Raw genomic sequence first — 57,070 nt, 5'->3', positions numbered from 1 at the left:
CTTCATCATCGTGTCGACGCGCACGGCGGTGGCGATGTGCGCGACGAAGGCGACGAGGGCGCCGAAGGACACCAGGCCGAGCAGGTGCGCCAGCAGCAGGGCCGGCTCGGGCAGCGGCCGGTCGCTGCGCACGGCGGCGAGGACCGTCGAGGCGTAGACGAAGGTCCCGGTGAGGACGGACAGCACGCGCTTGGTGACCGGGTCGCGCGTGAACTGGCGCAGCAGCCGGGGCGAGAACTGCTGGGAGGCCAGCTGCAGGGCCACCACGGTGAGGCTGAAGGTCATCGTCGTGGCGGTGACGACCCCGGCCAGCAGCGCCTGCAGCACCGCGGTCGCCGACGACGCGTCGCCGGGCCACAGGGAGGCCAGGGGGCCGTCCGCCGGCCGCCACCCGCGCAGCACCAGAGCGGCGGCGAAGGCGCCGGCACCGCTCACCGCGGGCCACAGCCACAGCGGTGAGCGGGACCCCTCGGCGTTGGAGCGGCCGGACCCGCGGAGCGTCACACCCGGCAGGTACCCGCTGCGGTCCGCGGCACGCGCACCGCGGACGGGGCGGGTCCCCGTCCGCCGGTCCCCGTCAGCGCTGGGCGACGTCCACGTACTCGCGCTCGGTCGCGCCCACGTACACCTGGCGGGGGCGGCCGATCTTCGTGGCCGGGTCGTTGATCATCTCGCGCCACTGGGCGATCCAGCCGGGCAGGCGGCCCAGGGCGAACAGGACGGTGAACATCCGCGTGGGGAAGCCCATCGCCTTGTAGATGATGCCGGTGTAGAAGTCGACGTTCGGGTACAGCTTGCGCTCGACGAAGTAGTCGTCGTTGAGCGCGATCTCCTCCAGGCGCATGGCGATGTCCAGCAGCTCGTCGCGCTTGCCCAGCTTCGACAGGACCTCGTCGGCGGTCTTCTTCACGATGGCCGCGCGCGGGTCGTAGTTCTTGTACACCCGGTGGCCGAAGCCCATCAGGCGCACGCCCTTCTCCTTGTTCTTGACCCGCGTCATGAACGTGTCGACGTCGTCGTCGGAGGTGCGGATGTGGTCGAGCATGTCCAGGACGGCGGAGTTGGCGCCGCCGTGCAGCGGCCCCGACAGGGCGTGGATGCCCGCGGAGATGGACGCGAACAGGTTCGCCTGCCCGGAGCCCACCAGCCGGACCGTGGAGGTGGAGCAGTTCTGCTCGTGGTCGGCGTGCAGGACCAGCAGCTGGTCGAGCGCCTTGACCATCACCGGGTCCAGCTCGTAGTCCTCGGCGGGGTTGCCGAACGACATGCGGGCGAAGTTCTCCACCAGGCCCAGCCGGTTGTCCGGGTACAGCAGCGGCTGGCCCTGGCTCTTGCGGAACGCGTACGCCGCGATGGTCGGCAGCTTCGCCAGCAGGCGGACGGTGGACAGCTCCACCTGCTCGTCGTCGAACGGGTCGAGGCTGTTGGGGTAGAAGGTCGACAGGGCGCTGACGGCGCTGGAGAGCACGGGCATCGGGTGCGCGTCGCGCGGGAAGCCGTCGAAGAAGCGCTTGAGGTCCTCGTGCAGCAGCGTGTGCCGCTGGACCCGGGCGGTGAAGGCCTCCAGCTGCTCGGCGCTGGGCAGCTCGCCGTGGATGAGCAGGTAGGAGGTCTCCAGGAAGCTGGAGCGCTCGGCCAGCTGCTCGATCGGGTAGCCGCGGTAGCGCAGGATCCCCGCGTCACCGTCGATGTAGGTGATCGCGGAGGTGCAGGAGGCGGTGTTGGTGAAGCCGGCGTCGAGCGTGACGAGGCCGGTCTCCTTCATGAGGGAGCTGATCGCGAAGCCGGAGGTGCCCTCCGCCGCAGGCGTCACGGGGAGGTCCAGCTCGCCACCTGCGTGCTTCAGCGTCACGGAGTCCACCATGCGGCCGACCGTACCCGCCGGGCGGGCACGGGTGCGACACAGGTCCCTCACGCTCCGCTCGCGCGGGGCCCCGCGGACCGGCTGGGCCCGCGTCCTCAGGCGGTGGGCCCGGCGAGGTCCGCGAGCCGGTCCGGGACCTGCGCGACGCGCTCGTCGGTGGCCGTCAACGCCACCCGCACGTGCCGCGCGCCGGCCGGGCCGTAGAAGTCCCCGGGCGCCACGAGCACGCCGCGTCCGGCCAGGGCGTCGACCGTGGTGCGGCAGTCCTCCTCGCGGGTGCTCCACAGGTACAGCCCGGCGCCCGAGGCGTCGACGCGGAACCCGCTGCGCCGCAACGCCGGCAGCAGCACGTCGCGGCGGGCGCGGTAGCGCTCGCGCTGGGCGTCCACGTGCGCGTCGTCGGCCAGCGCGGTCGCCAGCGCCACCTGCACCGGCCACGGCACGATCATCCCGGCGTGCTTGCGCACGGCCAGCAGGTCGCGCACCAGCGCCGGGTCGCCGGCGACGAACGCCGCGCGGTAGCCGGCGAGGTTGGACTGCTTGGACGTCGAGTACACCGACAGCAGCCCGGTGTGATCACCGCCACAGACGCGGGGGTCGAGCACCGAGGGCACCAGCCCGCCGCGCGTCGTGTCGTGCGCGGCGTCCCAGCCCAGCTCGGCGTAGCACTCGTCGCTGGCCACGACGACGCCGCGCTCGCGGGCCCAGCGCACCACGGCGGCCAGCTCCGGCACGTCCAGGACGGCGCCGGTGGGGTTGGACGGCGAGTTCAGCCACAGCAGGCCCAGCCGCTCCCCCGACGCCGCCAGGCCCGCGGCGAGCTCGTCGAGCTCGTCGACCGTGCCCGCCGCGGCCGGGCGGGCCCGCGCCAGCCGGGCCCCCACGTCGTAGGTGGGGTAGGCAACCGGCGGGTGCGCGACCACGTCACCGGGCCCCAGCCCCAGGAGGGTGGGCAGCCACGCGACGAGCTCCTTGGAGCCGACCGTGGGCAGCACCCCGTCCGGGTCGACGCCGTCCACCCCGCGCCGGCGGGCGTACCAGGCGCTGACGGTCTCGCGCAGCGCCGGCGTGCCCCACGTCTGCGGGTAGCCGGGGGCGTCGGCCGCCGAGCGCAGCGCGTCGGCGACCACGGCGGGCGTGGGGTCCACGGGCGTGCCGACCGACAGGTCGACGATCCCGCCGGGGTGGGCGCGGGCGCGCGCGGCGGCCGCGGCCAGCGAGTCCCAGGGGAAGTCCGGCAGCGCCGCCCCGCGCGCGCTCAGCTCTCCCCGCCCTGCGGGGGCAGGGACTTCACGAGCGAGTGGTCGGCGTCGATCTCCCCCAGCTTGGCGGCCCCGCCCGGGGAGCCGATCTGGTCGAAGAACTCGACGTTGGCGGCGGTGAACGCCGACCACTGCTCGGGGACGTCGTCCTCGTAGTAGATGGCCTCGACGGGGCACACGGGCTCGCAGGCCCCGCAGTCCACGCACTCGTCGGGGTGGATGTACAGCGCACGCTTGCCCTCGTAGATGCAGTCGACGGGGCACTCCTCGATGCACGCCTTGTCCTTGACGTCCACGCACGGCTGGGCGATGACGTAGGTCACGAGCGTCCCTCCTCCTCCGGCCCTCCGGGCCGGGCACGACCGCCGCCTAGTATCCCCGACGGCCGCGCGGGCGGCAGGTGGAGGGGGTCGGACGGGTGAGCGGCGGGCTGGGCGCGGGGGTCGACGGGGAGCCGGGCGGCGGCCTGCGGGCGCGCCACGTGCTGCGCCCGCACGAGCTGGTGCCGGGCGCGCGGGTGGTGCTGCGCCACCGCCGCGACGACGGCTCGGCCGCCGACGCGCTGGGCGAGCTGCTCGCCGCCGACTCCGAGCGCCTGGTGGTGCGCACCCGCCGCGGCGAGGTCACCGTCCGGCGCGCGGACCTGCTGGCCGGCAAGGCCGTGCCCCCGCCGCCGGCGCCCCGGGCGCCGCGCCGGTCCCGCGCGGCGCCGCACGAGGCCGTCGGCGTGGAGGAGCTGGAGCTGGTGGCGGCCGCGCACTGGCGCCCGCACGAGGTCGAGCGCCTCGGCGGCTGGCGGCTGCGGGCGGCCGGCGGCTTCACCGGGCGGGCGAACTCGGCGCTGGCCCTGGGCTCGCCCGGCGTCCCGCTGCACGAGGCGGTCGCCGCGGTGGAGGCCTTCTACGCCCGGCGCGGCCTGCCGGCCCGGGTGGCCGTCCCGCACGCCGCGGGCACGGCGCCCGACGGACCGGACGCGCCGGAGGTGGCGCGGGAGCTGGCCGCGCTCGGCTGGGCGGTGGACACCCCGACGCTGGTGCTGACCGCCGCCGTGGACGACCTGCCCGGCCCGGGCGAGGTGCCGCTGCCGGCCGGGTGCTCGGTCGTGTCCACCGCGGAGCCCGACGAGCAGTGGCTGGCCGGGTACCACCACCGCGGCGGGCCGGCGGTGCCGCCGGCGGGGCTGCGGGTGCTGGCCTCCGCCGACGCGCAGGTGTTCGCGCGGGTCGTCGAGGACGGCGCCGTCGTGGCCGTGGCGCGCGGGTCCCTCGGCGCGGGCTGGCTGGGCGTGTCGGCCGTGGAGGTGGCCCCGTCCCACCGGCGGCGCGGGCTGGCCCGCCGGCTGCTGGCCGAGGTGGCCGGCTCCGGCCGCGCGCACAGGGCCGTCTCGGCGTTCCTGCAGGTGGCCGCGGAGGACGCGGGCGCCCGCGCCCTGTACGAGGGGGCCGGCTTCGGGGTGCACCACGCCTACCACTACCGGGTGCGCCCGGGTCCCTGAGGCCCGTCGCGGCACGTCGCGCCACGTCGCGCCGCGGGAACACCCCGCCCCCGCGGCGCCTTGCAGGGACCGTGAGCGAGATCGGGATCATCGGCAGCGGCAACATCGGCAGCACCGTCGCGCGGCTGGCGGTCGACGCCGGCCACGACGTCGTCGTGGCGAACTCGCGCGGCCCGGCGTCGCTGGCGGACCTCGTCGGGCAGCTGGGCCCCCGGGCGCGCGCCGGCACCGTCGAGGAGGCCGCGGCGGCGCGGGACCTGGTGGTGCTGACCATCCCGCTGGGCCGCGTGCGGGACCTGCCGACGGACCTGCTGGCCGGGAAGGTCGTCGTCGACACCTGCAACTACTACCCGGAGCGCGACGGCGACACCGCCGAGCTGGACAGCCACGAGCTGACGACCAGCGAGCTCGTGCAGCGCCACTTCCCCGGCGCCCGGGTCGTCAAGGCGTTCAACAACATCTTCGCCGCGAACCTCGGCGTCCTGCAGCGCCCGGCGGGCTCGCCGGAGCGGACGACGCTGCTGACCGCCGGGGACGACGAGGACGCCGAGCGGGTCGTCGCCGCCTTCCTGGACTCCCTGGGCTACGACGTGCTCGACACCGGCTCCCTGGCCGACAGCTGGCGCTTCCAGCGCGACCAGCCCGCCTACGCCGGCGCGTACACCGAGGACGGCGACCCCGAGCGGCCGCGCCGCACCACCCGCGAGGACCTGCTGCCGCTGCTGGAGCGCGCCGACCGCTCGGTGCGCTGACACCGGCGACGACCGGCGCCCCCGCCGCTCCCGCGGCTGGGGCGCAGGTCGTCGCCGTCCGGCCTCAGCCGCGGGCGCCCTCGGCGGCCCGCACGGCCGCCGCGTCCACGGAGGCGTGCGTGCCGACGTCCCAGACGAACGGCGGCTCGGTGCCGTTGACCGACCAGTCCCCCACGATGCGCTGCTTGTAGATCACCGGGTTGTGCGAGGCGACGGTGCGGGCGTTGCGCCAGTGCCGGTCCAGGGCCCGCGCCCGGCTGGTCGCCGAGGCGCCCAGGGTGTTGAACAGCAGGGTCGCGGCGCGCGGCACGCTCTCCGACAGCACGACCTGCGCCTGCGCCGTGCGCACCTCCGCCTCCACGTTGGCGGCGCGGTCGGCGGCCGAGCCGCGCTCGTGGGCGGTGTCGGCGGCCGCCTGCACGGCCTCGGCGGCCGAGCGCACGAGGGCGCGCGCGGTGAAGGCGGTGGCCGAGACCTCTCCGGCGACGGCGAGGACCTGCGCGTCGTGGCGCACCAGCGGCGCCAAGCCGTGCGTGTAGCTGCGGGTGCGCGAGCGCACCTGCGCGCCGGTGTCGCGCTCGACGGCCTCGGCGACGCCGGCGAGGACGGCGAGCAGCACCAGCTGGTACAGGGCCGTCTGGTAGCGGAAGCGGTCGGTGAAGGAGGCGACGTCCTCGTCCTCGACCACCGCGCCGGTCAGCACGAGGGTGCCGGTGCCGGTCAGCTGCTGCCCGAAGCCGTCCCAGTCGTCGCTGACCCGCACGCCCGGCTGGTCGGTGCGCACGAGGACGGTGACGACCTCCTCGGTGCCGTCCCCGGCGAGGCGCCGCGCGGTCGCGTCCGTCCAGTCGGCGAAGATCGTGCCGGTCGTGTAGTACTTGCGGCCGTCGACGACCCAGCGCCCGTCGCGCCGGGTCACCACGGTCTGCTGCTTCCCGGTCGCGGCGTCGCCCGTCTCGCTCCAGGCGTTGCCGACCAGCTCACCGGCCACGACGCGCTCGACCCAGCGGGTGCGGTACTCCCCCGCCGGCAGGGACAGCAGGTGCTCGACCCAGGCCAGGTGGCCGCGGAAGACCTGCGGCAGGTTCGGGTCGGCGGCGGCCACGTCGACGAGGACCTCGGCCAGCCCGCGCACGTCCAGCCCCTCCCCGCCCTCCTCGACGGGCACCCGCAGCCGGCCGAACCCGGCGTCCAGCAGCTCGCGCACCTGCTCGCGGGGCAGGACGTGGCCGCGCTCGCGCTGCACGGTGCCCTCGGCGATCCGCTCCAGCAGCGGCCGCAGCCGTTCCCGCACGGCGGCGAGCCGCTGCGCGGCGTCCGGCCCGGCGCTCGTGCGCTCGGTGGTCTGGTCGTCGGTGGCGGTGCTCACCCGTTGCTCCTCCGGTCGTGGACGCTGAGGTGCGTCGGCCCGGGAGGTGTCGTGCGAGCGCCCGTCCTTACCCGTGCGTCAGCACCAGGTCAGGTCATCACCCGGGGCACCCCACGACGTGGAGGGTTGCCGGCCAGCGAGCCGGGGCTTGGCGCTGGCGCTCATGACCTGCGCGGAGCGTGCCACGAGCGCACCGGCGCTGTCGAGCAGCGCCGCGGCTGAGCGCCGCGCGCCCCGGACCCCGGCGGGCGGGGCGGGGCGCGCGGGCCGGGGCGAGCGGGCGGGTCAGGCGGGCGGGCGCGGGCCGGTGGGCAGGACCGCCCCGTCGCGCAGGTCCAGCACCCGCTCGGGCCCGCCGGCCGCGTCGGCAGCGGGCTCGTGCGCGGCGGCCGCGAGCACGTCGGTGATCTCGTGGCCGATGAGCTCGTGGCGCTCCAGCAGCGCGTCGCGCAGGGCGGCCACCAGGTGGCGGTGGCGCCCCAGCAGCTCGCGCACGGCCTCCTTCTGCTCGGCCAGCAGCGCCTCGACCAGGCGACGGCCCTCGGCGTCGCCCAGGACCCGGGAGACGAGGTTGCCGTCGGCGAACGCGCCGTTCTGCACCGCCGCGAAGGAGACCAGCGTCCCGGCCATCCCGGCAGCCCCCACCATCTGCGCGGCCGTCGTCGTGGCGGCCTGCAGGTCGCCGGAGGGGCCCGTGGACACGTCGCCGAAGAACAGCTCCTCGGCCACCTGCCCGCCGAAGGCGATGCGGATGAGCCCGGCCAGCTCCGAGCGCGAGCGCGTGTAGACGTCCTCGACGTCGCCGTGGGCGAGCAGCCCGAGGGCGCTGGCGCGCTTGACGATCGTCAGGACGTCCAGGCGCCGGTGCGGGGCGACGAGGTGGGCCACGACGGCGTGCCCGGCCTCGTGCGTGGCGATGAGCCGCGCCTCGTGCGCGGTGTAGCCGACGGGCTGGCCCAGGCCGACCTCGGTGACCAGGCGCGCGTGCTCCAGGTCCGCCCACGACATCCCGTCGCCGCCGCGGCGCACGGCGTTGACGAGGGCCTCGTCGAGCAGGTTCTCGATCATCACGGGGCTGTAGCCGGAGGTGACGCCGGCCAGCGCGTCGCGGCGCTCAGCCTCGTCGAGGGCCGGCTCGTGGGCCTTGCGGGCCAGGAAGTGGTCCACCAGCTCGCGCCGGGCCGCCTTGTCGGGCAGGCCGAAGGCCAGGCGGCGGTCGAAGCGGCCGGGGCGCAGCAGCGCGGGGTCGAGGGCGTCGGCGCGGTTGGTCGCGGCGACGACGAGGACCTCGGCGGGCTCGGTGCGCGGGCGGCGCAGCCGGCGGCCCTCGGGCAGGAAGCGGTTGGCCAGGTCGACCAGCGCGCCGCGCAGCCGCTCCCCGGCCGTCGGCTCGTCGAAGGACTGCATCTGCACGAGCAGCTCGTTGACGACGCCGCTGGCGCCCTCGCTGCTGGCCAGGCGCTCCACGCGCACCGGGGCGGGCGCGCCGCCCGCGCCGGCCATGCCGGTCACGAGCCGCTCCAGCCCGGACAGGCCCCCGCAGGAGAGCACCCCGGCGCTGGCGGGGGCGGCCTCCAGGGGCGTGGCCAGCGCTGTGGCCGAGGACATGCCGCCGCGCGCGCCGGCGATGGCGTCGATCTCCTCGATGAAGGCGACGGCGGCGCCCTCGGCGCGGGCCGCGCGGCGCACGGCCTTGAAGTAGGAGCGGACCTTGCGGGCCGTCGCGCCGTACCACATCGACTGGAACGAGGTCGCGGAGACGAAGAGGAACGGCACGCCCGCCTCGCGGGCCATGGCCTTGGCCATGTGCGTCTTGCCCGTGCCGGGCGGGCCCTCGAACAGCAGGCCGCGGCGGGGCCGGCCGCCCATGTCGCGGCGGAAGCTGCGCGCGCCCAGGAACAGGTCGAGGCTGCGCTCGACGTCCTCCTTGACCGGGCCCAGGCCCTTGACGTCGTCCAGGGTCACGTCGATCTGCTCGGGGCGGTACAGCACGTGCGGGGAGCGGCCGGCGACGAGCGTCTGCCCCAGCAGCAGCACGATGAGCAGGGCGAAGAAGAGGCCCGCCATGACGTAGAGCGGGTCCACGGCCGGCAGCGCCGGGACGAGCGGCAGGCCCAGCGCCAGGCGCACGTCGACGACGAGGACGAGCGCGAGGACGGCGAGCAGCGCCAGCGTGGTGCGGCGGCGGCGGTGGGCCTCGCGCACCCGCCCGACGTCGCCGGCGTCGCGGCCGCGCCGCGGACCCGCGCCCGGTCCACCCGCTCGACCCGGTCCACCCCGTACGGGCTCGGCCTTCGGCGCCACCGGCTGCTCCTCTCGTCCGGCCCGGTCGGAGCACCGGGCCGCGGAGCCAGCCAACCCGCCGCGCTGCCGGACGGCCACCGTCCGTGACCGGTTCGGAGGACCGGGTTCACCCGTCCGGAGCAGTCCGGCGCATCCGCGCCACCGGGCGGGCACGGACGCGCCGAGTCAGCGGCGGCGGTTCACAGAGCGACGCCGGCGAACAGGTCCGTCTCGCGGCCGGCGTCGTCGAACGGGCCGCTCGCCACGCCGTGCACGAGCCGGAAGTGCTCCACGGGCAGGACCGGCTGCGGCACCCGGTTGGACAGCCGCATCACCGGCTCGCGGCCCTCCAGGTCGACCGTCACCTGCGAGGCGTGCGCGCGCAGCGCGGCCAGCTTGGCGGCCACGTGCTCGGCGCCGTCCACGGCCGTGGTCACCTCCTCGTCGGGCACGACCACCGACGGCAGCGGGCCGTCCGGGTCGGGCACGTCCGCCAGCCCGGCCGCGGCCAGGGCGCGCAGGGCCGCGCGGGTCAGCGACTCCGGCTGGACGGTCTCGTAGACCTTGGCCACCTGCCAGGGCACCGAGCCGTCGTGGCGGTCCCCGGCGGCCAGGACGAGGGCCCGGCGGGTCGCCTCCGCGACGCGCACGTGGTCGGGGTGGCCGTACCCGCCGCCCGGCTCGTAGGTGACGACGACCTGCGGACGCACCTCGCGCACCACCTCGGCGACCCGCTCGGCGACCTCCTCGACGTCGGCGGCGGTCAGGGCGCGCGGGTCGAGGTCCTCGCCCGTGCCGGCGACGCCCGGGGCCAGCCAGACCATCCCGGAGTCGCGGTAGCCGGAGCCGTCGGGGCGGGTGAGGAAGCGGTGGTCGTCCACGCCGAGGGCCTCGGTGGCGGCGGCCAGCTCGCGCGTGCGGTGCTCGGCCAGCTCGTCCGGGCCCAGCCCGGCGAGCTCGGCGGGGATGACCTCCCCCTGCTCGCCGCGGGTCGCCGTCAGCAGCGTGACGCCCGCGCCGGCGGCGGCGTAGCGGGCGATCGTCAGGCCGTTGCCGATGCTCTCGTCGTCGGGGTGGGCGTGCACGAACAGCACGCGCCGCGGCTGGTCGAGGCGCTCCATGGCGGCGAGCTCCTCCGGCTGCAGCGCGCCGGCGGCGTCGTCGACCGCGTCGGCGGCGACCTCCAGGGGGTCGCGCCCGAGCGTGCCCGCCCCCGCCGCGCCCTCGGGCGTGCGGTCCGGCTCGTCCGGCGGCTGGGGCGGCTGCGGCGTCGTCGTCATGCCCCCATCCTCCCGCGGCCGCGGATCACCGCAGCCCGGGAGCCCGGGCCGCGGCGACCCGGCTCAGGCGCGGCGTGCGCGGGAGGCGGACTTGGCGCGCTGGGAGGCGTCGAGCTCGACCTTGCGGATGCGCACGGCCTCCGGGGTCACCTCGACGCACTCGTCCTCGCGGCAGAACTCCAGGCACTGCTCCAGCGACAGGTGGCGCGGCGGCACCAGGCGCTCGAACTCGTCCGAGGTGGACGAGCGCATGTTGGTGAGCTTCTTCTCCTTGGTGATGTTGACGTCCATGTCGTCGGCGCGGGAGTTCTCCCCGACGATCATGCCCTCGTACACCTCGGCGGTGGGCTCGACGAACAGCTGCCCGCGCTCCTGCAGGTTGGTCATCGCGAAGGCGGTGGCCACGCCGGCGCGGTCGGCGACCAGCGAGCCCGACTGGCGGGTGCGGATGTCACCGGCCCAGTGGTCGTACTTGGCGAAGAGCGCGTGCGCGATGCCGGTGCCGCGGGTGTCGGTGAGGAACTCGGTGCGGAAGCCGATGAGGCCGCGGGAGGGGACGTAGAACTCCATGCGCACCCAGCCGGTGCCGTGGTTGGTCATCGTCTCCATGCGGCCCTTGCGCGCGGCGAGGAGCTGGGTGATCGGGCCGAGGTACTCCTCGGGGCAGTCGATCGTCAGGTTCTCGAACGGCTCGAGGACCTTGCCGTCCTCGTCCCGGCGCAGGACGACCTGCGGCTTGCCGACGGTCAGCTCGTAACCCTCGCGGCGCATCTGCTCCACGAGGATCGCCAGCGCCAGCTCGCCGCGGCCCTGGACCTCCCAGGCGTCGGGGCGCTCGGTCGGCAGGACGCGGATGGAGACGTTGCCGACGAGCTCCTTCTCCAGGCGGTCCTTGACCAGGCGCGCGGTGACCTTGGCGCCCTTGACGCGACCGGCCATGGGCGAGGTGTTGATGCCGATGACCATCGAGATGGCCGGCTCGTCGACCGTGATGAGCGGCAGCGGGCGCGGGTCGTCGGCGTCGGCGAGGGTCTCGCCGATGGTGATGCCCTCGATGCCGGCGACGGCCACGATGTCGCCCGGGCCGGCCTTCTCCCCGGGCACGCGGGTGACGGCCTCGGTGACCAGCAGCTCGGTGACCTTGACCCGCTCGATGGTGCCGTCGTGCTTGCACCAGGCGACCTGCTGGCCCTTGACGAGCTCACCGGAGTGCACGCGCAGCAGCGCCAGGCGGCCCAGGAACGGGGAGGCGTCGAGGTTGGTGACGTGCGCCTGCAGCGGCGTCTCGGGGTCGTAGGTCGGCGCCGGGACGGTCTCGAGGATGGTCTGGAACAGCGGGACGAGGTCCTCGGAGTCCGGCAGCCCGCCGTCGGCCGGCTGGTTCAGCGAGGCGCGCCCGTTCTTCGCCGAGGCGTAGACGACGGGGACCTCGAGCAGCTTGTCGGCGTCGACGCCCTCGGCGTCGGCGGCGAGGTCCAGCAGCAGGTCGTAGCTCTCCTCGACGACTGCGGCGATGCGCGCGTCGGGGCGGTCGACCTTGTTGACGACGATGACGACGGGCATGCCGGCCGCCAGCGCCTTGCGCAGGACGAAGCGGGTCTGCGGCAGCGGGCCCTCGGAGGCGTCCACGAGCAGGACGACGCCGTCGACCATGGACAGGCCGCGCTCGACCTCGCCGCCGAAGTCGGCGTGGCCGGGGGTGTCGATGATGTTGATGGTCATGCCGCCCTCGGGGGCACCGGGGCCCGCGTAGCGCACCGAGGTGTTCTTCGCGAGGATCGTGATGCCCTTCTCGCGCTCGAGGTCGCCGGAGTCCATGACCCGGTCGGCGACGTCGGAGCCCACGCGGAAGGCACCGGACTGCCACAGCATCGCGTCGACGAGCGTCGTCTTGCCGTGGTCGACGTGGGCGACGATCGCGACGTTGCGCAGGTCGTGGCGGGTGCTCAGGGGCATGGGGGGAGTCTCGCTCGCTGCAGAGGGGTGGGGACGCCCCAGTCTAGCGGCGCCCGGCGCGCCCCCCGACCTGTGCATCCAGGCACACGGCGCTGACCTGCGACGACGCCGCGGACGAGGTGTGTTTGGGACGGTGCTCGTGGGGTAGGCGTGCCGATCTCGTGCAACCCTTGAGCACATGTCAGCGCCACCGGAGCACCGTGACCCGACCCCTCACGCACCCTCGGAGCAGACCCCGGCGACCCCGTCCCGCTACCCGCTGGACCGGGTCGTCTTCGCGGTCAGCGCGGCCGCCGTGGCCGTGTTCCTCGCCGTCGCCCTGCTGTTCACCGAGCGCTTCGCCGACGTCACCGGCGGCGTCCTCAGCTGGCTGACCACCAACTTCGGCTGGGCGTTCGTCCTGGGCGCCACCGGCTTCGTCGGCTTCTCGTTCTGGCTCATGCTCTCGCGCCACGGCAAGATCCGCCTCGGCCGCGACGACGAGCGCCCGGAGTTCTCGACCGTCTCGTGGTTCGCGATGATGTTCAGCGCCGGCATGGGCATCGGCCTGCTCTTCTACGGCGTCAGCGAGCCGATCTCGCACCTCTCGACGGTGCCGGAGGCCAACATCCAGCCGCTCACCCCCGAGGCCGAGCGGTACTCGATGGTCTACAGCCTGTTCCACTGGGCGCTGCACCCGTGGTCCATCTACGCCGTCGTCGGCCTCGCGCTGGCCTACGCCTGGTACCGCAAGGGCCGCACCGGCGGCTTCTCCGCGCCCTTCGCGCCGCTGCTGCGCGGGCGCACCGGCCCGGCGAAGGTCATCGACGTCCTGGCCATCTTCGCCACCCTGTTCGGCACCGCCACCTCGCTGGGGCTCGGCGCCGCGCAGATCAACGGCGGTCTGGACGCCGTCTTCGGTGTCCCGATCACCGCCACCACCCAGGTCCTCATCGTCGTCGTCCTGACCGCCTGCTTCACGCTGTCGGCCTTCAGCGGCATCCAGCGCGGCATCAAGTGGCTGTCCAACACCAACATGGTGCTGTCGGTCGTGCTGCTGTTGTTCCTCTTCGTCGTCGGCCCGACGGTCTTCATCCTCAACCTCGCGCCCACCGCCACCGGCAACTACCTCACGCAGCTGCCGCGGATCTCCTTCCGCACCGGCGCCTACGGCGGCACCGAGTGGCTGACCGGCTGGACGATCTTCTACTGGGCGTGGTGGATGTCGTGGGCGCCCTTCGTCGGCAGCTTCCTGGCCCGCATCTCGCGCGGCCGCACCATCCGCCAGTTCGTCCTGGGCGTCGTCGCGGCCCCCAGCGTCATCGCGGTCCTGTGGTTCTCCGTGCTGGGCGGGACCGCCCTGCACGCGCAGATGATCGAGGGGCTGGACCTGGCGGGCATCACCGCCCAGGAGAGCCAGTTCTTCGCGCTGCTGGACTCGCTGCCGCTGTCGGCCGTCAGCTCGCTGCTCGTCATGGTCATGATCGTCATCTACTTCGTGACCAGCGCCGACTCGGCGAGCCTCGTCATGAGCTCGCTCAGCTCCCAGGGCGCCGACGAGCCGAACCGCCTCGTCACGGTGGTCTGGGCGCTGCTGATCGGCGCGACGGCGGCCATCCTGCTGTGGGTCGGCGGCGCGACGGGCGACGACTCGTCCATCACCGCCCTGCAGAACATCGCGATCATCGTGGCGGCGCCGTTCCTGGTGGTCATGGTGGCGCTGTGCGTGGCCCTGGCCAAGGACCTGCGCAGCGACCCCGCCTCGCCGCCCGCGGGCTTCCTGCGCGACACCACCCCGACGGGGCGCGGGGCCACGGCGGCCACCGCCGCGGCGCCCTCGGACGGCGCCGCCCGCACCGCTCAGGACCCCGGGCGGGACTGACCGGAGCCGGCCCGGCCGTGCGCGGCAGCGTCGCTGCGCACGGCCCCACCCGGCGGCCGCCGGCCCTACCCCGTGGCCGCGGCCAGCTCCTGCATCGCCGCCACCAGCGGCACGTCCCCGGGCAGCCAGTCCACGTCCCCCCAGGAGCCCAGCTCCAGCCGCAGCAGCCGGTCGTGGTCGGCCAGGCACGCTGGCTCCCCCTCGGTGACCAGCGCCCACCACACGCGCATCACCAGGTCGCCGCCCAGCGGCCAGCCGGCCGGCCGCGGCGGGAGGACCTCAGCGCCCAGCCGCACCGCCACGCCCAGCTCCTCGCGCAGCTCGCGGTGCAGGGCCGCGCGCGGCTCCTCCCCCGGCTCGACCTTCCCGCCGGGCAGCTCCCAGCGCCCGGCCAGGGCCGGCGGGGCGCTGCGGCGGGCCGCCAGCAGCACGTGCGGGCGCTCCAGGTCGTCCACGAGCGCGGCGCCCACCACCAGGCGCGTCACCCGGCACCGCCCGCAGCGGGCTCGGCGGCGGGGTCGGTCACGGGGTCGGGCAGCGGCTGCGCGCCGCGCTCGGCGAGGTAGCGCTCCAGCAGCTGCGACTCTCCGGCCTGGCTGGTGGCGATGGCACCGGCCAGGCGCCGGACCTGCTCCGTCGTCGCGCGCTCGGCCCCCACCTGCGCCATCTCCAGCCCGCCGCGGTGGTGGCGCAGCACCAGCTGCAGGAACCGCACCTCGTACTCCGCGCCCTCCAGCTCCCCGAGCTCCGCCAGCTCGGCCGCCGTGGCCATGCCCGGCATGGTGCGGCCCTCCTCCAGCTGCTCCAGGTGCCGGGCGTGGGTGTCGGTGCCGGTCATCCACGCCATGACGGGCGCGCTGGAGGTCAGCGGCTGGCCCCACACCAGCAGCAGCTGCTGCATCCGCCCCACCTGGTTGGTCTGGGTGGAGGAGATGTCGACCGCGAGCTGGCGCACCTCCGCGCTGGGGGCCCGCTGCACCGCGTCGAAGGCCATCGCGACGGCCTGCTGGTGGTGGGTGGACATGTCGTGGGCGAAGCCGACGTCGACGGACTGCCCGCCCGGCGCGGTCGGCAGCGCCCGGCCCAGCAGGACACCGGCGAGCAGGGCGGTCAGCAGGCCGACGAGGGCCACCAGGACGGTGCGGGCGCTCACGATCGGTGCGTCAGGCCGCCGGGGTGCCGGTGCCGTTGGTGCACAGGGCGCCCGGCTCGGGGGTCTGCTCGCCCTGCACGAAGCGGGCCAGGAAGGCGCTGATCCGCGGGTCGTCGACGCTCTCGAGGGTCAGCTGGTGGTTCCAGGCGGACAGCACGACCGGGGAGGGCAGGCCGTCGCGCGGCGACAGCAGCGTGTACGGGCGGCCGGAGACGGCGTCGCGCAGCTGCTCGACCTGCTCGGCGGGCAGGTCCGGGCGGTAGGTGATCCAGACGGCGCCGTGCTCCATGCTGTGCACCGCGTGCTCGTCCTGGACCGGCTCCTCGTAGACCCCGCAGTTCTGCCACACGGGGTGGTGCGGCCCGCCGACCGGCGGGCTCTCGGCGTAGTCCTGCGGGTCCTCGGTGTGCAGCTCGGCGTTGCTGTAGGTGGAGGTGCTCACCGCGTCCAGGGACGGCGGGTCCGGCTGACGCACGATCACCGCGGTGACCGCGGCGGCGATCCCCAGCACCAGCACGGTGGGCACGGCCACGACGAGCAGGGTGCGCCGGCGCGCCCGCGCGCGCTCCTCGCGCTGCATGGCGGCCACCCGCGCCGCGCGCGCCTCGCGGCCGCCTCCGGTGCCCGCCCGGCCGGTCTTCCCGGCCTGCCCGGTGCGCTCGTCCTGCCTGTCGGCCATCGTCTCCCTCTCGCACGGCCGCCGGAGGTGGCGGCTCCCCAGTCTGCAACGACGGGCGCGGCCGCGGCGTTCACCGGCGCGGTGTGGCGAGGGACACCCCCGGCGGTCCGGGGACGGACGCGCCCGTCAGGGACGGCGGCGGCGCAGCTGCTCCTCGCGGCGCGCCCACTCCCGGTGCGCCGGACGCGGGTGGGCGAGGGCCGCGTCCACCCGGTGGCGGGGGCTGGTGCGCCACGCCACGACGACGATGCCGACCACGACCGCGGCGGCGACGGTGCCGAGGACCACGAGCATCCCGACACCATAGGCGCTCGAGGCCCGCGCGGTCTCGCCGGGCGGGGCGCGCCCCGCCCGGCTCAGCGCCTCAGCGGCCCAGCTCGATCTTCCCGCCGGGGATCGCGTCGAGCAGCGCCCGCGTGTACGCCTGCTCCGGGGCCGCGAACACCCGCTCGGTGCTCGCCGCCTCGACCAGGCGCCCCTTCTCCATGACGACGACGTCGTCGGCGATCTGCCGGACGACGGCCAGGTCGTGGGTGATGAACAGGTACGTCAGCCCCAGCTCGGCCTGCAGGTCGTTGAGGAGGGTGAGGATCTGCCCCTGCACGAGGACGTCCAGGGCGCTGACGGCCTCGTCGCAGACGACGACCTCCGGCTGGAGGGCCAGCGCGCGGGCGATGGCCACGCGCTGGCGCTGCCCGCCCGACAGCTCGTTGGGGTAGCGCCGGATCGTCGCCGCCGGCAGGGCCACCTTGTCGAGCAGGTCGCGCACGCGCGCCTCGCGCGAGGCCGCGTCGCCGATGCCGTGGACGCGCAGCGGCTCCTCGATCGTGCGGTAGATGCTGAACGAGGGGTCCAGCGAGCCGTACGGGTTCTGGAAGATCGGCTGCACGCGGCGGCGGAAGTCGAACTGCTGCCGCCGGTCCAGCGTCGTGATGTCGACGCCGTCGAAGCGCACGGTGCCGGAGGTGGCCGGCAGCAGGTTGAGCACCATCTGCGCCACCGTCGACTTGCCCGAGCCCGACTCGCCCACCACCGCCGTCGTGGTGCCCCGCCGGACGGCGAAGCTGACGTCGTCGACGGCCTTGAGCTTCTCCCCGCGCGGGCCGGCGCCGCGCAGCGTGAAGACCTTCGTGAGGTTCTCGACCTCGATGACGTCCGGGGTCTCCTCGACGCCCACGGAGCTGCCGGCCACGGCGGCCTCGTGCGCCCGGTGGGCGTGCTCGACGACCTCCGCGCGCGGCGCGGAGGACTCCAGGCGGCGCGAGGCCAGCGAGGGGGCGGCGCTGACCAGGCGCTGCGTGTACGGGTGCTGCGGGTCCTGCAGGATCTGCAGCGCCGGTCCGGACTCGACGACCTGGCCCTTGTACATGACGACCAGGTGCTCGGCGCGCTCGGCGGCCAGCCCCAGGTCGTGGGTGATGAGCAGGACGGCCGTGCCCAGCTGGTCGGTCAGCCCGTCGAGGTGGTCGAGGATCTGCCGCTGCACGGTGACGTCGAGCGCCGAGGTGGGCTCGTCGGCGATGAGCAGCCGCGGCCGCGAGGCCAGGCCGATGGCGATGAGGGCGCGCTGGCGCATGCCGCCGGAGAACTCGTGCGGGTACTGCTTCAGGCGGCGGTCGGCGTCGGACAGGCCGGCCTCGGCCAGCAGCTCCGCGGCGCGCTGCTTGGCGGCGCGGCCCTTGGCCAGCCCGTTGGCGGCCAGCGCCTCGCGGACCTGGAAGCCGATCGTCCACACGGGGTTGAGGTTGGACATCGGGTCCTGCGGCACGAGCCCGATGTGCTTGCCGCGCAGGTTGACGAACTCGCGCTTGGAGGCGTGCGCGATGTCCTTGCCGTCGAAGTGGACCTCCCCGCGCACGACCTTCCCGTTGCCGGGCAGCAGGCCGATGACGGCCTGGGCGGTGGTCGACTTGCCGGAGCCGGACTCGCCGACGATCGCCACGGTCTGCCCGGGGTAGACGGTCAGGTCCGCGCCGCGGACGGCGTGCACGGCCCGGCCGCCGGAGGAGAAGTCGACGTGCAGGTCGCGCACCTGCAGCAGGGGCGCGGTCGCGCCGCCGGTGGTGGGCGCGCTCATCAGCGGGTCCGCCCCTTCGGGTCGAGGGCGTCGCGCAGCGCGTCGCCGAGCATGAGGAAGCTGAGGACGGTCAGCGACAGGCCCATCGCCGGCCACAGCAGCACCCACGGGTCGGTGCGCAGCGTGGCCTGGGCACGGCTGATGTCCCCGCCCCAGGAGACGATGTTCGGCGGCAGGCCGATGCTGAGGAAGGACAGCGTCGCCTCGGCCGCGATGAACGTGCCCAGCGAGATCGTCGCGACGACGATCACGGGCCCGAGCGCGTTGGGCACCACGTGCCTCACGAGCGTCTTGGCGCGCGACAGGCCCAGGGACTTCGCGGCCGTGACGTACTCCTGCGTCTTCACCTGCAGCACCGAACCGCGCATGATGCGCGCCACCTGCGGCCAGCCGAAGACGGACAGCGTGAGCGCCACCGTGAGGCTGTTCCGGGTGTCGAGCATCTGCATCAGGATGATGCCGCCGAGCAGCAGCGGGATGGCGAAGAAGACGTCCGCCAGGCGCGAGAGCACCGCGTCCAGCCAGCCGCCGAAGAAGCCGGCCAGGGCACCGACGGTGCCGCCCACCAGGACGACCAGCAGCGTGGCGACGATCCCCACGCTCACCGAGGCGCGAGCTCCGAAGACCAGGCGCGCGTACACGTCGGTGCCCTGCTGGGTGAACCCGAGGGGGTGCCCGTCGGCCGGGCCCTCCAGCGAGCGGCTCAGGTCGGCGAAGCGCGGGTCCACCGAGGTGAACCACGAAGGGAACAGCGAGACCACCACGAGCAGCAGGATGATCAGGCTCGGGACGATGAACAGCGGCCGGCGGCGCAGCTGGCGCCAGGCGTCGGCCCACTGGCTGGTCGGCGGGGCCTGCTCGTCGACCGCGTCGACCGCGGCCAGCGGCGTCTCCTCCAGCGGGGCGACGAAGCGCTCCTGCCCCGGGCGCACGGCGGTGGGGCGGCGGTCAGACATAGCGGATCCTCGGGTCCAGGACGGCGTAGAGCAGGTCCACGACGAGGTTGGCGAGCAGGTAGACCATGACGAGGATCGTGACGACCGACACGACGGTCGGGCCCTCGCCGCGGATGACCGACTGGTAGACGAGGTTGCCCACGCCCGGCACGTTGAAGATGCCCTCGGTGACGATCGCACCGCCCATGAGGGCGCCCAGGTCCGCGCCGAGGAACGTCACGACGGGGATGAGGGAGTTGCGCAGCACGTGCACCGTGACCACCCGCGGGCGCGACAGGCCCTTGGCGGTGGCCGTGCGGACGTGGTCGGCGGACAGCCCCTCGGCCACGGAGTTCCGCGTCAGCCGCAGCACGTACGCGAAGCTCAGCGCGCCCAGCACGAAGCCGGGCAGCAGCAGGTCGGTGAAGCCCGGGTCACCGCCCACGGTGGGGCTGACGATCCCCCACTTGACCCCGAAGAGGAACTGGGCGACGAAGCCGAGGACGAAGACCGGGACGCCGATGACGACGAGGCTGACGAACAGGACCGTGGAGTCGAACCAGCCGCCGCGGCGCAGGCCGGCCAGCAGGCCGAAGGCGATGCCGAAGACGGCCTCGACCGCGAGCGCGACCAGCGCCAGCTTCACCGTGACGGGGAACGCGTCGGCGATGAGGTCGATGACGGGCCGGCCGGTGAAGGACTGCCCGAAGTCCAGGGTCAGCACGCCCTTGATGAACAGCAGGTACTGCACGAGGAAGGGCTGGTCGAGGTTGTACTGCGCGCGCAGCCGCGCGGCCGTGGCCTCGTTGACGCCGCGGTCGCCGAACAGGGCGGCGATCGGGTCGCCGGGGAGCAGGAAGACCAGCGCGTAGATGAGCAGCGTCGCGCCGAAGAAGACGGGCACCATCTGCAGCAGACGGCGCCCCACGTACCAAGCCATGGCGGGGGCCTCCTCGGGGCGGTGCGCTCAGGGCTGGGCGCCGCCCCGGTCGAGCGGTCGGGTGGCCCGGCCGCCGGACGCCGGCCGGGTGGTCCGGGAGCCGCGACGCTGCGGCTCCCGGACCGGGTGCGTCAGGCCTTGGTGACCTCGTAGTACAGCGGCTGGCTGTCCCACCCGAACTCGACGTTCTCCACGGTCTCGGCGGAACCGGCGCTGACGTTCTGGTACCACAGCGCGATCGCCGGCAGGTCCTGGAAGAGGATCGTCTGGGCCTGGTTCCACAGCTCCGCGGCCTGGTCGACGTCGGTGGTCGACCCGCCCTGCACGAGCAGCGCGTCGAACTCCGGGTTGCTGTAGTCGCCGTCGTTGGAGCTGCCGCCGGTGCCGTAGTTCGGCCCGAGGAAGTTGTACAGCGACGGGTAGTCCGCCTGCCAGCCCGAGCGGAACGCCGTCTGGATGCTGCGGGCGTTGACCTCCGAGCGCAGCTGGGCGAACGTCGCGTACGGGCGGCCCTCGGACTGGATGCCCAGCGTCTGGCGCAGGCCCGCGGTCACCGCGTCGACCCAGCCCTGGTGCGGGCCGTCGGCGTTGTAGGCGATGTCGAAGCTGCCGGTGAACGGCTCGAGCGCCTCGGCCTGCTGCCACAGCTGAGCGGCCTGGTCGGGGTCGTAGTCCAGGACCTCGTTGCCCTCGATGGAGTCGCTGTAGCCGTTGATGACCGGCGAGGTGTAGTCGCGGGCCGGGGTGCGGGTGCCCGAGAAGATCTGCTCGCAGATCGTCTCCCGGTCGATCGCCAGCGAGATCGCGCGCCGGCGCAGCTGGCCGGCCTCGCCGGTCATGCCCGGCATGTACTGCGGGATGGTGAACGCCTGGAAGATGGCGGCCGGCTGGTTCACGGCGCGCTCGCCGAGGTCGGACTCGAAGACCGTCAGCGCCGAGTCGGGCATCTGGTCGAGGATGTCCAGGTTGCCGGAGGTCAGGTCCGCGTAGGCCGCGTCCTGGCTCTCGTAGAAGATGAAGGCCAGGCCGCTGTTCTGCGCGGCGCGGGGGCCGTCGTAGCTGTCGTTGGGCACCAGGTCGATGCGCACGTTGTGCTGCCAGGCGCCCTCCTGGGCCAGCATGTACGGCCCGTTGCCGACGGGGTTCTCCCCGAAGGCCTCCAGGTCGTCGTACGCCGACGGGGGCAGCGGGTAGTAGGCCGAGTAGCCGAGCCGCAGCGGGAAGTCGCCCTCGGGCTCGGTCAGCGCGACGGTGAAGGTGGTGTCGTCCACGACCTGCAGGCCGGACATCGTCTCGGCCGTCGGCGGGTCCGCCTGGACCTCGTCGTAGCCCTGGATGGGCGAGAAGAAGTAGGCCTGCAGCTGGTCGTTGGTGAGCAGCGCGGTGTAGTTCCAGGCGTCGACGAAGTCCTGCGCCGTGACCGGCGTGCCGTCGGACCAGGTCTGGCCGGAGCGGATGCGGATCGTGTAGTTCTGCGCGTCCGTGGTCTCGATGGACTCGGCGAGGTCGTTCTGCACCGAGCCGTCGGCCTCGTAGTAGCACAGGCCCGCGTAGATGTTCTGGATGATCCGGCCGCCGCCGACCTCGTTGGTGTTCGAGGGGAGCAGCGGGTTCTCCGGCTCGGTGCCGTTCGCGGTGATCGCCTCGCCGGCCGCGCCGCCGCCGTTCTCGCCGCCCTCGCCGGTGCCGCCCTCGTCGTCGGAGCCGCAGGCCGCGAGCGCCGCGACGGAGGCGACCCCGAGACCGCCGAGCAGGCCCTGGCGGCGGGAGAAGACGGGTCCGCCGGCGACGATCCCGATGCGGGTGGGCTTGTCGTCCTGGTCGTTGCTGCTCACGGTGCAGCTCCTCCTCGTCGGCACGTCACGTGGGCAGGTTGCCCAGGGGGTGTCCCTCCCGACGGTCAGGTTGCCCACCAGGAGGTGAGCAGAACGCTAACACCACGGGTGGTGGCCCCTGCGCACGACGCGGCTGACGGCCGGGCGCCGTCGCCCGCTCGGGACCAGGGTGCCCCGCGCGGGCGACCCCCGGCAAATCGGCGTCCGGCTGCGCCGCAGCGCTTCCGCGCACCCCGCCGGACCCCCGCTGGGCGGCGGCTGGGAACTCGCCGGGAGCGCCTCAGACGTTGAAGCGGAACTCCACGACGTCGCCGTCGGCCATGACGTAGTCCTTGCCCTCGACGCGCACCTTGCCCTGCGCCTTGGCCTCGGCCGTCGACCCCGCGGCCACGAGGTCGTCGAAGGCGACGACCTCGGCCTTGATGAAGCCGCGCTGGAAGTCGGTGTGGATGACGCCGGCGGCCTCCGGCGCGGTGGCCCCGCGGCGGATCGTCCAGGCGCGCGCCTCCTTGGGCCCGGCCGTCAGGTACGTCTGCAGGCCCAGCGTCGCGAAGCCCACGCGGGCCAGCTGGTCCAGGCCCGACTCGGTCTGCCCGACGCTGGCCAGCAGCTCGGCGGCCTCCTCGGCGTCCAGCTCGGCCAGCTCGCTCTCCAGCTTGGCGTCCAGGAAGACGGCCTCGGCGGGGGCGACGACGGCGCGCAGCTCGTCCTTGCGGGCCTCGTCGGCCAGGACGGTCTCGTCGACGTTGAAGACGTACAGGAAGGGCTTGGTGGTCAGCAGCCCCAGCTCGCGCAGCAGCGGCAGGTCCACGTCGTCGGCGGCCGTGGCCGAGTGCAGGGTGCGCCCGGAGTCCAGGACGGCCTGCGCGCGCTGGGCCGCGGCGAGGACGGCGGGGTCGGTCTTCTTGCCCTTGACCTCCTTGTCCAGGCGCGGCAGGGCCCGCTCGAGGGTCTGCAGGTCGGCCAGCACGAGCTCGGTGTGCACCGTCTCGATGTCGTCGGCGGGGTCGACCCGGCCGGCGACGTGCACGACGTCGGGGTCGGCGAAGGCGCGCGTGACCTGGCAGATCGCGTCCGCCTCGCGGATGTTCGCCAGGAACTTGTTGCCCAGGCCCTCGCCCTCGCTGGCGCCCTTGACGATGCCGGCGATGTCGACGAAGGACACGGTGGCGGGCACGACGCGCTGGCTGGCGAAGAGCCCGGCGAGCACGCCGAGCCGGGGGTCGGGCAGCGGCACGACGCCGACGTTCGGCTCGATCGTGGCGAAGGGGTAGTTGGCGGCGAGCGCGTCGTTCTTCGTCAGCGCGTTGAAGAGCGTGGACTTGCCGACGTTGGGGAGACCGACGATGCCGATGGTGAGAGCCACGGGGACGGGAGTCTACCGGCGCGGGCGCGCCCGCCGGGCGGGCGGGCGGCCGGGGCTGTCGGGCCCGGCTGGCACAGTGCGCCCATGAGCACCGGCACCGCCCTCCTGCTGCTCGCGGCCCTGCTGCTCGGCGCCCTCGCCGGTGCTCTGGCGACGCGGTGGGCGCTGCGCACCGCGCAGGCGGCGGCCACGGCGGCCCTGGTGGCCGAGCGGGACCTGCTGCGCGAGCGGGTCGCGGAGCTGCGCGAGCGCGCCGACGGCGAGCGGGAGGTCACCGCGGCCCTGTCCCCCGTGGCCGACACCCTCGACCGGGTCGAGCGGCAGGTCGCCGTCCTCGAGCGCGACCGCGTCGAGCAGTTCGCGCGGCTGGCCGAGCAGCTGGCCGCGGTGCAGGCGGGCGCGGAGGCGCTGCGCGGGGAGACCGCCTCGCTGGCCGGGGCGCTGCGCGCCTCCAGCTCGCGCGGCTCGTGGGGGGAGGTGCAGCTGCGCCGCGTCGTCGAGCACGCGGGCATGCTCGATCGCGTCGACTTCGCCGAGCAGTCCTCCCTGACCACCCGCGAGGGGCGCGCCGTGCGCCCCGACCTCGTCGTGCACCTGCCGGGCGGCAAGCACGTCGTCGTGGACGCCAAGGCGCCCCTGGCGGCGTTCCTGCGCGCCGGGGAGGCCGACGGCGAGGACGCGCGCCGCGAGGGGATGCGCGCGCACGCGCGGGCGCTGCGCGGCCACGTGGACGCCCTGGCCGCCAAGGAGTACCCGAGCGCCGTGGAGGACTCCCCCGACGTGGTCGTCTGCTTCATCCCCGGCGAGGCGTTCCTGGCGGCGGCCTGCCGGGCGGACCCGGAGCTGCTGGAGCACGCCATGGCCCGGCGCGTGGTGCTCGCCACCCCGACGAGCCTGCTGGCGCTGCTGCGCACCGTGGCGCTGACCTGGCAGCAGGACGCGGTGGCCGGCGGCGCGCGCGAGCTGTACGAGGCGGGCCGGCAGCTGTACGAGCGGCTGGGCACCCTGGGCGGGCACACCGCCTCCCTGGGCCGCACGCTGCACCGGGCGGTGGAGGACTACAACCGCCTGGTCGGCACGCTGGAGCGGCGCGTGCTGGTCTCCGCCCGCCGGCTGCGCGAGCTGGACCTGGCCGACGAGGACCTGCCGCGCGCGGAGCCGCTGGAGGACGCGGTGCGGCCGCTGACCGCTCCCGAGCTGCTCGACGACGCGGCCGGCGCGGCTCCCGACGCCGGCGCCGGGGTCGAGACGCCCCTCAGACGGGCGTGACGGGCAGCTGGCGGCGCTTGAGGTCGCGGCGCAGGTCGGTGGGCAGCGAGAAGACGAGGTCCTCCTGCGCGGTGGTGACCTCCTCCACCTGCGCGTAGCCGCGCTCGGCCAGGTGCGCCAGCACGTCGCGCACCAGGACCTCCGGCACGGAGGCGCCCGAGGTCACCCCGACCGTGGTGACGCCCTCGAACCAGGCCTCCTCGACCTCGTGGGCGCCGTCGACGCGGTGGGCGGCGCGGGCGCCGCCGTCCAGGGCCACCTCCACCAGGCGCACCGAGTTGGAGGAGTTCGCCGAGCCGACGACGATGACGAGGTCGGCCTCGGGGGCGATCTTCTTCACCGCCACCTGCCGGTTCTGGGTGGCGTAGCAGATGTCGTCGCTGGGCGGGTCCTGCAGGTGCGGGAAGCGCTCGCGCAGCCGGCGCACCGTCTCCATCGTCTCGTCGACGCTCAGCGTCGTCTGCGACAGCCACACCAGCTTCTCGGGGTCGCGCACCCGCACGGCGTCCGCGGCCTCCGGGCCGTCGACGAGGGTGATGTGCTCGGGCGCCTCGCCCGCGGTGCCCTCGACCTCCTCGTGGCCCTCGTGGCCGATGAGGAGGATCTCGTAGTCCTGCTTGGCGAACCGGGTGGCCTCGCGGTGCACCTTCGTCACCAGCGGGCAGGTGGCGTCGATGGCCTTCAGCGAGCGCGCGTCCGCCTCCGCGCGCACCGCCGGGCTGACCCCGTGCGCGCTGAAGACGACCGTCTCCCCCTCGGGCACCTGGTCGGTCTCGGCGACGAAGACGGCGCCGCGGGCCTCCAGCGTCCGCACGACGTGCTTGTTGTGCACGATCTCCTTGCGCACGTAGACGGGCGCGCCGTACAGGTCCAGCGCCTTCTCCACGGCCTCGACGGCCCGGTCCACGCCCGCGCAGTAGCCGCGCGGCGCGGCCAGCAGGACGCGCTTGCCGCCGTCCCACGCCGCGCGCTCGCGCGCGGCGGCCAGGGTCGCGGTGTCGCTGCAGTCGTCGGCCGGCGGGAGGGTGGTGTCGAGGGTCGTCGGCTGGGTCACCTCCCCATGGTAGGTCGCCGGTGCGACGCGGTCGCCGGGAGCGGACGGGCGGGAGCGCGGTCGGCAGCGGTGGGCCAGGATGGTGCGCCGTGCCCGCCAGCGACCCCGCACCGCCGCCGCGCCGCCGGCCCGCGACCGCGGCCGAGACGACCGCGGAGGACCCGTGGCCCGTGCGGCTGCTCGCCGCGAAGATGGACGCCTACATCGCCAAGATGCCCTGGACGTGGGTGGAGGGGCAGGTCGTGCAGGTCAGCGACCGGCCCGGCTCCTCCGTGGTCTTCCTCACGCTGCGCGACGCCGACACCGACATGTCGCTGCCGGTCACGCTGGCGCGCCGGGTCGTGGCGCGGCTGCGGGCGACGATGCCCGACGGCCTGGCGCACGGCACCCGGGTCGTCGTGCACGCCAAGCCGGAGTTCTTCACCCGCCGCGGCACGCTGAGCCTGGCCGCCGACGACGTGCGCCCCGTCGGCGTCGGGGAGCTGCTGGCCCGCCTGGAGCACCTCAAGCGCGTCCTGACCGCCGAGGGCGTCTTCGACGCCGACCGCAAGCGGCCGCTGCCGTTCCTGCCGCGCACCGTCGGCCTGGTCTGCGGGCGCGCCAGCGCCGCCGAGCGCGACGTGGTGGAGAACGCCCGCGCGCGCTGGCCCGCGGTGCGCTTCGAGGTCCGCGAGGTGGCCGTGCAGGGCCCGTCGGCGGTGACCGAGGTGGTCGCCGCCGTGCGGGAGCTGGACGCGCTGGCCGCCGTCGACGTCATCGTCGTGGCCCGCGGCGGCGGCAGCGTGGAGGACCTGCTGCCCTTCAGCAACGAGACGCTGGTGCGGGCGGTGGCCGCCGTGCGCACGCCCGTCGTCTCGGCCATCGGGCACGAGGTGGACTCCCCCCTGCTGGACCTGGTCGCCGACGTGCGCGCCTCCACGCCCACCGACGCCGCCCGCCGCGTCGTGCCGGACGTCGTCGGCGAGCTGGACGGCCTGCGGCTGCTGCGCGCCCGCGCCCGCCGCGGCGTCGAGCAGCGCCTGGCCCGGGAGGAGGCCGGGCTGGCGGCGCTGCGCAGCCGCCCGGTGCTGGCGCGGCCCCTCACGCTCGTGGAGGTCCGCGAGGCGGAGGTGGCGGCCGTCCGCTCCCGGGCCCGCTCGGCGCTGGTGGCGCGGCTGGACCGGGCCGGGGTGGAGGTGCGGCACCTGCGCGCCACGGTCACCGCCCTGTCGCCGGCGTCCACGCTGGCCCGCGGCTACGCCGTCGCCCAGCGCCACGACGGCGCGCTCGTGCGCGAGCCCGCCGACGCGCCGGCGGGCACCCCGCTGCGGCTGCGGGTGGCCGGCGGCGAGCTGGCGGTGACCGTCGACGGCGCGCCGGAGCCCGCGGGCGCAGGCGGCTAGGGTCGCGGCGTGCCGGACCAGCAGCAGCCGCCCGCCAGCCCCGCCGGCCCCGCCGGCCCCGCCGGCCCCGCCACCGCGGGCGTGGAGGACCTCGGGTACGAGCAGGCCCGCGACGAGCTCGTGGACGTCGTGCGCCGGCTGGAGGCCGGCGGCACGGGGCTGGAGGAGGCCCTGGCCCTGTGGGAGCGCGGGGAGGCGCTGGCCGACCGCTGCACGCGCTGGCTGGAGGGCGCCCGCGCCCGCCTGGACGCCGGGACGGCGGCCGCCGACGAGGACGACGACGAGACGGACGACGAGGACGAGCCGGAGGACGCCCCGCGGGGTTGAGCGACCCGGCGGGCGGTGGGCCCGGCGAGCCGGGTTCAGCCGGCCGGCTCGCCCCACTCGACGCCGGCGGCGGTCCAGCCGTCCAGCGTCGCGGTCACCAGCTCGGCCAGCTCGTCGAAGTCGGCGTCGCCGGCCACGAGGACCGTCAGGCCGTCCTGCTCGCGCACGAGGCTGTAGCGGCTGCGGTCGTCCTGGCGGAAGCGCTGCCACTCCAGGCCGCCCACCTCCTGCGTGCCGTCCTCGACGCCGTTGGAGGTGTAGGCGCCCTGCCAGCGCGCGGTGGCGTCGCGCGCCACCTCCAGCGCGAGCGGGCTGCCCTGCGCGCTGACGTACCCCACGTGCCAGGTCGTCACGTCGTCGGTGGAGCGGGTCACCTCCGCGGAGGTGGGCGTCCAGCCCTCCAGCCCCTGCGGGACGGGCGGCTCGAAGGACAGGCGGGAGCGGGCGCCCTCGGCGGCGTTGGCCACGTCCGCGGCCGGCTGCTCGATCGCGTTGGGCCGCGGGACCACCCACACGACGGCCACGACGATGCCGAGGATCACGGCCATCGAGATCACCATGGAGCGGATGTCGCCGCCGCCGCGGCGCCGCGGCACGCCCTGCCGGGGGTCGGTGGCTCCCGCGGGGGTCCCGGTCGTGCTCACCGCCCCATGGTCGCACCCGCGCCGCGGCCCGGTCGCCCGCGGGGCCGCCCGAGGGCCCGCGGGGGCGGCGGGGCCCGCCGCTACAGTGCGGGACCAGTCGAGCCCGGAGGTCAGCGATGTCCCAGTCCCCCACTCTCCCTGCGGCGCTCGCCGTCGGGCAGGAGGCCCCCGACCGCAACCTGGCGATGGAGCTGGTGCGGGTCACCGAGGCCGCCGCCATGGCCGCCGGCCGCTGGGTCGGCCGCGGCGACAAGAACAAGGCGGACGGCGCGGCCGTCAACGCCATGCGGGTGCTCATCAGCACGGTGAGCATGGACGGGACCGTGGTCATCGGCGAGGGCGAGAAGGACGACGCGCCCATGCTCTTCAACGGCGAGCGCGTCGGCGACGGCACCGGCGCCGAGTGCGACGTCGCAGTGGACCCCATCGACGGCACGACGCTGACGGCGCGGGGCATGCCGAACGCGGTGGCGGTCCTGGCCGTCGCCGAGCGCGGCACGATGTACGACCCGAGCGCCGTCTTCTACATGGACAAGCTCGTCGCCGGGCCGGAGGCCGCCGACGTCGTGGACATCCGCCTGCCGGTGCGCGAGAACGTGCGCCGCCTGGCCAAGGCCAAGGGCCGCGGCGTGGAGGACGTCACCGTCTGCATCCTGGACCGCCCGCGGCACGAGCGGCTGGCGCAGGAGGTGCGCGACGCGGGCGCGCGCATCAAGTTCATCTCCGACGGCGACGTGGCCGGTGCCGTGATGGCGGCCCGCGAGGGCACCGGGGTGGACCTGCTGCTGGGCGTCGGCGGCACCCCCGAGGGGATCATCACCGCCTGCGCCATGCACTGCCTGGGCGGCACCATCCAGGGTCGGCTGGCCCCGCGCGACGACGAGGAGAAGCAGAGGGCGCTGGACGCCGGGCACGACCTGGACGCGGTCCTGGACACCGGGCAGCTCGTGGCCTCCGGCAACGTCTACTTCGTCGTCACGGGCATCACCGACGGCGAGCTGGTCGACGGGGTGCGCTACCGCGGCGACACGATCACGACCTCCAGCATCGTCATGCGCAGCAAGTCCGGGACGATCCGCCGGGTCGAGAGCGAGCACCGGCTGTCGAAGCTGCGCGCGTACGCCTCGGTCGACTTCACGGGCGCCAGGTGACGGGCGGCGCGGCGGGCGGGCGGGCCCGCGCGGTCGTCGTCGGCGAGGCGCTCGTGGACGTCGTGCGCACCGCCGACGGGCGCACGGGCGAGCACCCGGGCGGCAGCCCGCTGAACGTCGCCTACGGCTTGGGCCGGCTCGAGCACGAGGTGCACCTGCTGACCCGGCTGGGCGACGACGAGCGCGGAGCCCTGCTGCGCGCGCACCTGGAGTCCGCGTCGGTGCGGTTGCTGCCGGGGGCGGTCGACGACCGGCCCACGTCCGTGGCGCGCGCCGAGGTGGACGAGCGGGGCCGGGCCTCCTACGAGTTCGAGCTGGAGTGGTCGGTTCCGGAGGCGCGGCTGCCGGCCGACGTGGACCTGCTGCACACCGGGTCGATCGGCGCGGCCGTCGCGCCGGGCGCCGACACCGTGCTGGACCTGGTCTCGGGCCTGGCGGGCACGGTGACCACCAGCTACGACCCGAACGTGCGGCCGGCGTTCTTCGCCTCGCCGGAGGACGCCCGCCGGCGGGTGGAGCGCTTCGTGGAGGCCGCCGACGTCGTCAAGGCCTCCGACGAGGACCTGGCGTGGCTGTTCCCGGGCGTGGACCCGCTCCGGATCGCGGCGCAGTGGCAGCGGCGCGGCCCGGCGCTGGTCGTCGTCACCCGGGGCGGCGAGGGCGCGGTCGCGGTGGCCGACGCCGGGACGGTGGACGTGCCGGCGCCGCGGATCGAGGTCGTGGACACCGTCGGCGCCGGGGACGCCTTCATGTCGGGGCTGCTGGACGCGCTGGCGGCGCACGGCCTGCTGGGCGGTGCGGCGCTGCCGGCGCTGCGCGCGGTGGACGAGCCGGTCCTGCGGGCGCTGGTCGCGACGGCGGTGCGCTCGGCGGCGCTGACCTGCCGGCGGGCCGGCGCGGCCCCGCCCACGCGCGCCGAGCTGGACGCCGGGGAGCTGGACGCGCCGGCGCCGCAGCCCGCCGGCTGAGGACGGGCGCCCGGGCCGCTGCCAGCGGCTGCGGGCGGCTACCGGCGGCGCAGGGCCCGGCGCAGGGGCGCCAGCGCGCGGGCGCCGCCGGTGCTGCCGGCGCGCCGGGCGCTGACCGCGAGGACGTCGCGGGCGCGGCCGGCGGCGCTCGCGGCCGCGTCTCGGGCGGTGCCCGCGGCGTCGGCGACGGCCGCGAGGCGCTCGTGGCGGCGCAGCTCGTCGCGGTAGGTGCGCCGCAGCACCGCCAGGCGGTCGACGACACCGGGCAGGAGGCCGTGGCTGAGGGGCACGACCACCACGCGGACGGTGCGCCGGGTGGTGCGCTCCATGCGGCGCTTGTAGGCCTCCTCCCCGCGCAGGAGGTCCAGCTCGCGGTAGCCGGACAGGACGGCCCGGCGCCGGGCCCGCAGCAGCAGCAGCGTGCCGGGGCCGTAGGGCGCCCAGCGGGCCCGGTAGGACTGCAGGTAGCCGTGCAGGGCGCGGGGCCCGGCGAAGCACAGCGTGTAGGCGGCCAGCTCGCCGTCCACGCGGAGCCCCGACAGCTGCACGACGGGGCGGGGCGCCTCGCGCAGGACGTCGGTCAGGGTCCGCCCCGACGCCCCCCGCCACGGCCGGCGGCGCGCGGCGGCCCGTGGGTGGGCGGCGTCCACGGCGGCCAGCTCGTCCACCAGCGCGGCCACGGCCTCCGCCTCGGCGGCCGCGTCGCCGGCGGCGGGGGCCAGCGCCCGGGCCAGGAGGTCGTCGACGACCTCCAGGCGGCCGGCGGCGGCCAGGCGGCGCCACTGCCGGCGCTCCTCGTGGCGGACGCGGCGGCCGAGGGCGGCGTCGTGCTCGGCGACGGTCGCGGGCAGCGGCACGGCGTGCACGACGGCCTGCGGGACGAGGCGCACGCTGCGCTCGCGGGCTCGCGCCCACTGCGCCAGCGGCTCCAGCAGGGGGTCGTCGGCGGGCACCTGCTCCAGGTCGAGCAGGGCGTCGGGCACGGCGTGGGCCACGGCGTCCAGGACGGCGGCCACGAGCCGGCCGGCGGGCACCTCGGCGTCGGGGTCGGCCAGGACGGTGGTGTAGTCGCTGACCCCCGCGCCCAGGGAGGTGACGACGGGCCGCGAGGCGCCGGTCGCGGGCAGGACGGCGAAGGCGCCGAAGGCGAGCAGGCGGCCCTGGCGCCGCGCGGAGACCAGTAGGGGCTCGCCGGTCCCGAGGTGGGTGTGCACGGCGCGCAGCCAGTCCGGGCCGCAGAACGGCGGGGCACCGGCGGCCACGGCCAGCGCGCGCCACTCGGGCACGGGGGCGGAGGCCAGCTCGCGCCGGACGGAGACCTGCAGGCCCTCGGCGGGGTCGGTGACCAGCGCGAGACCCGGCGTCCCGGTCGTCGCTGCGGCCGGGCGCGGGACGGGCAGGGCGCCCGCCGGGCGGGCGCCGCGCTCGTGCGCCAGGACCGGCTGCGGCGAGCAGGGGTCCGCCAGCGCGTCCGTCACCCGTCCACCTCTCGCCGCGGTGGCCCGGCACGTCCCCGGACCCGTGCGCCGCACCCTAGCCCCGCGCCGGCCCGCCGTCGGTGAGGACGGCGCCGCGCCCCGCGACTATCGACGCGCGGTCACCGCCTCTCACCGACAGCGATCGGACGAGGAGGTCAGGCGGAGACCCGGTCCTCGTTCTGGGCCTGCGCGCGCTCCAGGGACCGCCTGCGCAGCTTCTCGGACTGCTCCGCCAGCTTGCGGGCCTGCTCCTCGTCGCGGGTGAGGTTCTCCCCCGTCGACGGGTCGAAGACGTGCATGCGCCGCGGGTGGAACCACAGGCGCGCCGTGTCGCCGCCGACGATGCTGCTCATGGCGTCCAGGGTGACCACCAGCTGGCTGCGCAGGCTCTCGCCGTCCAGCTCGCGGTCCAGCTGCTCCAGCTGCTCCTTGGTCTCGGCCGCCGCCTCGAAGGGGACGTAGGCGTACAGCTCGTTGCCCAGCCACTCGGTGACGTCGACCTGGGCCTCGAAGGAGACGGCGCCCTCGGGGACGTCGGTGACCTCCGCGTCGTCGAAGTGCTCCGGGCGCACCCCGGCGATGAGCAGCTTGCCCTCGTGGCCGCCGTCGCGGACCACGGCCGGCGCCGGGACCTCGCAGAACGGCAGCTGCAGCCGGTCGCCGGCCACCCGCGCGGGCAGGAAGTTCATCGGCGGGGCGCCGATGAACCCGGCCACGAAGAGGTTGACGGGCTGCTCGTACAGCTCGCGCGGGCTGGCGACCTGCTGGAGCACGCCCTTGCGCAGGACCGCCACGCGGTCGCCGAGGGTCATCGCCTCGGTCTGGTCGTGGGTCACGTAGACCGTCGTGGTCCCCAGCGAGCGCTGCATGCGGGCGATCTCGGTGCGCATCTGCCCGCGCAGCTTGGCGTCGAGGTTGGACAGCGGCTCGTCGAACAGGAACGCCTTGGCGTCGCGGACGATGGCCCGCCCCATGGCCACGCGCTGGCGCTGGCCGCCGGACAGGTTCGCCGGCTTGCGGTCCAGGTGCTCGTGCAGCTCGAGCATGTCGGCCGCCCGCTGGACGCGCTGGTCGATCTGGGCGCGGTCCAGCTTCCCCTTGGCCAGGGTCATCGGGAAGGCGATGTTCTCGCGCACCGTCAGGTGCGGGTAGAGGGCGTAGTTCTGGAACACCATGGACAGGTCCCGGTCGCGCGGGGCGAGGTCGTTGACCCGCTTGCCGTCGATGAGCAGGTCACCCTCGCTGATGTCCTCCAGCCCGACGATCATCCGCAGCAGGGTCGACTTCCCGCAGCCGGAGGGGCCGACGAGGATGACGAACTCGCCGTCGGCGATGTCCAGGCTGACGTCGTTCACGGCGGGGAACCCGTCCCCGTACTTCTTGACGATGTTCTTCAGCTCGATGCGCGCCACGTCGAACCTCCTCGCTGCGGCCGTGCCGCGGGTCTCGGTACCGCTGCGGTACCGGTGCTGGTGTCTTCCTGGTGCCGGCCCGGGGCCGGCCTCGTGCTCGGGGTCCGGCGGGTCAGCCCTTCACCGCGCCGTTGGTCAGGCCGGCGACGATCCGCCGCTGGAACAGCAGCGCCAGCAGCACCACCGGGATGGTGACGATGACGGCCGCGGCGGAGATGGCCCCCGTCGGCTGCTCGAAGTAGGAGGCGCCGGTGAAGGACGACAGGGCCGCCGGCACCGGCCGGGCGGCGTCGGTGGACGTGAGCGAGATGCCGAAGACGAAGTCGTTCCAGGCGATGAAGAACGCGATGATCGCGGTGGTGAACACCCCCGGCGCGGCCAGCGGCACGATGACCTTGCGGAACGCCTGCCAGCTGGTGGCGCCGTCGACCTGCGCGGCCTGCTCCATGTCCCACGGGATCTGCCGGAAGAACGCCGACATGGTCCAGATGGAGATCGGCAGGGTCAGCGCCAGGTAGGGGATGATGAGCCCCAGCCAGGTGTCGTACAGGCCCACCTGCCGCCAGAGGTTGAACAGCGGCGTGACCATCGTGATGACGGGGAACACCGCGACCGCCAGGGCGCTGGTCAGGACCACGCGCTTGCCGGGGAAGTCCAGGCGGGCGATGGCGTAGGCGGCGAACATCGACAGCACCACCGCCACGAAGGTGGCGATGAGGCAGATGGCGAAGGAGTTGCGCAGGGCCGGCAGGAACAGCTCGGCCGCGTTGCCGGTGAAGATGGTCTGGTAGTTCTCCCACGACGCGGACGTCGGCAGGAACTGCCGGTTGTTGATGTCGCTGGAGGACTTGAAGCTGAGCGAGACGATCCAGGCGACCGGGACCAGCGCGTACAGGCAGATCAGCGCGCCGCCGATGTACCACAGGACGCGCTCCCTGGTGGACAGGGCACCCATCAGGACTCCCCCCTGGCCCGGGCCAGGTCGACCCCGAACCCCTTGATGGCGACGAAGCAGATGGCGATGACGCACAGGAACAGCAGCACCGACAGGGCGGACCCGAGACCGATCTCCAGGCGCCCGATGGTCTGCGAGTAGGCGAGGAAGGAGACGGTCTGCGTCCCGGCGGCGCCGTTGGTCATGATGAACACGTTGTCGAAGATGCGGAAGGCGTCGAGGGCGCGGAAGAGCAGCGCCACCATGATCGAGGCCTTCATGTTCGGGATGATGACCCGGAACAGGCGCTCCTTGAAGGTGGCGCCGTCCACCCGGGCGGCCTCCAGCATGTCCTCGGAAACCTGCGCCAGGCCCGCCAGCAGCAGCAGGGCGATGAACGGCGTCGTCTTCCAGATCTCCGAGAGGCAGATGACCAGGAGCGCGCTCCAGGTGTTGGCGAACCAGTCGAAGTTGTCCGGCACGAAGGGCAGGGTGTTGATGAAGCCGGCCGTCAGGTCGAAGGCGAACTGCCACGCGAAGGCGGAGACCACCGTGATGATCGCGTACGGGATGAGGATGGCGGTGCGCAGCACGGGCCGCAGGAGCCCCAGGACCCGGTGCATCACGAACGCGAAGACGAAGCCGATGACCAGTTCCACGGCCACCGTGACGACCGTGATGAGGGCGGTCACGCCGAGCGCCTGCCACCACAGCGGGTCGCCGAGGATGACGCCGTAGTTGCCCAGGCCGGTGAACTCGCGCTCGTCGGGGGCCGTCAGGCGGTAGCGGAACAGCGAGTCGTACAGGGCCTGGACGATGGGGTAGCCGGTGACGAGCACCAGGACGGCGAAGGCCGGACCGGCGAGCATCCAGCCCAGCCGCGCCTCCGCCCGGGCCCGGTCGCTGCGCCGGCGCCTGCGGGTGCTGATCCCCTCGTCCGCGGCGACGGCCGCGCCGGCCGGTGTGGCGGTCGTGCTCACAGCAACCTCTCCCCTCGGAGCACCTGCTGGATGAACTCGGCGGACTCCTCCGGCGTCGTGGCCGGGTCGACCGCGGAGGCCGGCTGCCAGGTCTGCTGGATGCCGCCGCTGACCTCGTTGTAGTAGGGCGTCTTGGGTCGCGGGGCGGCGGCCTCGAGGGAGTCGCGGATGAGGCCGGCCATGGGGAACGCCTCGACGACCTCCGGGTCGTCGTAGACCTCCTGCGCCGCGGCCGGGTTGCCGTCGGAGAGCATGTACTGCTTCTGCTTCTCCGGCTCGGCGATGCAGGTGGCCGCCTCCAGGGCCTCCTCCGGGTGCTCGGTGAAGGCGCCGATGCCCAGCGAGATGCCGCCGACCGGCGGCGCGCTGCCCTGCCCGTCGGCCACGGCCGGGTACTGCGCCCAGCCGTAGTCGTCCAGGACGGACTGCTCCAGGGTGCCGCCCTCGACGGCGGTCTGGGCGCGGGCGTAGACGAAGGGCCAGTTGACCATGAAGGCCGCCCGGCCCTGCTCGAACAGGTCCGCGGTGGCGGCCTCGTCGCGGTTGTCGATGCCGGGTCCCAGGACCCCCGCCTCGTCCATCGCCTGCACCACCTCCGCCGCCGCGCGGCCGGCCTCGGAGTCCAGCGTCACCTCCAGCTCGTCGGCGGGCGCCTCCGGGTCCTCCAGGACCGCGCCGCCGGCGGACTCCACCAGGGCGTTGACCCACACGGTCATGGACTCCGCCCGCGTGCCCTGCACGCCGATGGCGGTGTCCTGCGACGCCGCGGCGTCGATCAGCTGCTGCCAGGTGACCGGCTGCTCGGTGTCCAGGCCGGCGGCCTCGGCCGCGGACCTCTTGAACCACAGCAGCTGGGTGTTCGCCCAGAACGGCACCGCGACGAGCTCGTCCTCCCAGGTGGAGCTCTGCACCGCCCCCTCGACGATCCCCTCGGTGAGCTGCTCCTGCGCCTCGGGCGGGATCGGCGCCAGGTACCCGGCGTTGGCGAACTCCGGCACGTACACGGGGTCCAGGCTCATCAGGTCGATGGAGGAGTCGTTCGCGGCCAGGCGCCGCACGAGCTGCTCGCGCTGGGCCGGCGCCTGCGTCGGCAGGATCGCCGTGTCGATGACGTAGCGACCGCCCGAGGCGTCGCTGCACTGCTGCGCGATGAGCTGCTGCCCACCGGCGTCGGGGTTGATGTACCAGGTGAGGATCGGGGTGCCCTCCGTGCCGGCCGACGAGCCGCAGGCCGTCAGCGCTCCCGCCGCCAGGGCGGCCGCACCCGCACCGCTCAGCGCCGCTCTCCACGTCCGTCTCACGAGACCTCCTCGCCGCACCGTCGCGTCAGGTGGCACAGGCCTACACCGGTCGCGGTGGCGGCGCACGCGGAGATCGCGCCCGTGACGGGGATCGTGGCGGGACCGTGATCCAGCGCCCCCCGGCCGGGGGCCGCCGCCGCGAGCGGCGCGCCCTTGGCAGGATGGCGCCATGGCCACCGACGACCAGCGCAGCGACCGGATCGCCGACGAGCGGGAGTACCGCGTCGAGCACGACACGATGGGCGAGGTCCGCGTCCCCGCCGCCGCCAAGTACCGCGCCCAGACCCAGCGGGCGGTGGAGAACTTCCCGCTGTCCGGCACCCCGCTGGAGCGCGCCCACATCGAGGCCCTGGCGCGCGTGAAGAAGGCCGCCGCCCTGGCCAACGCCGAGCTGGGCGTCCTGGAGCAGGACGTCGCCCGCGCCGTGGCCGAGGCCGCCGAGGAGGTCGCCACCGGCCGCTGGGACGCGGAGTTCCCGGTGGACGTCTTCCAGACCGGCTCGGGCACCTCCTCCAACATGAACGCCAACGAGGTCATCGCGACGCTGGCCGCCGAGCGGCTGGGCCGCCCGGTCCACCCCAACGACGTCGTCAACGCCTCGCAGTCGTCCAACGACGTCTTCCCCACCTCGGTGCACGTGGCGGCCACCTCGGCCGTCGTCAACGACCTCGTGCCGGCGCTGGAGCACCTCGAGGCGTCGCTGCGGCGCAAGGCGGAGGAGTTCGCCGGCGTCGTCAAGAGCGGGCGCACCCACCTCATGGACGCCACGCCCGTCACGCTGGGCCAGGAGTTCGCCGGCTACGCCGCGCAGGTGCGCCGCGGGGTGCAGCGCGTGCGGGCCACCGTCGAGCGGGTGGCCGAGGTCCCCCTGGGCGGCACGGCCGTGGGCACCGGCATCAACACCCCGCCCGGTTTCCCGCAGCGCGTCATCGAGCTGCTGGCCGCCGACACGGGCCTACCGCTGACCGAGGCCGAGGACCACTTCGAGGCGCAGGGCGCCCGCGACGCCCTCGTCGAGCTGTCCGGGGCGCTGCGCACGGTGGCGGTCAGCCTCACGAAGGTGTGCAACGACCTGCGCTGGATGGGCTCGGGCCCGCGCACCGGCCTGGCGGAGCTGCGCCTGCCCGACCTGCAGCCCGGCTCCTCGATCATGCCGGGCAAGGTCAACCCGGTGGTGCCGGAGGCCGTGCTCATGGTCTGCGCGCAGGTCGTCGGCAACGACGCGACCGTGGCGTGGGCCGGGGCCAGCGGCTCCTTCGAGCTCAACGTGCAGATCCCCGTGATGGCCCGCGGTGTGCTGGAGTCCACCCGCCTGCTGGGCAACGCCTCCCGCCTGCTGGCCGACCGCACGGTCGACGGCCTGGAGGCCGACGTCGAGCGCTGCCGCCGCTACGCGGAGAGCTCCCCCTCGATCGTCACCCCGCTCAACCGGGTCATCGGCTACGAGGCGGCCGCGAAGGTCGCCAAGCACGCCGTGGCGCAGGGCTGCACGGTGCGCGAGGCCGTCGTGGCGCTGGGCTTCGTCGAGCGCGGCGAGGTGAGCGAGGAGCAGCTCGACGCCGCGCTGGACGTCATGAGCATGACCTCGCCCCGCACCTCCTAGGGACCGGCCCCGGACGCGCCGAGGGCGCCGGCCCCCTCTCGGGGACCGGCGCCCTCGGCGCGCGGTGCGGTGCGGGTCAGCGCGAGTAGTACTCGACGACCAGCTGCTCGTCGCAGGTGACGGGGATCTGCTCACGCACGGGCAGGGCCTGCACGCGGGCGGTGAGGTCCTGGCGGGCCACGTCGAGCCAGCCGGGGATCTCGTTGTCGCTCCAGCCGCCCTCGGCCGCGACGATGAACGGGGTCTTCGTCTTGGAGGCCGCCTTCACCTCGATGACCTGGCCGGGCAGGAGGCGGTAGGACGGGCGGTCCACCTTGCGGCCGTCGACGGTCAGGTGACCGTGCACGACCATCTGGCGGGCCTGGTAGATGGTGCGGGCGAACCCGGAGCGCCACACGACGGCGTCGAGGCGGGTCTCCAGCAGCTGGACGAGGTTGTGGCCCGTCTTGCCCGGCTTGCGCTTGGCCAGGTCGTAGGCGCGGCGCAGCTGCGTCTCGCTCACGTCGTACTGGTAGCGCAGGCGCTGCTTCTCCTTCAGCTGCGTCGCGTAGTCCGACGCCTTCTTCTGCTTGCGGCCGTGCATGCCCGGCGGGTACGGCCGGCGGTCCATGTAGCGGGCGGCCTTCGGCGTGAGGGCCACCCCGAGCGCGCGGCTGATGCGCACCTTGGGTCGGGCGTTGTTCATCCGTCCTCCTGATCGTAAGGTGAGCCTGACCTCAGTCGAGCGGGAGCTCGGCGCGGTGACGACACCGCGAGGCCAGGACGATCGCGCTCCGGAGGAGAAGACGACGTGACCGGGTGGACCACGACGCCGGACTGCGGTCCGGAGCGCACCGACCCCAACTCTAGGGCCTCCGGGCAGGTGCCCCGGACGCGGGACGTGCGCGGCACCCCCTCCCCCGGCGCGACGTCGCCCGCGCAGTGGGCGCGCACCCTGGCCCGCGGCACCGTCGCCGGCCTGCTGCACCTGCCCCGGCCCGCGCACGAGCACGGGCACGCGCACGGGCACCCCGGGGAGGACGCGCGCGACGGTCAGCTGCGCGGCGGGGCGGCGGCGCACGAGCGGCGCACCGACCCCTTCCGGGTGCAGCACCTGACCGACGACCGCGGCGGGCTGCTGCTGCTCGTGGAGGACGCCTCGCCGCTGCACGAGCGGCTGCTGTCCCTGGACGGCACCGGGGCCGGGCGCGGCACGGCGGCCGTCCTCGACGTCCTGGACGTGCCCCCGGGGCAGGCGGCGCTGCCGCGCGCCCGGCTCGGCGTCACCGGCTGGGTGGAGGGCGTGCCCGTGGCCGAGCAGCGCCGGCTGGCGCAGCGCGCGGCGGCCGCGCGGCCGCTGGGGAGCCTCCTCGACGTCGGCTCCACGCGCAGCCTGTGGCGCCTGGAGGTCGCCGACGTGCGGGTCACCACGGACAGCGGGGTGCACCTGGTCGGCGACGAGGCGTTCACCACGGCGACGCCGGACCCGCTGTACGAGGACGAGGACCACCTCGTCACCCACCTGGAGGTCGCGCACCGCGACGCCCTCGTCGGGTGGGTGCTGGGCGCGCTGCCGCCGGAGGAGGCGCGGCGGGTGCGCGAGGTCGCGGTCGTGGGCCTGGACCGCTACGGCCTGGACGTGCTGTGCACCGTGGGCTCGGCCACGACGCGGCTGCGCGCGGCCTTCGAGGAGCCGCTGGGCGACCCCTCCCAGCTGGCGGGGGCGCTGTGCGGGGCGTTCGGCTGCCCCTGCGGCGGGCGTCGGGGCTGAACGCGCGGGGGCGCCCCGCCGCGGCGGGGCGCCCCGCGGGACGTGGGGACGGACGGGCCGTCAGTACCAGTCGACGGCCTGCGAGTGCGACCAGGCGCTGCACGGGGTGCCGTACCGGTTCGCGATGTACTCCAGGCCCCACGTGATCTGGGTGACGGGGTTGGTCTCCCAGTCCGGGCCGGCCGCGGCCATCTTCGAGCCGGGCAGCGACTGCGGGATGCCGTAGGCGCTGGAGGTGGGGTTGTCCGCGTCCCAGCGCCAGTCGCTCTCCTTGGTCCACAGCGACTCCAGGCAGGAGAACTGCTCGGCGCTCCAGCCGCGGTCGGCGACCATGACGCGGGCGACGCCCTTCGGGTCGCGCTGGGCGTTGCGGGTGGCCTCGGCCTCCGCCGCGCGGCGGGCCTCCTCGGCCAGGCGGGCGGCCTCGGCGGCGCGCGCCTCCTCCTCCAGCCGGCGCTGCTCGGCGACGCGCTCGTCCGCGGCGGCGCGCACCTCGCGCTCGCTGAACCAGCCCTGCGCGGCGTCGGTGCGGAAGTCGGCCAGCGCGGCCCGCACGAGGTGGTCGGGCACGGCCGTCTCGGCGGCCTCCGCGTCGCCGGTGGGGGCGAACGAGGCCCCGGCCAGGCCGAGGGCCGTGGCGCCGAGGACGGCGGGAGCGGCCCAGCGCGCCCAGCGGCGGCGGAGCAGGGGCTCGCGGGCGGCGGCGCCGTCGGCGGGGCGGGTGGAGCGGGTGCTGCGGGGCAAACCGGGCCTTCCCTCGGTCGCCCGGCCCACGCCCGGTCGATCACGTCCTCCCCGCGCGGGCACGCGGCTCCGCCGTGGCGGTGCGCTCGTGGGGCCCGGTCGGCGGCCGCGGCGCCCGCTCGGGGCGGGGCGCCGGGTCGTCGTGCGCTGCCGGCCGCCCCCCGTCGGGGGGACGTGCACCGGCCTCGCGGGGTGCTGTCGGGAGACGACGGTGCCCCGGCCGCCGCCCGGAAGGCAAGCCGCGGACCCGCAGATCATCACGGTGAGGTCACATGACGGCCACGATCCGTCGACTTTCGTGACGCATCTCACGCGGGTGTGCGGGTCGGAGGAGGTTTGACGCGACCGGGCGGCCGGAGGTTCCCCGGTGCCCGCCGCGACCTCCTCGGGCGCGGCGGGCACCGGACAGGACCAGCGGCCGGACTCAGGCCCCGGGGCCGTCCAGCAGCTCGGTGACGAGCGCCGCGACCGGCGAGCGCTCCGAGCGGGTCAGCGTCACGTGCCCGAACAGCGGATGCCCCTTCAGCGCCTCCACGACGGCCGCCACCCCGTCGTGCCGGCCCACCCGCAGGTTGTCGCGCTGGGCCACGTCGTGCGTCAGGACCACCTTCGAGCCCTGCCCGATGCGCGAGAGGACCGTCAGCAGGACGTTGCGCTCCAGCGACTGCGCCTCGTCCACCACGACGAAGGAGTCGTGCAGCGAGCGGCCGCGGATGTGCGTCAGCGGCAGCACCTCGAGCATCCCGCGGTCGGCGACCTCCTCCAGCACCGCCGGCGCGACCAGCGCCTCCAGGGTGTCGAAGACCGCCTGCCCCCAGGGGCCCATCTTCTCGGCCTCGGTGCCGGGCAGGTACCCGAGGTCCTGCCCGCCCACCGCGTACAGCGGCCGGAAGACGACGACCTTGCGCTGCTCGCGGCGCTCGACGACCGACTCCAGCCCCGCCGCCAGCGCCAGCGCCGACTTGCCCGTGCCGGCCCGCCCGCCCAGCGACACGATGCTCACCGCCGGGTCCAGCAGCAGGTCCAGCGCGATGCGCTGCTCGGCCGAGCGCCCGTGCACCCCGAAGGCGTCGCGGTCGCCCTTGACCAGCCGCAGCGCCTTGTCGGCGCCGACGCGGGCCAGCGCGTGCCCGCGCGGGGAGGACAGCACGACCCCGGTGTTGCAGGGCAGCTCGCGGCCCTCGGGGTGCTCCAGGCGCCCCGACTCGTACAGCGCGCCGACCTCCTCGGCGCTCGCGACGAGCTCCGTCACGCCCGTCCAGCCGGAGTCGGCGACCAGCTCGGCGCGGTACTCGTCGGCGCTCAGGCCCACCGCGGAGGCCTTCACCCGCAGCGGCACGTCCTTGCTGACGACCGTGACGTCGAGCCCCTCGTCGGCCAGGTTGCGCGCCACCGCGAGGATCCGGGTGTCGCCCGCCGTGGCCAGCGGGCCGGTGCGCAGCGCGGACGGCAGCGAGGACGCGTCGGAGTGGTTCAGCTCCACCCGCAGCGTGCCGCCCTGCTCGCCCACCGGCACCGGCCGGTCGAGGCGGCCGTGCTGCACCCGCAGGTCGTCCAGGCGCCGCAGCGCCTCGCGGGCGAAGTAGCCCAGCTCCGGGTGGTGGCGCTTGCCCTCCAGCTCGCTGACGACCACGAGCGGCAGGACGACGTCGTGCTCGGCGAAGCGCGCCAGCGCCCCGGGATCGGCCAGGAGGACGGAGGTGTCGAGGACGAAGGTCCGGCGCGTCCCGGTCGGGTCGCCGGTCGCGGGGGTGGGGGTGTGGACCACGGACGTCTCCCGTCTCGGGAGCCCCGCGCCGACCGCGCGGGGGCTCCCCTCAGCGGCGGACGGGACGCGACGTGCGGGGGGCACGCGGTCCGGCCCCCCTGCTGCGCTGGACAGCTCGCACGGCGACCTCCCGGGCGGGGAGCGAGCGCCCCCCGTCACCACCGACGCTAGCCGCCGCACCCGCCCGCGGCGGGACGAACACGCGGGGCGGGCGCCCGGGAGGGTGAACATCGCAGCACCTGCCGGTGAGCGGCGGGGGGCCGGCGCCCGACCGGCCGGCGGTGCGCGGTGCGCGGTGCGCCTACGCGCCGAAGCGGCGCTCGCGGGCGGCGTAGGCGCGCAGCGCCCGCAGGAAGTCCACCTTGCGGAAGTCCGGCCACAGGACCTCGCAGAAGTAGAACTCCGAGTGCGCGGTCTGCCACAGCAGGAAACCCGACAGCCGCTGCTCGCCCGAGGTCCGGATGACGAGGTCGGGGTCGGGCTGGCCCTTGGTGTACAGGTGGGCCGCGATGTGCTCGACGTCGAGCACCTCCGCCAGCTCCTCCAGCGTCGTGCCCTTCGCGGCGTGCTCGCGCAGCAGCGAGCGCACCGCGTCGGCGATCTCGCGGCGGCCGCCGTAGCCGATGGCGACGTTGACGACGCCGGTGCTCACCCCGGCCGTGCGCTCGGCCAGCTCGCGCAGCCGCCCGGCGGTCGCCTCCGGCAGCAGGTCCAGGGCGCCCACCGGGTGCACGCGCCAGTGCTGCGTGGCGGCCACGCGGGCGACGGCGTCCTCGACGATGTCGATGAGGGGGGCCAGCTCGGCGGCCGGGCGGGCCAGGTTGTCGGTGCTCAGCAGGTAGAGGGTGACGACCTCGATGCCCTCGTCGGCGCACCAGCCCATGACCTCGATGAGCTTGTCCGCGCCGGCGCGGTGGCCGTGCGCCGTGGAGGCGCCGAACGCCTTGGCCCACCGGCGGTTGCCGTCGACGATGATGCCCACGTGCCGGGGCAGGGCCGTCTGGTCCAGCGACCGCTCGAGCCGCCGCCCGTACGCGCCGTAGAGCAGATCGCGGAGGGCCATCGGCGCTCACGGTACAACCGCCGATCGCTGCCCCGGCGCACCGTCGCGGCGCACCTGCACGGGGTCTCCCCCGGACCCGCGCACGAGGGCCCGCGCGCGGCGCCCCGTCCCCCGTCCGGGGGGCCTCCGGTGGCCGCGCGGGCCAGAACCTACGGTTGCGTAACGTAGGCTCGCGGGATGACGCACGAACCCGTCGCGGACGCCGTCCGGGGCCTCGGCGACCGCCTCGAGGCCGCGGTCAAGCCCCGCCTGCGGGGCTGGCTGCACGCCGGCACGTTCCCCGCCGCGCTCGTCGCCGGGGCGGTCCTCGTCGCGCTGGCGCCCACGGCCGCGACGCGCGCGGCCGCCGCCGTCTTCGCCGTCACCGCGGCCCTGCTGTTCGGCACCAGCGCCCTGTACCACCGCGGCAGCTGGACCCCCCGCGCGAGCGCCGTCCTGCGGCGGCTGGACCACAGCAACATCTTCCTCATCATCGCCGGCACCTACACGCCGCTGGCGGTGGCCACGCTCGAGGCGGACCGGGCCCGGACCCTGCTGGTGCTGGTGTGGGCCGGGGCGCTGGCCGGGGTGGCCTTCCGGGTGCTCTGGGTCGGCGCCCCGCGCTGGCTGTACACGCCCGTCTACGTGGCCCTGGGCTGGGTGGCCGTGGGCTACCTGGGCGACTTCGCCCGCGGCGGCGGCACCGCCGTCGCCGTCCTCGTCGTCGTCGGCGGCCTGCTCTACACCCTCGGCGCCCTCGCGTACGCCACCAAGCGCCCCGACCCCAGCCCGCGCTGGTTCGGCTTCCACGAGGTCTTCCACGCCTTCACCGTGGTCGCCTTCGCCGCGCACTACGCGGCCATCGCCCTGGCGACCGTCCGGCACGGCGCCTGACCCCGCGCCCGGCCCGCCCCGGTGAGCGGGCGGTGCGGCAGGCTGCGCCCGTGACCGCCGCACCCGACGTCCCCGCCGCCCGCCCGGCCCCCCGCACGCCCCCGCGCCGCTTCGCCGTGCTCGGCACGGGCCACTGGGCCCGCACCTGCCACGGCGCGGCGCTGGCCGCGCACCCGGACGTCGAGCTCGTCGGGTTCTGGGGCCGCGACGCGGGGCGGGCGCGCGAGGCGGCGGCGTCGCTGGGCGGGGCGGGCGGGGCGGTGCGCGGCACCGACGACCTCGACGCCCTGCTGGCCGACGTGGACGCCGTGACGCTGGCCCTGCCGCCGCACGTGCAGGCCGCCGTCGCGGTGCGCGCCGCCCGGGCCGGCCGGCACCTGCTGCTGGACAAGCCGCTGGCGCTGGACGTCGCGGCCGCCGACGAGGTCGTCGCCGCCGCGCGGGCGGCGGGCGTGGCGTCGGTGTCGTACATGACGTACCTGTTCCAGCCGGAGGTGACGGACTGGCTGGCGCGGCTGGCCGCCCTGGCGGCCGAGCACGGACCGTGGGAGGGGGCGCTGGCCCGCTGGGCCGGGACGATCGACGTGCCCGGCAACCCCTACGCCGCCTCGGCGTGGCGCCGCGAGCGCGGCGGGCTGTGGGACACCGGCCCGCACGCCCTGTCGGTGCTGCTGCCGCTGCTCGGGCCCGTGGCGCGCGTCGGCGGCGGGCGCGGGGTGCGCGACGCCGTCGTCGTCGCCTGCGAGCACGCCTCCGGCGCGGCGAGCGCGCTGTCGCTGACCCTCACCGCGCCCGCGGGCGCCGGCGGCTCCTCCGCGACCGTGTGGGGGCCCGGCGGCCGGCACGACCTGCCGCGCTTCACCGGCACGCCGCAGGAGGGGTTCGCGCGCGCCGTGGACGCCCTGCGCGCGAGCGCCGCCGAGGAGCGGGCGCACCCGCTGGACGTGACCTGGGCGCGGGACGTGGTGGCCGTCCTGGCCGCCGCCGAGGAGCACCTGGCGCGCCCGGCCGCCGGGCGCACGACCGCCGTCGCCGGGAGCGCCGGCCGCTGAGGACGCTCAGGGGCGCGGAGCGTCCCCCGGCCCGTCGTGCGCGTCGGGGCCCGGCTCCTCGCCGCGGGCCGCGGCGCGCGCACGCTCCTCGCGGGCGCGCTCCTCGGCCTCCACGCGCGCCCGCTGGTTGACCCGCTGCACGCGCCGGGCCATGCCCCGGCCGATGAGGTAGACCGCCAGCGCCAGCACGAACAGCGACGCGAAGCCCCACAGGCCCGGGGTGACGAGGTCCGGGTCGAGGGTGGCCGCCGGGTCGCTCGGCGACGGCGAGGGCGAGGCCGCGACCAGCGCGGCCAGTCCGGCCAGTCCGGTCGCGCTCACGCGGGCACCTGCGCCCGCAGCCCGGCGAACAGGTCGTCCTCGGGCAGCTCGGTCGGCACGTGCGAGAGCGCCAGGTGGTAGTCCTCCGTCGGCCACAGCTCCTGCTGCAGCTCCAGCGGCACGCCGAAGAAGAAGCCGTCGGGGTCGATCTGCGTGGCGTGCGCCAGCAGCGCCCGGTCGCGCACGGGGAAGTACTCGGCGCACTCCACCCGGGTGGTGATCTCCAGCTCGGTGCGCGGCGGGCCGTCGCTGGCCTCGATGCGCGCGATCCACTCCTCGTACGGGGACTCCAGCCCGCGCGCCAGCAGCGCCTCGTGGAACGTGCGGATCCGGGCGACCGAGAAGCCCGCGTGGTAGTAGAGCTTCGACGTGCGCCACGCCGGGCCCGCGGCCGGGAAACGGTCGGGGTCGGCGGCCGCGTCGAACGCCTCGCGCGAGACGCGGTGGCACATGACGTGGTCCGGGTGCGGGTACCCGCCGGACTCGTCGTAGGTGGTCATCACGTGCGGGCGGAACTCGCGCACCACGTGGGTGAGGGCGTCCACCGTGAACTCCAGCGGCTCCAGCGCGAAGCAGCCCGCCGGCAGCGGCGGCAGCGGGTCGCCCTCCGGCAGGCCCGAGTCGACGTAGCCCAGCCAGCGGTGCTGCACGCCCAGGACCCGGGCCGCCTCGGCCATCTCGCGGCGGCGGTACTCGGCCATGTCGCGCAGCATCCGCGGGTCGCCCTGCAGGCGGGGGTTGAGCACGTCGCCGCGCTCACCGCCCGTGCAGGAGACGACGAGCACCTCCACGCCCTCGGCCGCGTACCGCGCCGTCGAGGCGGCGCCCTTGCTGGACTCGTCGTCCGGGTGGGCGTGCACGGCCATCAGCCGCAGGCTCTCCGCCACCGGTGCTCCCCTCTTCCTGGCTCGTCGCCGACGGGTGCGACGATCGGGGTACATCTTCACCGATGCCCCGCGGCGCGCCGCGCCGGGCGGGCGTGGACGGGGCGGGAGGGCGGGGTCGTGAGCGGCGAGGACGGGACCGGGCGGACCGGCGGCACGCGCGCGGGCACCGACGCGGACCTGCTGGCCGAGCGCTACGGCCGCCGCCGGCCGGGTGCCCGCCCCTGGTGGCGCCGTCCCCTGCCGCTGGCGGGCGCGGTCCTGGGGGCGCTCGCCCTGCTCGCCTGGATGGCGTGGGCGGCGGTGGTGCAGACGCGCGGGCCGGCGGCCACGGAGGTGGCCCACCGCGTCGTGGACGACTCCACCGCCGAGCTGCGCTTCGCCGTCACCCGCGACCCCGGCACCGCCGTGACCTGCGCCGTCAGCGCCGCCAACGACCGCAACACCGAGGTGGGCCTCGTCGAGGTCCAGGTGCCGCCGGGCGGCGGGCGCACCGTCGAGCTGACCACGACGGTGCGCACCGTCGAGCGCGCCGTGACGGTCGGCGTGGAGTCGTGCGTGGCCGCGGACTGAGCCGTCCCCTCCTCCGCGCGTCCCGGCCGTCAGGTGGAGACCGGCCGCGGATGCGGCTACCGTGGGTCGTTCCGAGTCGCTCGCTCCCGCTGCCGCGGGGCCGGGCGACTCCGCTTTTCACCCGGCGGCACCCGCGGTGCCGCCCGTTCGTCCAGCACCTGTGTGCACCACGGACCGCTCACCACCCGGGTGAGCCGGGCCACGAGGTTTCGAGGAGTCATCGTGAGCGAGACGACCACCGGCAGCGGCACCTGGCTGACCCAGGACGCCTTCGACCGGCTCAAGGCCGAGTACGACCACCTGTCCGGTGAGGGCCGCACCGAGCTCGCCCGCCGCATCGAGCAGGCCCGCGAGGAGGGCGACCTCAAGGAGAACGCGGGCTACCACGCCGCCAAGGAGGAGCAGGGCAAGCAGGAGCTGCGCATCCGCCAGCTGCGCCACCTGCTCGAGACGGCGCAGGTCGGCGAGGCCGCCCCCGCCGCCGGCGGCGAGGTCGTCCTCGGCTCCGTCGTGACCGTCGAGCTGGCCGGCGAGGAGGTGCGCTTCCTGCTGGGCAGCCGCGAGGTCGGTGACGGCGCCGGCCTGGACGTCTACAGCGAGAGGTCCCCGCTGGGTGCGGCCGTCATCGGCCGCAAGCCCGGCGACGAGGTCGCCTACACCGCGCCCAACGGCCGCAGCGTGCCCGTCAAGGTGCTCTCCGTCGAGCCGTTCACCGGCTGACCCCGCGGCCCGTCCGGCCGCGCCCGGCTCCACCGGGCGCGGGCGGGCGCCGCCGGACGTAGGTTGCCCCGGTGACGACCAGCGCGAGCCTCCCGCTGCCCCTCGACGCTCCCGACGACCTCCCCCGCACCCTCGGCGCGCTGCGCGCCTCCGGCCACGAGCACGTCGCCGTGAAGGAGGAGCTGCGGCGCAACCTGCTGGCGCGCATGCGCGCCGGCGAGGACCGCTTCCCCGGCGTCGTCGGCTACGAGGACACCGTGGCCCCCGAGCTGGAGCGCGCCCTGCTCGCCGGGCACGACGTCGTGCTGCTCGGCGAGCGCGGCCAGGGCAAGACGCGCCTGCTGCGCTCCCTGGTCGGCCTGCTCGACGAGTGGACGCCCGTCATCGCCGGCAGCGAGCTCAACGAGCACCCGTACGCCCCGCTGACCCCCGCCTCGCGGCGGCGGGTCCTGGCTGAGGGCGACGACCTGCCGGTGGAGTGGCTGCACCGCTCGCTGCGCTACGGCGAGAAGCTCGCCACCCCCGACACCTCCGTCGGCGACCTCATCGGCGACGTGGACCCCGTCAAGGTCGCCGAGGGCCGCGCGCTGGGCGACCCGGAGACCATCCACTTCGGGCTGGTCCCGCGCACCAACCGCGGGGTCTTCGCCGTCAACGAGCTGCCGGACCTGGCCGAGCGCATCCAGGTGGCGCTGCTGAACGTCCTGGAGGAGCGCGACATCCAGGTCCGCGGGTACCAGCTGCGCCTGCCGCTGGACCTGCTGCTGGTGGCCAGCGCCAACCCGGAGGACTACACCAACCGCGGGCGGATCATCTCCCCGCTGAAGGACCGCTTCGGGGCGGAGGTGCGCACCCACTACCCGCTGGAGGTCGACCTGGAGGTCGACCTGGTGCGGCAGGAGGCGGACACCGTCGCCGAGGTGCCCGAGCACCTGCTGGAGGTCGTCGCCCGCTTCACCCGGGCGGTGCGCGAGTCGCCGGCCGTCGACCCCGCCTCCGGGGTCTCGGCCCGCTTCTCCATCGCGGCGGCCGAGACGGTCGCGGCGGCGGCGCTGCGCCGGCACGCGCTGTCCGGGGAGCAGCACGACCCGGTCGCGCGGGTGGGCGACCTGCACACCGTCGTCACGGTGCTGGGCGGCAAGGTGGAGTTCGAGCAGGGCGAGGAGGGCCGCGAGGTGGAGGTGCTGGAGCACCTGCTGCGCACGGCCGTCGCCGAGACGTACCGCGCCCGCCTGGGCGGGGCGGAGCTGTCCGGGTTCGCCGAGCTCGTCACCGAGGGGCGCACCATCGAGACCGGCGACCTGGTGCCCGCCGAGGAGCTGCTGCGCCAGGTCGGCACCGTCCCCGGCCTGGGGCGCGTCCTGGACCGCCTGGGCCTGGGCGACGACCCGTCGCCGGGCCGCGCGGCGTCCGGGGTGGAGTTCGTGCTGGAGGCGCTGCACCTGACCCGCCGGCTGGACAAGGTGACGCTGGAGGACGGGCGGACCGTCTACGGCAGCTGACGCCGGTCCTCCGCGGGCTCGCCGCGCCAGCGCGGGGAGCGGTCGTCGAGCGCGCGCACGAGCCGTGCGCAGCGGGTCAGCAGGTCCACCCGCCCCTCCCCCGCGCCGTCCACGTCCTGCGGACCGGTCACGCCGTCAGCTCACCCGGGCGCGGACGGCGGCGGCGACCTCCCGCAGGTCCTCGTCGGTGCGCGCGGGCGCGCCGGCGGCCGTGGCGCCGGGGTCCAGCGGCAGGTCCAGCCAGCTGAAGCAGCCGACCTGCTCGGGCCGGCGCGGCAGGTGCAGCGGCTCCAGCAGCGGCGCGGACCGCACCACCAGCGCGGTCAGCAGGTGCCGCGGGCGGAAGTCCACGCGGCTGCGGCGCACCGAGTCCGTCGTCCACACGTGCAGGTCCGCCAGCTCCCCGACCCGCTCCGGACGGGTCACCGGCACCACCTCGACGACCTCCAGGAGCGCGCGCACGACCACGGCGTCGTCGGCCACGTCCGCCGCACCGCGCGCGAGCAGGTCGTGGTGCTCGGGGCGCACCGCCTCGGCGTGGCTGTGCGCGACGGTCGGGAAGAGCAGGAAGCGGTCCGCGCCGACGGCGAACCGCTTCTCGCCGACGCCGCCCTTGCGCAGCAGCAGCGCCTGGCGGCCCTCCAGCAGGGCGTGCGCGACGGCACCCCACTCCTTCAGCGCGGGCACGGTCGCGACGGAGGTGGTGGCGGCGGGGGTGGTGGACGTCGTCACGCGGTCAGCATGACCGGTCGGCGGCGCGGCCCACCACCCCCGCGGCGCGCGGGCGGGGTCAGTCGTTCTGGGGGAAGCCGAGGTTCAGGCCGCCGTGGGAGGGGTCCAGCCAGCGCTCGGTGACGACCTTGCCGCGGGTGAAGAAGTGCACGCCCTCGGTGCCGTGGGCGTGGGTGTCGCCGAACAGGGACTGCTTCCAGCCGCCGAAGGAGTAGTAGGCCACCGGCACCGGGACCGGGACGTTGACGCCGATCATGCCGACCTGCACCTCGTTGCGGAACTTGCGGGCCGCGCCGCCGTCGTTGGTGAAGATGGCCACGCCGTTGCCGTACCGGTTGGCGTTGATGAGGTCCAGGCCCTCGTCGTAGCCGGACACGCGCAGCACCGACAGGACGGGCCCGAAGATCTCCTCGGTGTAGATCGACATGCCGGTGCCGACCTTGTCGAACAGGGTGGGGCCCAGCCAGAACCCGTCGGCGGCGGCCTGGTCGTCCTGCGCGTCGGGCACGACCTGGCGGCCGTCGATGACCAGCTCGGCGCCCTCGGCGACGCCGGCGTCGACGTAGCCGGCGACCTTGTCGCGGTGCGCGCCGGTGACCAGCGGGCCCATGTCGGCGCCCTTGCGCCCGTCGCCGGTGCGCAGGGTCGCGACCCGCTCGGAGATCTTGGCGATGAGCTCGTCGGCGATCGAGTCGACGGCGACCAGGGCCGAGACGGCCATGCAGCGCTCGCCGGCGGAGCCGAAACCGGCGTTGACGGCGGCGTCGGCGGCCAGGTCCAGGTCGGCGTCGGGCAGCACGAGCATGTGGTTCTTGGCCCCGCCCAGGGCCTGCACGCGCTTGCCGTGCGCGGTGCCGGTCTCGTACACGTACTTCGCGATGGGGGTCGAGCCGACGAACGACACGGACGCCACGTCGGGGTGCCTCAGCAGGCCGTCGACGGCGACCTTGTCGCCGTGCAGGACGTTGAAGACGCCGTCGGGCAGGCCGGCGTCCTTCCACAGCTGGGCGATGAACAGCGCCGCGGAGGGGTCCTTCTCGCTGGGCTTGAGGACCACGGTGTTGCCGGCGGCGATGGCGAGGGGGAAGAACCACATCGGGACCATCGCGGGGAAGTTGAACGGGGAGATGATCGAGACCACGCCCAGCGGCTGGCGGATCGAGTAGACGTCGACCTTGGTCGAGGCGTTCTCGCTCATGCCGCCCTTGAGCAGGTGGTTGATGCCGCAGGCCAGCTCCACGACCTCCTGCCCGCGGCTGACCTCTCCCAGCGCGTCGGAGACGACCTTGCCGTGCTCGGCGGTGATGATCTCGGCCAGTTCGCCCTTGCGGGCGTTCAGCAGCTCGCGGAAGGCGAACAGGACGGCGGTGCGCCGGGCCAGGGAGGTGTCGCGCCAGGAGGGGAAGGCCGCCTTCGCGGCGGCCACCGCGTCCTGGACGTCCTGCTGCTCGGCCAGCGCGACCTGCTTGGTCACCTTCCCGGTGGCCGGGTCGTACACGTCACCGCGCCGCTGGCCGGCACCGCTCGTGGGCGCACCGGCGATCCAGTGCGCCACGACGGGCAGGTCGGCCGTGCCAGCGGCGGCGGTGGAGCTGGCGGTGGTGGTGGTCAACGGAGCCTCCTCGGGCGTCTTCGGCGCGGGCGCGGGGCGGGCGGGCCGCCCGGCCGCCGGGCGCGCCCATCATGCCACCGCCCGACCCCACTTTGTCCAGACAAACTGTCATCAGATCCAGGCGTCCTCCTCGTCCGGTGCGCGCCGAGCCGTGGCGCCCCGCCCGCGGCGGACGTAGCGTCGCGGCGTGGCCGAGGCAGGAGGACGCAGGCGCCGGCTGGAGCGCTACCGCTACGGCGAGTGGTCCGGGGGCGCCGACCCGCTGGCCCCGCCGTACGACGTGCGCGGGGCGCTGGACCAGGTGGGGCGCGAGGTGCTGCGCGGCGGGTCGCTGCGCGAGGCCCTGCGCGACCTCCTGCACCGCGGGCCCGACGGCGGCTCCGGCCTGGACCAGCTGCGGGCGCGCGCCGCCCGGCTGCGCCGCGAGGCCGCCCGCCGCGGCGACCTCGACGGCGCCCTGACCCGGGCCCGCGCCCAGCTCGACCAGGCCCTGGCCGCCGAGCGCGAGGAGCTGGCCGGGCGCGAGGGCGACGACGCCCGCTTCGCCGAGACGCGGCTGGACGCCCTGCCCCGCTCCACCGCGCAGGCCGTGCGCGAGCTGGAGGACTACGACTGGGCCAGCGACCGGGCCCGCGAGGCCTACCGGCAGCTGCTCGACGGGCTGCGCGGCGACGTCGTCGACCAGCAGTTCCGCGGCATGAAGCAGGCCCTGCAGGGAGGCGGCGCCGGCGAGGCGGCGCAGGCGCTGAAGGACATGCTGGCCGACCTCAACGACCTGCTGGGCGAGAAGGCCCGCGGCGAGGACACCGAGGAGGACTTCCAGCGGTTCCTCGACCGCCACCGCGACGCCCTCGGCCCCGACGCCGAGGACGTGCGCGACCTCGACGACCTCGTCGACACCCTGGCCCGGCGCGCGGCGGCGGCCTCGCGGCTGATGCGCTCGCTGTCGCCGCAGCAGCGCGAGGAGCTGCAGCAGCTCGTCGACGCCGCCTTCGGCGACGACGTCGACCTGCAGGCGCAGATGGCGCAGCTGTCGGACAACCTGCGCGCGCTGCGCCCCGACCTGGACTTCAGCCGCGGCGAGCGGGTCCGCGGCGCGCAGGGCGCCGAACCGCTCGGCTACGGGGAGGCCGCCGACGCGCTGCAGGACCTGTCCGAGCTGGACGACCTCGTCGACGCCCTCGGCCAGGACAACCCCGGCGCCACCCTGGACGACGTGGACGTCGACGCGCTGGAGCGCCAGCTGGGCCGCGGCGCCGCCGACGACCTGCAGCGCCTGCGCGAGCTGGAGCGCGAGCTGCAGCGCCAGGGCTGGCTGTCCCGATCGCCGGACGGGCTCGTCCTGTCCCCCAAGGCGCTGCGCCGGCTCGGCCAGACCGCCCTGCGCGAGGTGCTGCAGCGGGTGGACACCGGCGGCCGCGGCGACCACGAGAACCGCGACGCGGGTGCCGGCGGCGAGCCCACGGGCGCCACGCGGCGCTGGGCGTTCGGGGACGAGCAGCCGCTGGACGTCGTGCGCACCGTCTCCAACGCGGTGCGCCGCACCGCCTCCACGGGTCCCGGGCCGGTGCGCCTGTCGTGGGAGGACTTCGAGGTCGTCGAGACGGAGCGGCGCGCCTCGGCGGCCGTCGCGCTGTGCGTGGACCTGTCGTTCTCCATGGCGGCCGAGGGCCGCTGGGGGCCGATGAAGGAGACGGCGCTGGCGCTGTCGCACCTCATCGCCACGAAGTTCCCCGGCGACGCCCTGCAGGTCGTCGGCTTCGGCCTGCACGCGCAGCCGATGACGCTGGGCGAGCTGGCGCAGGTGGAACCGGACTTCGTGCAGGGCACGAACCTGCAGCACGCGCTGAGCATCGCCCGCCGCCACCTGCGCCGGCACCCCGACGCCGAGCCCGTGGTCCTCGTCATCACCGACGGCGAGCCCACCGCCCACCTCGACGACTCCGGCGGGACGCCGGAGGCCGTGTTCCAGTGGCCCCCCACTCCCGCCACGATCCGCGCCACCGTCGCCGAGGTGGACCGGCTGACGCGGTTCGGGGCGACGATCAACCTGTTCATGCTGGGCGACGACCCCGGGCTGCGGCGGTTCGTCGACGCGGTCGCGCGCCGCAACGGCGGCCGGGTGCTGACCCCCAGCCCGGAGCGGCTGGGCCAGTTCGTCGTCGACGACTACCTGCGCTCGCGGACGGCGGGCGCGCGGGGCGGGGGCGGGCGGCGCGCGTCCTGACCGCCCCCGCACCCGCACCGCTGGTCAGGCGAAGGCGGCCCGGACCACGTCGAGCACGGCGCCCATCGCCGCGAGCGCCCCGGCCTCGTCGGCGGCCACGGCCGTGGGCAGCGCCGTGACCGCCACCTGCACGGCGCGCCCGTCCTCGGTGGCGCCGCCGCGCGTCTCGAACCCGGGGATGTCCCCGCCGTGCCCCCACAGCAGCGCGCCGTCCGGCAGCGGCGAGCTGGACAGCCCCAGGCCGTAGCGGGTGCCCGGCCACGGGTCCTCGGGCGAGGGCACGGTGGCGCGCAGCTGCTCCAGCTGCGCCGGCGGCAGCAGGTCCCCGCGCAGGAGCGCCAGGGTGAAGGTGTTCAGCTCGGCCGGGGTGGTGACGAGGGCGCCCGCGGCCCAGCCCCAGGACGGGTCCAAGGACGTCATGTCCTGCCACGGCAGCGCGGAGGAGTCGCGGTGGTGGGCGCGCGGGTGCGGGCCGCGGTAGCCCTGCTCGCCGGGGTGCGGGAAGAACGTCGCGCGCAGGCCGAGGGGCTCGGCGATCCGGGCGCGCACGAGCTCGGCCAGCGGCAGGCCCGCGACGCGCTGGGCGATCAGCCCGGCGACGACGTAGCCGGTGTTGCTGTACTCCCAGCGCTCGCCCGGGACGGCCGTGGCGGGCACGTCGCGCACCAGGTCCAGCAGCTCGCGGGGCTCGTAGTAGCGGTCGCGCAGGAGCGTCCAGTCGGTCGTGCCGAAGTGGGCGGTGTAGTTGGGCACGCCCCCGGTGTGCTGGAGCACCTGGCGGACGGTCACCGCGCGCCCGTCGCCGCCGGGGCCGCGCAGCACCCCCGGCAGGTGCTCCTCGACGGGCCCGTCGAGGTCCAGGCGGCCCTCGGCGGCCAGCTGCAGCAGGAGGACGGCCACGAACGTCTTGGTGTTGCTGCCGGCGCGCACCCGCCCGTCGGCGGGCACGGGGCCGACACGGGTCGCGGTCAGGTCGCGGGTGCGGCCGTCGGCGTCGCGCACGGCGGCCAGCGCGGAGGGGAAGCCGACCTCGTGCACGAGGTGGTCCAGGTGCTCCTGCAGGGGGTGGGGGCGGCGGCGCCGGGCCGCGGGCGTCGCGGGGGTGGCGTGCGCGGCGCTCGCGGCACCACCGGTCAGCAGCGCACCGCCGAGAGCGCCGAGCACGGCGCGGCGGGACGCGGGGGCGGTGGTGGTGACGGTCACGGGGGCCTCCGGGGCTCGGTGGGTTCTCACGAGCTCCAGCCGACCACCGCGCACGGCCGCGTCCCAGGGTGCTGCCCCGCGTCCTCGCGGTGGGGCCTGCCCCACCCCCGGACCCCTCCCCCCCACCCCTCCTCCCGCCGTGTTCTTGCAGGGTCTCCCAGCAAGATCACGGTGGTGGGTGGGGTCGGCGCGGCACGACGGGCCGGTGGCGGGTGCGCAGGCCGGCGTCCGGAGCCCGCCCGCAGCACCCGGCCGCGGCGACGCGCCCGGCGGCGGGCGGAGAGCCGGGCGGCGAGCGGAGAGCCGGGCGGAGCGCCCGCCACCGGCCCCCACCCGACCACGCCCGAGAGGCGCTGCCCGTCAGCCCAGCGCGGAGGCCAGGTCGGCGATCAGGTCGTCGGCGTCCTCCAGCCCGACGGACAGCCGCACGAGGTCGTCGGGGACCTCCAGCAGCGAGCCGGCCACGGAGGCGTGGGTCATCTTCCCGGGGTGCTCGACGAGGGACTCCACGCCGCCCAGCGACTCGGCCAGGGTGAACAGCTCGGTCCCCTTGCACACGCTCAGCGCGTCCTCGACGCTCGCGGTTCGGAAGGAGATCATCCCGCCGAACCGGCGCATCTGCTTCGCGGCGACGTCGTGGTTGCGGAACTCCGGCAGCCCCGGGTACAGCACCTTCGTCACCCGCGGGTGCGACTGCAGGAACTCCACGACGCGCTCGGCGTTGTCGCAGTGCCGCTCCATCCGCACCGCGAGCGTCTTCAGCCCGCGCTGGACCAGCCAGGAGTCGAAGGCGCCGGGCACCGCGCCCATCGCGTTCTGGTGGAAGCCGATGCGGGCGGTGAGGGTGCCGCCGCGGCCGTCGTCGCCGTCGCGGACGACGACGACCCCGCCCACCACGTCGGAGTGGCCGCCGGCGTACTTGGTGGTGGAGTGCACGACGAGGTCGGCGCCCAGCAGCAGCGGGGTCTGCAGGTACGGGGAGGCGAAGGTGTTGTCCACCACCAGCAGCGCGCCGGCCTCGTGGGCGATCTCGGCGATGGCGGCGATGTCGCCGATCGTCAGCAGCGGGTTGGTGGGCGTCTCCAGCCACACCAGCCGGGTGCTGCCGGGGCGCACCGCCGCGCGCACCGCGTCCAGGTCGCCCAGGTCCACGGGGGTGTGCTCCACGCCCCACGGCTCGAAGACCTTCTTCACCAGCCGGTAGGTGCCGCCGTAGGCGTCGTCCGGGAAGACGACGTGGTCGCCCGGCAGGAGCAGGGCGCGCAGCACGGCGTCCTCGGCGGCCAGGCCGGAGGCGAACGCGTAGGCGTCGTCGCCCTGCTCCAGGGAGGCGAACTGCACCTCCAGGGAGGTGCGGGTGGGGTTGCCGGAGCGGGAGTACTCGTAGCCGGTGCCGAGGCCGGTGCGCATCCCGCCGACGCCGTCCTGCTTGTAGGTGGACGTCTGGTAGATCGGCGTCACCACGGCCCCGGTCGCCGGGTCGGCCTCCTGGCCGGCGTGCAGGGCGCGGGTGGAGAAGCCGGGCAGCTGGTTGGTCACGCCCGAGAGCCTAAGGGCGCGGGCGGGAAGGTCCGGGGCCCCGGCGCGGTTGCAGCGGGTACCCGCAGGGAGGAGACCCCGTGTCGATCGGCCGCATGTTCGGCAACCCGTACAAGACCCGCATGGTGACGCGCGAGGAGGCGCTGGCCGGGCGCAGCACCCGCCCGTTCCCGGTCCCCCGCGAGCACGCCGTCCTGGGCACCCCGCTGGAGGGGCCGTGGCCCGAGGGGACCGAGGTGATCTCGTTCGCCATGGGCTGCTTCTGGGGCGCGGAGCGCATCTTCTGGCAGCAGCCGGGCGTCGTCACCACGGCCGCCGGGTACCAGGGCGGGTTCACCGAGAACCCCACCTACGAGGAGTCGGTGACCGGGATGACCGGGCACGCCGAGACCGTCCTCGTGGCCTACGACCCCGCGCGGACCACCCCCGAGCAGCTGCTGAAGGTGTTCTGGGAGAACCACGACCCCACGCAGGGCTTCCGCCAGGGCAACGACCGCGGCACCGAGTACCGCTCGGCCGTGTACACGACGACCGCGGCGCAGGCCGAGGCCGCGCGCACCACGCGCGAGACCTTCCAGCGCGAGCTGACCGCGCACGGGCACGGCACGATCACCACGGAGGTCCGCTCCGCGGCCGACGCCGGCCCGTTCTGGTACGCCGAGGAGCACCACCAGCAGTACCTGCACAAGGTCCCCGGCGGGTACTGCAACCACGGCCCCAACGGGCTGACCTGCCAGATCGGCCTCGTGGCCGGCGGGGCGTGAGCACGACGGCGGCCCCTGCGGTGCTGCGGGCCGCCGGACGCGGGGTGGGGGGGGGGGGGGGGGGGGGGGGGGGGGGGGGGGGGGGGGGGGGGGGGGGGGGGGTGGGGGGGGGGGGGGGGGGGGGGGGCGGGGC

The 57,070-nt window shown here is 75.4% G+C and carries 52 protein-coding genes and 1 riboswitch (1 of these 53 cut by a window edge); of the genes, 17 read left to right on the top strand and 35 right to left on the bottom strand.

Translation table 11 applies throughout. The features are described from left to right. The 4 genes from ACRYMY_RS08460 to fdxA form a co-directional block, all read right to left on the bottom strand. On the bottom strand, positions 1-504 hold the start of the coding sequence (locus tag ACRYMY_RS08460) for a DUF2254 domain-containing protein (protein ID WP_432546822.1). Its footprint begins 837 nt before the window's first position; the window shows 504 of its 1,341 coding nt (coding positions 1-504); its start codon is at positions 502-504; the stop codon falls past the left edge of the window. Between the two features lie 73 nt (positions 505-577). Beyond that, positions 578-1,864 carry a citrate synthase gene (locus ACRYMY_RS08455; RefSeq protein ID WP_432546821.1) on the bottom strand — a complete coding sequence of 429 codons (1,287 nt, stop codon included), beginning with the start codon at positions 1,862-1,864 and terminating at the stop codon, positions 578-580. Between the two features lie 95 nt (positions 1,865-1,959). After that, complete coding sequence (gene dapC / locus ACRYMY_RS08450; RefSeq protein ID WP_432546844.1) at positions 1,960-3,126, bottom strand: succinyldiaminopimelate transaminase; 1,167 nt, start codon at positions 3,124-3,126, stop codon at positions 1,960-1,962. Continuing rightward, a complete protein-coding gene (gene fdxA / locus ACRYMY_RS08445) occupies positions 3,123-3,449 on the bottom strand; it encodes a ferredoxin (protein WP_432546820.1) in 327 nt (108 codons plus the stop codon). The genes dapC and fdxA overlap by 4 nt, the downstream gene beginning before the upstream one ends. A gap of 95 nt (positions 3,450-3,544) precedes the next feature. Here fdxA and ACRYMY_RS08440 point away from each other — a divergent pair, with 95 nt between their 5' ends. Further along, the gene (locus ACRYMY_RS08440) at positions 3,545-4,621 is read left to right on the top strand and encodes a GNAT family N-acetyltransferase (RefSeq protein ID WP_432546819.1); all 1,077 of its coding nucleotides are present in this window, start codon (positions 3,545-3,547) and stop codon (positions 4,619-4,621) included. A gap of 71 nt (positions 4,622-4,692) precedes the next feature. After that, a complete protein-coding gene (locus ACRYMY_RS08435) occupies positions 4,693-5,373 on the top strand; it encodes an NADPH-dependent F420 reductase (protein ID WP_432546818.1) in 681 nt (226 codons plus the stop codon). 64 nt (positions 5,374-5,437) lie between these two features. Here the strand turns inward: ACRYMY_RS08435 and ACRYMY_RS08430 are convergent, their stop codons facing one another. The 4 genes from ACRYMY_RS08430 to typA all read right to left on the bottom strand — a co-directional run bounded on the left by ACRYMY_RS08430 (position 5,438) and on the right by typA (position 12,261). After that, complete coding sequence (locus ACRYMY_RS08430; protein WP_432546817.1) at positions 5,438-6,742, bottom strand: acyl-CoA dehydrogenase family protein; 1,305 nt, start codon at positions 6,740-6,742, stop codon at positions 5,438-5,440. A 58-nt stretch (positions 6,743-6,800) separates the two neighbouring features. Further along, positions 6,801-6,911, bottom strand: a riboswitch (SAM riboswitch). A gap of 116 nt (positions 6,912-7,027) precedes the next feature. After that, a complete protein-coding gene (locus tag ACRYMY_RS08425) occupies positions 7,028-8,947 on the bottom strand; it encodes an AAA family ATPase (protein WP_432546816.1) in 1,920 nt (639 codons plus the stop codon). 278 nt (positions 8,948-9,225) lie between these two features. Beyond that, complete coding sequence (mshB, locus tag ACRYMY_RS08420; RefSeq protein WP_432546815.1) at positions 9,226-10,305, bottom strand: N-acetyl-1-D-myo-inositol-2-amino-2-deoxy-alpha-D-glucopyranoside deacetylase; 1,080 nt, start codon at positions 10,303-10,305, stop codon at positions 9,226-9,228. A gap of 63 nt (positions 10,306-10,368) precedes the next feature. Beyond that, entirely contained in the window at positions 10,369-12,261 is a 1,893-nt protein-coding gene (gene typA, locus ACRYMY_RS08415) for a translational GTPase TypA (RefSeq protein WP_432546814.1), read from the bottom strand. A 178-nt stretch (positions 12,262-12,439) separates the two neighbouring features. Here typA and ACRYMY_RS08410 point away from each other — a divergent pair, with 178 nt between their 5' ends. Beyond that, a complete protein-coding gene (locus ACRYMY_RS08410; protein WP_432546813.1) occupies positions 12,440-14,122 on the top strand; it encodes a BCCT family transporter in 1,683 nt (560 codons plus the stop codon). Positions 14,123-14,187: 65 nt separating this feature from the next. Here the strand turns inward: ACRYMY_RS08410 and ACRYMY_RS08405 are convergent, their stop codons facing one another. The 9 genes from ACRYMY_RS08405 to ychF form a co-directional block, all read right to left on the bottom strand. Continuing rightward, a complete protein-coding gene (locus ACRYMY_RS08405; RefSeq protein WP_432546812.1) occupies positions 14,188-14,607 on the bottom strand; it encodes an NUDIX domain-containing protein in 420 nt (139 codons plus the stop codon). After that, a complete protein-coding gene (locus ACRYMY_RS08400) occupies positions 14,604-15,275 on the bottom strand; it encodes a DUF305 domain-containing protein (RefSeq protein WP_432546811.1) in 672 nt (223 codons plus the stop codon). The genes ACRYMY_RS08405 and ACRYMY_RS08400 overlap by 4 nt, the downstream gene beginning before the upstream one ends. A gap of 10 nt (positions 15,276-15,285) precedes the next feature. Continuing rightward, complete coding sequence (locus ACRYMY_RS08395) at positions 15,286-15,954, bottom strand: DUF3105 domain-containing protein (protein WP_432546810.1); 669 nt, start codon at positions 15,952-15,954, stop codon at positions 15,286-15,288. Positions 15,955-16,080: 126 nt separating this feature from the next. Continuing rightward, entirely contained in the window at positions 16,081-16,248 is a 168-nt protein-coding gene (locus tag ACRYMY_RS08390) for a hypothetical protein (RefSeq protein WP_432546809.1), read from the bottom strand. Positions 16,249-16,318: 70 nt separating this feature from the next. Next, entirely contained in the window at positions 16,319-18,031 is a 1,713-nt protein-coding gene (locus tag ACRYMY_RS08385; protein ID WP_432546808.1) for a dipeptide ABC transporter ATP-binding protein, read from the bottom strand. After that, a complete protein-coding gene (locus ACRYMY_RS08380; RefSeq protein WP_432546807.1) occupies positions 18,031-18,987 on the bottom strand; it encodes an ABC transporter permease in 957 nt (318 codons plus the stop codon). Before ACRYMY_RS08380 ends, ACRYMY_RS08385 begins: the two co-directional genes overlap by 1 nt. After that, positions 18,980-19,906, bottom strand: a complete 927-nt coding sequence (locus ACRYMY_RS08375; protein WP_432546806.1) for an ABC transporter permease — start codon at positions 19,904-19,906, stop codon at positions 18,980-18,982. Before ACRYMY_RS08375 ends, ACRYMY_RS08380 begins: the two co-directional genes overlap by 8 nt. Before the next feature lie 131 nt (positions 19,907-20,037). After that, positions 20,038-21,660, bottom strand: coding sequence for a peptide ABC transporter substrate-binding protein (locus tag ACRYMY_RS08370; protein ID WP_432546843.1), 1,623 nt, complete (start codon positions 21,658-21,660; stop codon positions 20,038-20,040). Between the two features lie 361 nt (positions 21,661-22,021). Then, the gene (gene ychF, locus ACRYMY_RS08365; protein ID WP_432546805.1) at positions 22,022-23,107 is read right to left on the bottom strand and encodes a redox-regulated ATPase YchF; all 1,086 of its coding nucleotides are present in this window, start codon (positions 23,105-23,107) and stop codon (positions 22,022-22,024) included. Positions 23,108-23,191: 84 nt separating this feature from the next. Here ychF and ACRYMY_RS08360 point away from each other — a divergent pair, with 84 nt between their 5' ends. Further along, positions 23,192-24,376, top strand: a complete 1,185-nt coding sequence (locus ACRYMY_RS08360; protein ID WP_432546804.1) for a DNA recombination protein RmuC — start codon at positions 23,192-23,194, stop codon at positions 24,374-24,376. On the opposite strand, the gene ACRYMY_RS08355 is transcribed toward ACRYMY_RS08360, so the two are convergent. Continuing rightward, positions 24,363-25,364: a 4-hydroxy-3-methylbut-2-enyl diphosphate reductase gene (locus ACRYMY_RS08355; RefSeq protein WP_432546842.1), complete on the bottom strand. Its 1,002-nt coding sequence runs from the start codon at positions 25,362-25,364 to the stop codon at positions 24,363-24,365. The genes ACRYMY_RS08360 and ACRYMY_RS08355 overlap by 14 nt on opposite strands. Before the next feature lie 155 nt (positions 25,365-25,519). Here ACRYMY_RS08355 and xseA point away from each other — a divergent pair, with 155 nt between their 5' ends. Next, a complete protein-coding gene (gene xseA, locus ACRYMY_RS08350; RefSeq protein ID WP_432546803.1) occupies positions 25,520-26,812 on the top strand; it encodes an exodeoxyribonuclease VII large subunit in 1,293 nt (430 codons plus the stop codon). 81 nt (positions 26,813-26,893) lie between these two features. Then, entirely contained in the window at positions 26,894-27,139 is a 246-nt protein-coding gene (locus tag ACRYMY_RS08345) for an exodeoxyribonuclease VII small subunit (RefSeq protein ID WP_432546841.1), read from the top strand. A 35-nt stretch (positions 27,140-27,174) separates the two neighbouring features. On the opposite strand, the gene ACRYMY_RS08340 is transcribed toward ACRYMY_RS08345, so the two are convergent. After that, positions 27,175-27,783: a DUF4245 domain-containing protein gene (locus tag ACRYMY_RS08340; RefSeq protein WP_432546802.1), complete on the bottom strand. Its 609-nt coding sequence runs from the start codon at positions 27,781-27,783 to the stop codon at positions 27,175-27,177. A 116-nt stretch (positions 27,784-27,899) separates the two neighbouring features. On the opposite strand from ACRYMY_RS08340, the gene glpX reads away from it, so the two are divergent. Further along, positions 27,900-28,934, top strand: coding sequence for a class II fructose-bisphosphatase (gene glpX, locus ACRYMY_RS08335; protein WP_432546801.1), 1,035 nt, complete (start codon positions 27,900-27,902; stop codon positions 28,932-28,934). Continuing rightward, complete coding sequence (locus tag ACRYMY_RS08330; protein ID WP_432546800.1) at positions 28,931-29,902, top strand: carbohydrate kinase family protein; 972 nt, start codon at positions 28,931-28,933, stop codon at positions 29,900-29,902. Before glpX ends, ACRYMY_RS08330 begins: the two co-directional genes overlap by 4 nt. Positions 29,903-29,940: 38 nt before the next feature. Here ACRYMY_RS08330 and ACRYMY_RS08325 read toward each other — a convergent pair whose 3' ends face one another. From ACRYMY_RS08325 to ACRYMY_RS08305, 5 genes are all read right to left on the bottom strand, one after another. Continuing rightward, complete coding sequence (locus ACRYMY_RS08325) at positions 29,941-31,380, bottom strand: GNAT family N-acetyltransferase (protein WP_432546799.1); 1,440 nt, start codon at positions 31,378-31,380, stop codon at positions 29,941-29,943. 155 nt (positions 31,381-31,535) lie between these two features. After that, positions 31,536-32,792 carry an ABC transporter ATP-binding protein gene (locus ACRYMY_RS08320; RefSeq protein WP_432546798.1) on the bottom strand — a complete coding sequence of 419 codons (1,257 nt, stop codon included), beginning with the start codon at positions 32,790-32,792 and terminating at the stop codon, positions 31,536-31,538. 112 nt (positions 32,793-32,904) lie between these two features. Next, positions 32,905-33,747, bottom strand: coding sequence for a carbohydrate ABC transporter permease (locus ACRYMY_RS08315; protein WP_432546797.1), 843 nt, complete (start codon positions 33,745-33,747; stop codon positions 32,905-32,907). Beyond that, the gene (locus ACRYMY_RS08310; RefSeq protein ID WP_432546796.1) at positions 33,747-34,706 is read right to left on the bottom strand and encodes a carbohydrate ABC transporter permease; all 960 of its coding nucleotides are present in this window, start codon (positions 34,704-34,706) and stop codon (positions 33,747-33,749) included. The genes ACRYMY_RS08315 and ACRYMY_RS08310 overlap by 1 nt, the downstream gene beginning before the upstream one ends. After that, on the bottom strand, positions 34,703-36,007 hold the full coding sequence (locus ACRYMY_RS08305) for an extracellular solute-binding protein (protein ID WP_432546795.1): 1,305 nt from the start codon (positions 36,005-36,007) through the stop codon (positions 34,703-34,705). Before ACRYMY_RS08305 ends, ACRYMY_RS08310 begins: the two co-directional genes overlap by 4 nt. A 169-nt stretch (positions 36,008-36,176) precedes the next feature. Between ACRYMY_RS08305 and ACRYMY_RS08300 the strand changes: the two genes are divergently transcribed. Beyond that, the gene (locus ACRYMY_RS08300; RefSeq protein ID WP_432546794.1) at positions 36,177-37,610 is read left to right on the top strand and encodes a class II fumarate hydratase; all 1,434 of its coding nucleotides are present in this window, start codon (positions 36,177-36,179) and stop codon (positions 37,608-37,610) included. A 76-nt stretch (positions 37,611-37,686) separates the two neighbouring features. On the opposite strand, the gene rpsD is transcribed toward ACRYMY_RS08300, so the two are convergent. Then, positions 37,687-38,295: a 30S ribosomal protein S4 gene (gene rpsD / locus ACRYMY_RS08295; RefSeq protein WP_432546793.1), complete on the bottom strand. Its 609-nt coding sequence runs from the start codon at positions 38,293-38,295 to the stop codon at positions 37,687-37,689. A 105-nt stretch (positions 38,296-38,400) separates the two neighbouring features. Between rpsD and ACRYMY_RS08290 the strand changes: the two genes are divergently transcribed. Then, complete coding sequence (locus ACRYMY_RS08290; protein ID WP_432546792.1) at positions 38,401-39,360, top strand: DUF2470 domain-containing protein; 960 nt, start codon at positions 38,401-38,403, stop codon at positions 39,358-39,360. Between the two features lie 60 nt (positions 39,361-39,420). On the opposite strand, the gene ACRYMY_RS08285 is transcribed toward ACRYMY_RS08290, so the two are convergent. The 3 genes from ACRYMY_RS08285 to ACRYMY_RS08275 form a co-directional block, all read right to left on the bottom strand. Continuing rightward, complete coding sequence (locus tag ACRYMY_RS08285) at positions 39,421-40,104, bottom strand: aggregation-promoting factor C-terminal-like domain-containing protein (protein WP_432546791.1); 684 nt, start codon at positions 40,102-40,104, stop codon at positions 39,421-39,423. 424 nt (positions 40,105-40,528) lie between these two features. Beyond that, the gene (locus ACRYMY_RS08280) at positions 40,529-41,872 is read right to left on the bottom strand and encodes a PhoH family protein (RefSeq protein ID WP_432546790.1); all 1,344 of its coding nucleotides are present in this window, start codon (positions 41,870-41,872) and stop codon (positions 40,529-40,531) included. Positions 41,873-42,173: 301 nt separating this feature from the next. Next, positions 42,174-42,935 (bottom strand): isoprenyl transferase, encoded by a 762-nt coding sequence (locus ACRYMY_RS08275; RefSeq protein ID WP_432546789.1) that lies wholly within the window; start codon positions 42,933-42,935, stop codon positions 42,174-42,176. 177 nt (positions 42,936-43,112) lie between these two features. On the opposite strand from ACRYMY_RS08275, the gene trhA reads away from it, so the two are divergent. Together trhA and ACRYMY_RS08265 are read left to right on the top strand one after the other, a co-directional pair. After that, the gene (trhA, locus tag ACRYMY_RS08270; RefSeq protein WP_432546788.1) at positions 43,113-43,808 is read left to right on the top strand and encodes a PAQR family membrane homeostasis protein TrhA; all 696 of its coding nucleotides are present in this window, start codon (positions 43,113-43,115) and stop codon (positions 43,806-43,808) included. A gap of 50 nt (positions 43,809-43,858) precedes the next feature. Next, positions 43,859-44,860 carry a Gfo/Idh/MocA family protein gene (locus ACRYMY_RS08265; protein WP_432546787.1) on the top strand — a complete coding sequence of 334 codons (1,002 nt, stop codon included), beginning with the start codon at positions 43,859-43,861 and terminating at the stop codon, positions 44,858-44,860. 6 nt (positions 44,861-44,866) lie between these two features. On the opposite strand, the gene ACRYMY_RS08260 is transcribed toward ACRYMY_RS08265, so the two are convergent. Together ACRYMY_RS08260 and mca are read right to left on the bottom strand one after the other, a co-directional pair. Beyond that, positions 44,867-45,181 (bottom strand): hypothetical protein, encoded by a 315-nt coding sequence (locus tag ACRYMY_RS08260; RefSeq protein WP_432546786.1) that lies wholly within the window; start codon positions 45,179-45,181, stop codon positions 44,867-44,869. Then, positions 45,178-46,068, bottom strand: coding sequence for a mycothiol conjugate amidase Mca (gene mca, locus ACRYMY_RS08255; protein ID WP_432546785.1), 891 nt, complete (start codon positions 46,066-46,068; stop codon positions 45,178-45,180). Before mca ends, ACRYMY_RS08260 begins: the two co-directional genes overlap by 4 nt. A gap of 117 nt (positions 46,069-46,185) precedes the next feature. Here mca and ACRYMY_RS08250 point away from each other — a divergent pair, with 117 nt between their 5' ends. The 3 genes from ACRYMY_RS08250 to ACRYMY_RS08240 all read left to right on the top strand — a co-directional run bounded on the left by ACRYMY_RS08250 (position 46,186) and on the right by ACRYMY_RS08240 (position 48,860). Then, entirely contained in the window at positions 46,186-46,638 is a 453-nt protein-coding gene (locus ACRYMY_RS08250) for a DUF4307 domain-containing protein (protein WP_432546784.1), read from the top strand. 222 nt (positions 46,639-46,860) lie between these two features. Then, a complete protein-coding gene (greA, locus tag ACRYMY_RS08245; protein WP_432546783.1) occupies positions 46,861-47,358 on the top strand; it encodes a transcription elongation factor GreA in 498 nt (165 codons plus the stop codon). Positions 47,359-47,429: 71 nt separating this feature from the next. Beyond that, positions 47,430-48,860, top strand: coding sequence for a magnesium chelatase (locus tag ACRYMY_RS08240; RefSeq protein ID WP_432546782.1), 1,431 nt, complete (start codon positions 47,430-47,432; stop codon positions 48,858-48,860). Here the strand turns inward: ACRYMY_RS08240 and ACRYMY_RS08235 are convergent. The 3 genes from ACRYMY_RS08235 to ACRYMY_RS08225 are packed head-to-tail and all read right to left on the bottom strand — an operon-like array spanning position 48,848 to position 51,204. Continuing rightward, positions 48,848-48,991 (bottom strand): hypothetical protein, encoded by a 144-nt coding sequence (locus tag ACRYMY_RS08235; protein WP_432546781.1) that lies wholly within the window; start codon positions 48,989-48,991, stop codon positions 48,848-48,850. The two genes, ACRYMY_RS08240 and ACRYMY_RS08235, sit on opposite strands and share 13 nt — an antisense overlap. A gap of 4 nt (positions 48,992-48,995) precedes the next feature. Next, positions 48,996-49,592, bottom strand: coding sequence for a DUF1802 family protein (locus ACRYMY_RS08230; protein ID WP_432546780.1), 597 nt, complete (start codon positions 49,590-49,592; stop codon positions 48,996-48,998). 58 nt (positions 49,593-49,650) lie between these two features. After that, positions 49,651-51,204 carry a CoA-acylating methylmalonate-semialdehyde dehydrogenase gene (locus ACRYMY_RS08225; protein ID WP_432546779.1) on the bottom strand — a complete coding sequence of 518 codons (1,554 nt, stop codon included), beginning with the start codon at positions 51,202-51,204 and terminating at the stop codon, positions 49,651-49,653. A 187-nt stretch (positions 51,205-51,391) separates the two neighbouring features. Here ACRYMY_RS08225 and ACRYMY_RS08220 point away from each other — a divergent pair, with 187 nt between their 5' ends. Beyond that, entirely contained in the window at positions 51,392-53,431 is a 2,040-nt protein-coding gene (locus ACRYMY_RS08220; protein WP_432546778.1) for a vWA domain-containing protein, read from the top strand. Between the two features lie 24 nt (positions 53,432-53,455). Here ACRYMY_RS08220 and ACRYMY_RS08215 read toward each other — a convergent pair whose 3' ends face one another. Beyond that, the gene (locus ACRYMY_RS08215; protein WP_432546777.1) at positions 53,456-54,634 is read right to left on the bottom strand and encodes a serine hydrolase domain-containing protein; all 1,179 of its coding nucleotides are present in this window, start codon (positions 54,632-54,634) and stop codon (positions 53,456-53,458) included. Positions 54,635-54,994: 360 nt separating this feature from the next. After that, entirely contained in the window at positions 54,995-56,173 is a 1,179-nt protein-coding gene (locus tag ACRYMY_RS08210; protein ID WP_432546776.1) for a cystathionine gamma-synthase, read from the bottom strand. A 95-nt stretch (positions 56,174-56,268) separates the two neighbouring features. On the opposite strand from ACRYMY_RS08210, the gene msrA reads away from it, so the two are divergent. Beyond that, positions 56,269-56,937: a peptide-methionine (S)-S-oxide reductase MsrA gene (gene msrA, locus ACRYMY_RS08205; protein WP_432546840.1), complete on the top strand. Its 669-nt coding sequence runs from the start codon at positions 56,269-56,271 to the stop codon at positions 56,935-56,937. The last annotated feature ends 133 nt before the right edge of the window (positions 56,938-57,070 follow it).

The sequence above is a fragment of the Kineococcus haloalkalitolerans genome (assembly GCF_050871905.1).
In the GTDB taxonomy this organism is placed as follows: domain Bacteria; phylum Actinomycetota; class Actinomycetes; order Actinomycetales; family Kineococcaceae; genus Kineococcus.
The sequence above is the reverse complement of the archived record's forward strand: the minus strand, read 5'-3'. Positions and strand labels throughout refer to the sequence as shown.

Excerpts from the sequence above, each read along its gene's own strand:
- ACRYMY_RS08395 (WP_432546810.1), bottom strand. The coding sequence starts at position 15,954 with ATGGCCGACAGGCAGGACGAGCGCACCGGGCAGGCCGGGAAGACCGGC.
- ACRYMY_RS08360 (WP_432546804.1), top strand. The coding sequence starts at position 23,192 with ATGAGCACCGGCACCGCCCTCCTGCTGCTCGCGGCCCTGCTGCTCGGC.
- msrA (WP_432546840.1), top strand. The coding sequence starts at position 56,269 with ATGTTCGGCAACCCGTACAAGACCCGCATGGTGACGCGCGAGGAGGCG.
- ACRYMY_RS08410 (WP_432546813.1), top strand. The coding sequence starts at position 12,440 with ATGTCAGCGCCACCGGAGCACCGTGACCCGACCCCTCACGCACCCTCG.
- ACRYMY_RS08455 (WP_432546821.1), bottom strand. The coding sequence starts at position 1,864 with ATGGTGGACTCCGTGACGCTGAAGCACGCAGGTGGCGAGCTGGACCTC.
- ACRYMY_RS08375 (WP_432546806.1), bottom strand. The coding sequence starts at position 19,906 with ATGGCTTGGTACGTGGGGCGCCGTCTGCTGCAGATGGTGCCCGTCTTC.
- ACRYMY_RS08380 (WP_432546807.1), bottom strand. The coding sequence starts at position 18,987 with ATGTCTGACCGCCGCCCCACCGCCGTGCGCCCGGGGCAGGAGCGCTTC.
- typA (WP_432546814.1), bottom strand. The coding sequence starts at position 12,261 with ATGCCCCTGAGCACCCGCCACGACCTGCGCAACGTCGCGATCGTCGCC.
- ACRYMY_RS08390 (WP_432546809.1), bottom strand. The coding sequence starts at position 16,248 with ATGCTCGTGGTCCTCGGCACCGTCGCCGCCGCGGTCGTGGTCGGCATC.
- mshB (WP_432546815.1), bottom strand. The coding sequence starts at position 10,305 with ATGACGACGACGCCGCAGCCGCCCCAGCCGCCGGACGAGCCGGACCGC.
- ACRYMY_RS08385 (WP_432546808.1), bottom strand. The coding sequence starts at position 18,031 with ATGAGCGCGCCCACCACCGGCGGCGCGACCGCGCCCCTGCTGCAGGTG.
- trhA (WP_432546788.1), top strand. The coding sequence starts at position 43,113 with ATGACGCACGAACCCGTCGCGGACGCCGTCCGGGGCCTCGGCGACCGC.
- ACRYMY_RS08315 (WP_432546797.1), bottom strand. The coding sequence starts at position 33,747 with ATGGGTGCCCTGTCCACCAGGGAGCGCGTCCTGTGGTACATCGGCGGC.
- ACRYMY_RS08275 (WP_432546789.1), bottom strand. The coding sequence starts at position 42,935 with ATGGCCCTCCGCGATCTGCTCTACGGCGCGTACGGGCGGCGGCTCGAG.
- ACRYMY_RS08300 (WP_432546794.1), top strand. The coding sequence starts at position 36,177 with ATGGCCACCGACGACCAGCGCAGCGACCGGATCGCCGACGAGCGGGAG.
- glpX (WP_432546801.1), top strand. The coding sequence starts at position 27,900 with ATGTCCCAGTCCCCCACTCTCCCTGCGGCGCTCGCCGTCGGGCAGGAG.
- rpsD (WP_432546793.1), bottom strand. The coding sequence starts at position 38,295 with ATGAACAACGCCCGACCCAAGGTGCGCATCAGCCGCGCGCTCGGGGTG.